A 57,671-nucleotide genomic window follows, 5' to 3' on the forward strand; every position below is an offset into this window, starting at 1 on the left:
GCGAAAAGCCTTTTGTCATTACCGACTGCGAAGAACCAGCACATGCACAATAAATCTCCCCGCACATACGCACGAAAATCGAACGCTTGCATGGCCTTGCTGGCCGCCTGCCTATGCATGACCAGCACAATCTGCGCCGCGTCTTCGTCCAGTCCACCCGCGGACCATGCCTTTTACGCGATGGACATTCGTGCCAACAACGACACGCTGCTGCACGGTACGCGGGCCAAAGTCGATCAGACGCAGAAGCTGCCCTTGGCTATTCTGGGTGACAGCGAATCCACCTGCTGCTTTGTCTTTGGAGCGCAATCCAAAATCAAGGGTGCCCCGGCACTCAAGATCAATAATGACGAACCATTATTGTCGTCATCACTCGGCGATGAAGCCTTCCAGTTCCTGGGTGCCTATCGTCCAGCGTCCGCCGGAAACGCAGCGGGCAAACTCGGATTTGGCTTCAGTGGAATGAGCGGCGCCAGGCTGGTTGGCAAGCGCATATACGAAGTCACGTTCGCAGATGCATCCGCCCCTGTTTTCGTTCGCCATTGCTTGGGCGCGGAAGGCGTGAACTTCAAGCTCTATCACACCGCCCATGACAAGAAGCCTTACGTCAGCTACTACTTTGCGCTGGGCTATGAGGTAAAACCGGATTGCTGAAAATGAGGATCAATGCCTTGATGCTGGCAAGCGCCGTATTTGGCGCCAATGCACAGCGCAAATCGAAACCGAGATTCAAATCGGGCCGCCACTGACGATTGACGTGCTCCTGGATGCTAATCCAAGCCGGCTGATTTGCACCGCCGAGGGCGGCGCCCATCGGGTCAATCGAAAAAAGAACGATCCCTTGTTGGCCAAGATTCCTGCGGGATGGCGCGAGGGACAGAAACGCAGGGCCTGACAGTAGCCGGGGCGTTGCGCCTGCGCCCCTCGATCAGGCGCTAGCCTCAAGCGCCATTCGCAATTTTTTCAAGTTTGCTGCGGTTGAAAGCGCGGCACTCGTCCTTCTTCCAGCGCCCTTCACAGACACGGATACGGCAGCGGGCCGCGTCCTGTTCGCCCTGCCTCTTGCACTGCTCAAGCGCTTTTGGCAGCGTCATGTGGAAGTTGCCCGACGCCTCGTACTTTGTATGCGCTACCAGTGCGGCAAGCAGTTCGACGTCATTATCTTCCTCGGGCGCAGCCTTGGAAATCGACTTGGCAGCCGGCTTAGCCGGCTTCTCTTTCGCCGGCTTGGGCGCTGCCTTGGCCGCGGGTGCAGCGCCTTGCTCCAGCATATGCTTCAGCGACTCCTTCGGCTTGGCTTCCAATGGCGGCGGGGCTTCATCGATGATGGCGGCCGTGGCCGGCGTCTCCGCAGTAAGGGCGGCGAGCGGCGATGCATCCGCGGCCGAAGCGGCGGGAGCCGGATCAGGCGCCTTGACCGGCGCTGGCGCCGACACCGGCGCCGGCACAGCGGCCATTTTCGCAGCAGGAAGTTCTTCCTCGCTGAACATCACGACAGCCAGGACTGCGGCAACGGCGACGACACCAATGCCGATGCCGGCGGCCATCCACAAAAAGATTTTTCGGCGCGGGGTTTCCGCGACCTGCGGCTCCAGCACTTCTGGCGCAACCGCTTGATTTTCAAGAGCATTTTGCTGCTCGGCCGAAAGCAAGCTCGGGCGGCCTGCTGGTTTCCGGGTTTCATTGCTTGATGACAAAGTATTACTCCTGGCAAAGGTTATCATTAATATACTTTATCCATGGAAAAAGGTGCGCACTATAGGGAACACCGATTTTCGGGGTCGCGCACGATTGAAATTCAAGAGAAACACGGCTTAACAGAACTTCAAGATATACTTTCCCGCAAATAATTTATTCCCAGGGCAAAACGCGCCCTTGCTGTTGTCAAATTGGTAATTAAGATTCCAGGGGTTAATTTTGGTGGTCCTCGCTGTTGTGCTGTATTTCCTGCTGGCTTGCGCGCTGAGCTGGATGGTCCTGTTCCCTGCCGGGCGGGCCTATGTTTCGCGCCGTCTGGAGGTGGTCGGCAGCCGTTTTCAGCGTAGTCTGCAAAATTTCGCGCGGCGCAGCGGCGCACAAGCCGGCGCAATCGGATCGGAATCTGCGATGGCCATGCGCCAGGGCGGCGGCTTCCTGCGCGAGCACAAATGGGCGGCGCTGGCGACGCTCCTGATCTTGATGCTGCCGGCGATGGTGGCGTGGATGGCGAGCAGCCGCACCATGGTGGGCGGATTCGACGCCCCTGTGCGCGAAGCCAACCAGCAGGTGGCGGAGCTGCTGCTGGGCGAGCAGTTGGTGCCGCCGCCGCCCTTGCCGCCGACGCTGTTCATGACGGCCGAGGTGGAGGTGGTGCGTCCGAACCTGGTCTCGGCGAGCCGCGACTGGGCTTTGCTGGATAAGGACTATTCGCAGCGCCTGCTGCAGGTGTTCCGCATCATGAAGGAACGCCATGGCTACGATATGGCGCTGCTGGAAGGCTACCGCAGTCCCGAACGCCAGGATGCGCTGGCGGCGCAGGGCAGCAACGTCACCAATGCCAAGGCCTTCCAGAGCTGGCACCAATACGGCCTGGCGGCCGACTGCGCCTTCCTGCGCGACGGCAAGCTGGTGATTTCGGAGCGCGACCCTTGGGCCATGCGCGGCTACCAGCTGTTTGGTGAAGTGGCGGAAAGCGTGGGCATGACCTGGGGCGGCCGCTGGAAGATGATGGATTTCGGCCACACAGAGTTGCGTGTGGACGGCGTAAGAAAGAAACAATAGGAGTAAGAAATGCCTGGAGCACTGATCCTTTTAGGCGATAAAACCTCGCATAAAGGCACCGTGGTGGAAGCATCGCAGCAAAGCGATAGCAGCGGCAAGCCGATCGCGCGCGTGGGGGACAAGGTCTCCTGCCCGATTCATGGCGATACCACCATTACAAGCGGCGACCCGACCACGATCGTGGATGGCAAGCCGGTGGCGCGTCACGGCGATAAGGTCGGTTGCGGCGCCACGCTGATCGCCAGCCAGCAGAATACGACGGACGCGGTGTGAGGCAGGCATGCAGAATTGGATGAAACGCAGTTTGCTGGTGGTTGGTGTCTTCGGCCTTTGCTGGATCGGCGCCATTTGGTATTGGCGCAGCACCACCCGTATTCCGAATACGAGCGACCTGGCGCTGGCCATGCTGGTCATGCCGCTGACCTTGATCATGGGATTCTGGCTGGCGAAGAAAACCTTCGCCGGCGGCGACGCTCCGGCGACGGCCGGCGCGGGCGGTGCGCAAGCGCCTGCGGCGCCTGGCGTGCCGGACGCTCCCGGTTCGGCCGGGGCGCAAGCCGCGGCGCCCGCAGCCGAAGCGGCTGCCGCCTGGGCGCCCTTCGGCGTGGCCGCCACGGCGCTGCGCATGGCGCATGGCGATTCTCCGGCTGAACTGGCGGCGGCATTCGCCGAAGGCCAGGCGCGCCTGGACCTCGACCCGGAACTGACCGATTTGCAGGGCTTCCCGGTGATGGCGGGCCGCGTGGCGGACGTCGAGCTGGAAGCGCTGGAAGAATGGCTGTCCGCCCAGCAGCCCGCGCCGCGCGCGCCGGCGGCGGAACAACTGCGCGCCATGGCCCTGGGCGGCGATGTCGCGGCAGGCCTGGCCGAACAGGCGTCTTCCCTGGGCGGCGACGGCGTGCTGCAGCTGCTGCCGCTGCTGCCAGCCGAATGGCCGGTCCCGACCCAGGAACTGGCGACGCGCTGGCTGGCGCACCGCATCATCGACGCGGGCTGGCCGAAGGAGCGCCTGGCCGTGCGCCAACTGCCGGCCTCCGCGCCGGCGACGCCGCTGGCCGCCTTGCGCGCGCTGTCGGCCCAGACGGCCAGCGCTGCGGCGCCGGCCCACAGCATCCTGGTCGCCTGCGATTCCAGCATCGACGCGGAAGCGGTGGAAAACTTGGCGGTGAACGGAAAACTGTTCGGCCAGCGCAATCCGAACGGCCGCATGCCGGCCGAAGGCGCAGCGGGCATCTTGCTGCAGTCGCCGAAGGAGGCCAGCGATGAACTGCGCCTGCTGGCGCTGCACGCGAAGGAAGATGCAAGCTCGCGCGAACTGGCGGAAGAAATCCTGGCCCAGGCCAATGGCGCCAAACCCGTCTACATCGCCGCCGACACCGACCACCGCGCCGCCGTCATGGCTGACCTGATGCAATGCGTCGAGGCAGCGGCGCCGGATCTGGACGCCAATACCGCGCTGGCCTGCATTGGCGCCGCCTGCGGCCACACGGGCGCCGTCGGCAGCCTGGCCGCCATCGTACTGGCCCACGAACAGGCCTTGGAAAACGAGGGCTTCGCGCTCGCGCTGTCCAACAACATTCCAACCCAACGTTACGCCTTGCTGCTCGGCCAACTCCCCGCGCCGGCCAGCAAAGCGCCATCCCTTAGCTAACCTTGCAAGAGTAGAAAAATGATGCAACGAATCCGGGACATCCTGACATCGCGCACCGCCTTCCTGATATATGGATGGTTCGCCTTTGCGGCATTCCTGCTGCTGGCGGCAGTGCTGCTGGACCTTCCTTATACACTGGCCTTTGCCGTACTGGGCTGCGCGTTGCTGCTTGGCGTAATGGTATGGGCATGGCGCCGCTACCGGGCACGCCGCGCGGCCGGCCAGTTGGGCACCATGCTGGAGCAGCAAACGGCGCCGGCCAAGGCCGAACCTGCACCGCGCCACGAAACGGAAGCGCTGCGCAAGCGCATGCTGGACGCGATCGAAACGATCAAGACCTCCAAGCTCGGCCTGCGCTCGGGCAGCGCCGCGCTGTACGAGCTTCCCTGGTACATGATCATCGGTAACCCGGCCGCCGGCAAGAGCACGGCGATCGCCAACTCCGGCCTGCAGTTCCCGCTGGCCGGCAGCCGCATCGTGCAAGGCGTGGGCGGTACCCGCAACTGCGACTGGTTCTTCACCACCGACGGCATCCTGCTCGATACGGCCGGCCGCTACGCCGTCAGCGATGAAGACCGCGCCGAGTGGTTCGGTTTCCTCAACCTGCTGAAGAAGTATCGCAAGAAGGCGCCGATCAACGGCATCATCATCGCCGTCAGCATTGCGGAACTGACCGGCAAGCGTCCGGAATTCGCCATCGAACTGGCCAAGAGCCTGCGCCAGCGCGTGCAGGAACTGACCGAAAAGCTGGAAGTGCATGCGCCGGTCTATATCGTCTTCACCAAGGCGGACCTGATCAACGGCTTCACCGACTTCTTCCACGATTCGGAAATGGGTGAGCGCGACCGCGTCTGGGGCGCCACCCTGCCCTACCGCAAGAACCAGCAGAACGACGACCTGCTGCAGCAGTTCGACGCCCGCTTCGACGAGCTGTACGAAGGCTTGAAGGAAATGAGCCTGGCCAATATGGCCCTGCAATGGCGCGAGCGCCTGCCGTCCGGCGTGTTCACCTTCCCGCTGGAATTCAACTCGGTCAAGGCGCCGCTGCGCACCTTTATCGCGACGCTGTTCGAAGAAAATCCCTTCCAGTTCAAGCCGGTCTTCCGCGGCTTCTACTTCACCAGCGCGCTGCAGGAAGGCGAAGGCGTTTCCGCCACGTCGCACCGCGTGGCGCAGCGCTTCGACCTGAGCGTGCAGCGGCAGGAGCACCACAACGCCGAACAGCAGCATGGCTACTTCCTGCTGAAACTGTTCCGCAACGTGATCTTCGCCGACAAGAACCTGGTGGCGCAGTACGCCAGCCCGGCCAAGGTGCGCATGCGCTATGCCGCCTTCTTCGGCGCGGTGGCGCTGAGCGGCCTGCTGCTGGGCGGCTGGAGCTGGTCCTACATGGGCAACCGCCAGCTGGTGGCAAACGTGCAGGCGGACCTGGACAAGGCCGTCAAGCTGCAGAAACAGCGTCCCGACCTGTCGGCGCGCCTGGAAGCGCTGGAAATCCTGCAAGACCGTATCGAGCAGCTGGACCGATTCCGCCATGACCGCCCGATGTCGGTCAGCCTGGGCCTGTACCAGGGCGCCTACCTGGAACGCAAGCTGCGCGAGGAATACTTCGCCGGTGTGCGCGAAGTGATGCTGAAGCCGGTCGGCCAGTCGCTGGAAACCTTCCTCGGCGAAGTCAATGCCAACGCGGAAAAACTGCAGCCTATGGCGCGCAACGTGGCCGCCACCGGCGCCACCGCGGTCGCCGCAGCCGCCGCGGCGACGCCGGCAGCAGCAGGCGCTGCGGCCCCGGCGCCGGCGGTAGCCCAGGCCGGCGGCACGCAGCAGTTCAAGGACGCTTCCCCGGAGAACGTGGAAGACGCCTACAACGCGCTGAAGACCTACCTGATGCTGGGCGATAAGTCGCGCGCCGAATCGAGCCACCTGAACGACCAGTTGACCCGCTTCTGGCGCGTATGGCTGGAAGCGAACCGCGGCGCCATGCCGCGCGAGCAGTTGATCCGCAGCGCGGAACGCCTGATCACCTTCTACCTGTCCGAAATCAACGATCCGTCCTGGCCGCAGGTGGAAAACCGCCTGACCCTGGTGGACCAGTCGCGCAACACCTTGCGCGGTGTGGTGCGCGGCATGCCGGCGCGCGAACGCGTGTACGCCGACGTCAAGGCGCGCGCCTCGACCCGCTATCCGGCCATGACCGTGGCACGCATCGTCGGTGAACAGGACCGCGAACTGGTGCTGGGCAGCTATTCCATTTCCGGCGCCTTCACCCGCGCCGCGTGGGAAGGCTATGTGCGCGACGCCTTCAAGGACGCCGCCAACCGCGAACTGCAGAACACCGACTGGGTGCTGAAGACCGCCAGCCGCGACGACCTGACCCTGGAAGGCAGCCCTGAGCAGATCCAGAAGGCGCTGGTCGACCTGTACAAGAACGACTACGCCAAGGAATGGCAGAAGTTCCTGCAAGGCGTGGCGATCAAGGACCTGGCCGGCTTCGAAGCCGCGGCCAACGCCATGAACCGCCTGGGCGATCCGCAGACTTCGCCGATCTCCAAGCTGGTCAACACCGTCTACCAAGAAACCTCGTGGGATAACCCTTCCCTGCTGGACAGCGGCCTGCAGCGCGCGCAGCGCAGCATGGGCGACTGGTTCCGCGAAACGATCCTGCGCCAGAAGCCTTCGCAGGTGAACATCAACCTGCCGGCCAATCCGCAGCCGGGCGCCGCGATGCAACTGGGACCTGTCGGCCGCGAATTCGCCGGCGTGGCACAGTTGGCGGTGGCCAAGGACAACGGCGCCTCGCTGCTGCGCGGCTATATGGACTCGCTGGGCAAGCTGCGCGGCCGCTTCAACCAGATCCGCAACCAGGGCGACCCTGGCCCTGGCGCCAAGCAGCTGATGCAGCAAACCCTGGACGGCAGCGGCTCCGAGCTGGCCGACGCCCTGCGCTATGTCGACGAGCAGATGCTGGTGGGCATGAGCGACACGCAAAAGCAGGCGATCCGCCCGCTGCTGGTGCGTCCGCTGATGCAGACCTTCGCCGTGATCGTGCAGCCGACCGAAGCTGAAATCAACAAGGTGTGGGCGGCCCAGGTGCTGGACCCGTTCCGCAAGGACCTGCAGGCCAAGTATCCGTTCACGGCCGATTCGAAACAGGAAGCGAGCAACGCCGAAATCGGCCAGGTGTTCGGTCCTGAAGGCGCGGTAGCGAAATTCTTCAACACCACCGTCGGCCCGCTGGTCGTGCGCCGCGGCGATTCGCTCAGCGCCAAGACCTGGGCCAATATGGGCATCAACCTGTCGCCTGCCGTCTCCAGCGCCTTCCCGGGCTGGATCGCACCGCTCAGCGCCGGCGGCGTCGCCAACCAGGCCAGCGGCGAAGAGGCGCAGACGCGCTTCGAACTGCAGACCGTGGCGGTGACCGGCGTCAGCGAATACACGATCGAGATCGACGGCCAGTCCGTGCGCTGGAAAGGCCAGCAGCAGGGGTGGGTGCCGATGGTGTGGCCTAACCCGCAGGGCGTGCCCGGCTCGCGCATTACCGCCTTCACGCCGGAAGGCAAGAAGGTGGTGGTACTGGAAGAAAACGGCCACTTCGGCCTGAAGAAAATGATCGACGCGGCCCAGCGCAAGCGCCGTCCGGACGGCAGCTTCGAGCTGAACTGGACCAACGGCGGCGTGACCGTGGCGGCCAACCTGCGCCTGCTGGCGGCCGCCCCGGCGGCGCCTGCGGCCCCGGCGCAAGCAAGCCAGGGCTTCCGCAAGCTGCGTCTGCCCGACACCGTGGTCGGCGGCGCGCCTGCCGCCGGCGCACCGGCCATTGCGGCCACGGGAGGTGCGCAATGAGCCGCGCTGCTGCTATCGGCTACTTCGGGAAGATCCCGAGCCGTGCCGACTTCGTAAAAGGCGGCAGCGACCCGAAAGTTCTGCAGATGATGGACGACTGGATGGCGCGCTCGATGGACATGATGAGCACCGACGCGCGCTGGAAGCTGACTTACGACGCGGTGCAGCCGCTGCACTTCGCCCTGTTCGGGCCGCGCCGCCGCGCGGCCATTGCCGGCCATATTTCGGCCAGCAGCGACCAGTCGAGCCGCCGCTTCCCGTTCCTGATGGCGGGCAGCGTCGACGTCGACGAGCCTTCCGCCTTCGCGGCCAACAGCCCGCTGGTGCTGACGCGCCTGTGGAACCGCCTGGAAAACCTGAGCGGCGGGGTGCTCGCCGCGGAAGACGCGGCAGCGCCGCTGCAGGCGCTGAACGGCAATACTGTTGAACTGGACACCGGGGCCAGCGCCTACGACGCCGCCTTCGCCGACTTTATGGAACTGCAGTCGATCGGCGGCCTGGATGCGATGCTGGCGCAAGCCGGCTTCCAGGGCAGCGTGCGCCAGGTGCTGCTGGCGCTTGGCATGCTGCTGCAGCCGGTGATGGCCAGCAGCTCGAGCCGCCTGGAAAAAAGCCTGGTGCTGCCGCTGCCCACCGACCCGATGTACCGCTACCTGGTGGCGGCATTCTGGATGCACGTGGTCACGCCGTTCCTGGCGCGCGCCGACTTCGAACTGTCGCTGTTCCTGACGCGTCTGGACGACAAGCCGGTGCTGGTGCTGGGCTTCAGCGGCGCTTCGCCGCAGACGCTGCTGGGCATCATGGACCCGCACGTGGGCGAAAGCCACCACATCAGCTTTGACGAGGTCGAATGGGTCGAGGAGCAGGTCAATGAAGACTACGCGATACAGAAAGTCTCGGCCTACCTCGCCAACCCCGGCCTATCCCTGAAATCCGCGCACGACTCGCTGCGCACTTCCTTTATCGGAAACTGATATGCGTTATCTCCCCCTCCTCCTGCTGTGCGTGGCCTGCGCCGTGCAGGCGCAAATGCCAGGCCAGGTCGTCGCCAGCGGCACCGTGGCCGATGAAGCCAGCAAGACCGCCGTGCTGGCCAAGCTGCGCGAAGTCTATGGCGCCGACAAAGTGCTGGACCAGATCACCGTCGGCCAGGTCACCACGCCGGCCAACTGGAACGACTACGTGCAAAAGCTGATCACGCCGGACCTGAAGCAGGTCAGCCGCGGCCAGCTGAAGATCGACGGCACCAGCGTCAGCGTGCGCGGCGAAGTCGCCAATGAGGCGCAGCGCCAGCGCATCGCCAGCGACTTTGCCTCGCGCCTGAACCCGACCTACACGGTCAGCAACGGCCTGCGCGTCTCGGTTGCCGACCAGGGTGTGCTGGACCGCACCCTGGCCAACCGCATCGTCGAATTCGAAAGCGGCCAGGCCGTGCTGACGCCGGCCGGCAAGTCCATCCTGGACGAAATGGCGGCCGCCATGCAGAAGCTGAAAGGCCAGAAATTCGAAGTGATCGGCCACACCGACAACGTGGGCCTGCGCCTGAGCAACCAGAACCTGTCGCAGGCGCGCGCCGAAGCGGTGCGCAACTACCTGGCCGGCAAGGGCATTCCGGCCGAATCGCTGGTGGCCACCGGCCAGGGGCCGGACCGTCCGATCGCCAGCAACGACTCGGCGGACGGGCGCGCGCGCAACCGCCGTATTGAATTCCGCATGGTGCAATAAAGAAGGAACACACAATGTTTAACGCAGAAACCCTGCTGGCGCCGATCTCGCCGGCGCAACCGGCCGGCGACGACCTCTCGTTCTCGAGCGATTTCGACGCCATCGCGCAAGCGCGCCGTTTTGACGACCCGTCGCTGGAGCAAGGAGAATGGGTCACCGAACTCAAAGAAGCCGACTGGCCTTTCGTGGTGTCGCGCTGCGCCGCCCTGCTGGGCGAAAAGAGCAAGGACTTGCGCATCGCCGTCTGGCTGGCCGAAGCGGCCGCCAAGCAGCACCGCATGCAAGGCCTGGGCGAATCGTTCCGCCTGCTGGCGGGCCTGATCCGCGAATTCTGGGACAAGGGCCTGTATCCGGAGCCCGATGGCGACGATATGGAGCTGCGCATCGGCAACCTGGCCTGGATCCTGGGCCGCACCCCTGCCCTGCTGCGCGAAATGCCTCTGACCGAAGGACAGGGCACGGCATTTTCGGCCGTCGATTTCGACATGGCGCGCAAGCAGGCCAGCCTGCCGGAAAACGCCCGCAATGCCGACTGGCCGAAACTGGCCGATATGGAAACGGCACGTTCACGCAACTCGCCGCGCTTCCGCGAGCAGTTCGCCACCGATGCGCGCTATTGCATGGATGCCCTGCGCGAACTGGAACAGGCGGCCGACGAGTGCATGGGCAATGACAGCCCCGGTTTTGCCGCTGCACGCGACGCGGTGCAGGCCATGATCGACGCGATGCCGTCGCACGCTGGTTTGCCGGCCGCCGCGGCCCAGAATGGCGCGGCGCCGGCCGGCGAGCAGGTCGCCGTCGCCCAGCCAGCCATGGGTAGCGCGGCCATGCCGATGGCCAGCGGCCCCGTCATGTCGCGCACCCAGGCCATCTCGCAACTGCGCGAGATCGCCAGCTATTTCCGCCGCACCGAGCCGCACAGCCCGGTCTCCTACTTTGCCGACAAGGCCGCCGACGCCGGCGAGCAGGACCTGCACACCTGGCTGCGCAGCGTCGTGAAAGATTCCGGTTCGCTGCAGCATATCGAGGAAATGCTGGGCATCGCCTCGTCCAACTGATTCAAGCCACGCTGTCGCTGAAATTGTCCCGCTGGCCGGCCGCTACTTCCATGCGGCCGGTCGCGCTTTTTGCCGCCATCCGACTGCGCGGCGTCGTGAAAGACGCAGGCTCGCCGCCGTATATCGGGGAGATGCCTGGCATCTCCCCGTCCAAGCGATTTACGCTACGCTGTAGCTGAAATTGCCCTGCTCGTCGGCTCCGACTTCGATGCGGCCGATCGCGCTGCCTTCCGCCATTTTCGCCAGCACCGCTTCCGCAATCTGCGGCAGCAGGGTGCCGTTCAGGATATTGTCCACGTTGCGGGCGCCGGAATCGACTTCCGTGCAGCGCGCCAGCACCGCTTCCACCAGCGTGTCGTCGTAATGGAAGCTCGCCTTGTGGTTGGCGGCCACACGCTGGCCGATGCGGTTCAGTTTCAGCTCAATGATGCTGGCCAGGACGTCGTCGCCCAGCGGGTAGTAAGGAACCACTTTCAGGCGGCCCAGGAAGGCCGGCTTGAAGGCTTTCACCAGCTGCGGGCGGATGGCCGCTTCCAGGTCTTCCGGCGACGGCATCTCCTCGCCTTCCTTGTTCAGGCAAGCCTGCATCATGGTGGCCGAGCCGACGTTGGAGGTCAGGATGATGATGGTGTTGCGGAAGTCGATTTCGCGGCCTTCGGCGTCGTCCATCACACCCTTGTCGAACACCTGGAAGAACAGCTCCAGCACGTCCGGGTGGGCTTTTTCCACTTCATCGAGCAGCACCACGCTGTACGGGTTGCGGCGCACGGCTTCGGTCAGCACGCCGCCTTCGCCGTAGCCCACATAGCCCGGAGGCGAACCTTTCAGGCCGGAGACGCTGTGCGCTTCCTGGTATTCGCTCATATTGATGGTGACCATCTTGCGTTCGCCGCCGTACAGGGCGTCGGCCAGGGCCAGTGCGGTTTCGGTCTTGCCGATACCGGACGGGCCGACGAACAGGAACACGCCCTTCGGCTTGTTCGGGTCGTCCAGGTTGGCGCGCGCGGTGCGCACGCGCTGCGCCACCGCTTCGATGGCGTGCGGCTGGCCGATCACGCGCTCTTCCAGCGCAGGGCGCAGGCGCAGCACGGCCTGGATTTCATCCTTCACCATCTTGCCCAGCGGGATACCGGTCCAGCCGGCGACGATTTCCGCCACCACATTGCCATCGACCTGCACCGGCACCATCGGCGCTTCGCCTTGCAGCGCGCGCAGTTCCTTGAGCAAGGCCTGGATGTCGTGCACCTGGCTGCTCTCGCCGCCCTGCTCCAGGCCCGCGCGCGCTTCGCCGATCTGCGCCGCCAGGACTTTCTCCTGCTCCCAGCGCGCCTGCAGCGCCGCCAGTTCTTCCTGCGCCGTGGTGCGGGCGTCGGCCAGCTCCTGCAGGCGCTCCTGGTGGGCGCCGCCGGCGGCCAGCTCGCGCTCCAGCGCGCCGGTCTCGGCGGCCATGCGCTCCAGGCGGCGTTGCAGCGATTCGATCAGGGCCGGCGTGGCGCTCTGGCCCAGGGCGACCTTGGCGCAGGCGGTATCGAGCACGCTGATGGCCTTGTCCGGCAGCTGGCGGCCCATGATGTAGCGGTGCGACAGGCGTACCGCTTCGGTGATGGCTTCGTCGAAGATGCGCACATTGAAGTGCTTTTCCATCAGCGGGGACATGCCGCGCAACATGGCGCAAGCCAGTTCCTCGCTCGGCTCTTCGACCTTGATGACCTGGAAGCGGCGTGCCAGCGCGGCATCCTTTTCGAAGTACTTCTTGTACTCGCCCCAGGTGGTGGCGGCGATGGTGCGCAGCTCGCCGCGCGCCAGCGCCGGCTTGAGCAGGTTGGCCGCGTCGTTCTGGCCGGCCTGGCCGCCGGCGCCGATCATGGTGTGCGCTTCGTCGATGAAGAGAATGATCGGGGTCGGGCTCTTGCGCACTTCGTCGATCACGTTCTTCAGGCGGTTCTCGAACTCGCCCTTGACGCTGGCGCCGGCCTGCAGCAGGCCCATGTCCAGGGTGTGGATGGAGACGCCTTTCAGCACGTCCGGCACGTCGCCCTCGGCGATGCGCAGCGCCAGGCCTTCCACCACGGCGGTCTTGCCGACGCCGGCCTCGCCGGTCAGGATCGGGTTGTTCTGGCGGCGGCGCATCAGGATGTCGATGGCCTGGCGGATTTCAGCGTCGCGGCCGATCACCGGGTCGACCTTGCCGGCGCGCGCGCGCTCGGTCAGGTTGGTGGTGAACTGGTCCAGCGCCGGGGTCTTGCCGGCCGGCTGCTGCAGTTCGCCCACCGGGTCGCCGCCCGGGGCCACGTCCAGCGCGGCCGCTGCGGCTTCGGCTTCTTCCGAATTGGCGGCCAGCTTGTCCAGGTGATGCTTGATATCGTCGGCCTGGAAGCGGTGGAACAGCGGCGAGCTGCGGTAGGCCAGCTGCGACAGTTCGGCGTCGGTCAGCATGGCCTGCAGCAGATGGCCGCTGCGGATGAACACTTGCTGGCCGGCCTGCAGGTCGAGCGAGGCGATCAGCCAGGCGTTCTCGAACAGCTTCGGCAGGCGCGCGGAAAACACCGGGGTGCGGGCATTGCCGCTGCGGAAGCGCGCGATTTCGGTCTGCAGGTCGCCCTGCAGGCGGCTGGTGTCGACGTCGAAGTGGCGCGCCAGCAGCACCATATCGCTGCGCGGGTTCTCCAGCAATGCCAGCAGCAGGTGCTCCTGGTCCACTTCGTACTGGCCGAGGCCGACGCAGATGCTGGCGGCGCGGGTGGCCGCGTTGCGGCAGGTGTCGTTCAGTTTCCCGATCAGGGTTTTCAGGTTGATGCTCATCGAGCGGTCCTCTTGTCGTTAACTCGTTAATCCATTGATGAAGTAGCGGACGTCGGTGCGGTCTTGCTTCGCCCCTTGGTCCGGCATGAAACTGTCCCAGCCCAGCCGCGCGCCGGCGCCGAGCGAGGCCCCAGCCACGTCGTCGGCGCGCAGCACCAGGCAGATCTCGTATTCCAGCGTGACGCCGGTGAACATCGACAGCATCTTGTCCAGCGCGCGCGCCGCGCTGCCGCCGGGCAGGAAGGCGTCGAAGTCGCGCCGCCGCAGCGGCCCGATGGTCAGGCGCATGCGCAGGTCGCGCTGCCAGACGCGCGCGCCGATCATGGCGGTGGCGCCCAATTGCGCCTGCTCGCCGCCCAGCATGGTCTGCTGCTGCCCCGGCACCTCGCACCAGCAGCCGACGAACTGGGTCGCGGCAATGTCGACGCGGAAGTACTCGCCCAGCACCCGCGCCATGGTGGCCGCCGAGGCGGGCCGCTGGCGCAGGGCGCTGGCAAAATAGGCCAGCGACTCGTCGCGCACGTCGCCGCTGTTGCCGCGCGCCAGGCGCTGCGTCAGGCCCTTGTTGCCAAGGCCGCCAAGCGCCAGCAGCAAGGGCAGGAAGCGGTCCTGCCCGTCCATCTGGTACTTCAGTTCCAGCCGGTACTTGCGCCAGGCCTCGTAGAACAGCGACAGCGAGCGGGTGGAAAAGGCATCCAGGAAGGCGCGCGGCCCCTCGTCCTTGGCGTACAGCTGGTGGGCGGCGATGGTTTCCGTGTAATGCGGCGGCAAGGCGCCCGCGCTACCGAGGAAGCCCATGAAATTGGGCGTCAGGCGCAGGTATTGCAGCTGCTTGCTGCGCAGCGCTTCGGCCAGCGCCGGCGCCGTCGGCGGGACTTCGCGCGGTTCGGGACGCATGGTGTCCAGCTGGCTGGCCGGGAAACGCAGCGTCACCGAGTTCTGGAAGCGCATATAGTGCGCGATCGCGTTCTCGTGCGCGACGCCGTTGCGGCGCAGCCATAGCTCCACCATCCGCACCGCCTGGAAGAACTGGAAACGGTAAGGCTCGGCGAACAGGCGCTCGATTACAGCAGGCTCAAATCGCCGCTTCGCGGTGTGCATCGCAACAGCTCCTCCCCAGTCCTTTCGGCCAGAACGACCAGTTGCGTAAAGCTGTTGGCATGCACGTACAGCCCCAGGAAGCGCTCGATCACCTGGGCAAAGGCGTGGATGCCGCTGCCGACGAAAGCTTCCTCTTCGATGGTCAGGCGCACCTCCATGCCGCGCACCACGCAGGCGAACGGATTACCGGCCAGCCAGGCATTGGTCGGCTTGTAGGCCACCGACTGCAGGCCGCGGATCTGGCGCTGGGTGGAGGCCGAGCGCGGCAGGTCGTACAAGGCCAGCATTTCCTGGAACGCTTCCAGGCCGCCGCTCGACAGCGACAGGTGGTTCAGCGACAGGTGCGACACCAGGCGCCAGTGGGCGCCGTGGCCGCGCTCGAAGCGCTGGGTCGGCGTTGGCTTGCGCAGGAAGGTGATGCTGCGCACGCTGGAACCGCCTTCCAGGAACAGGTCGCCGCCGCGCAGGCCATAGGCCAGCGAAGCGGGCAAGTCGCGGTTGGTGCAGGTCAGCTGCAGGCTCAGGGTATCGGTCTCCACCTCGGCCGGATCGAAATCGATGTCGACGATGGTGATCTCGGTTTCATAGCCGGGGCTTTTCTGCGCCATCTGCTCATCGCGCCGCATGACCCAGTAGTGGCCGTGCTTTTCCGGCGTCTCGCCGTGGCGCAGCGAGTAGAACGGCCGGAACTCGACGATCGACTCGCCCTGCGGCGTCTGGCGCACCATGCGCACCGCATCGATGGCATACACCTCGTAGGCATAGGCGCGGCGCGCGTCGGCCAGCACCGGGTAGCTGGCAGCCGTGTGCGAAATGCGGATCGGCTCGCCGCGCTGGCGGAACAGGTTGACCACCGGCGTACAGCCCAGCAGCAGATTATTGGTCGACATGGTGGACAGCATGCGCGCCGAGTGCGAATCGGGACGCAGGCCGGTCATGGCGATATGCAGCGTCAAGCGCTTGCAGCCCATCGGCAGCAGCGCGCACAGGGCCGCCAGGTCGATGTCGAAGAAATTGAACTTCTCGGGGAAGCAGAAATACTCGGTCAGCAGGCGGTAGGCCTGGTGCGAACGGGCCGAAAAATCGATCAGCGCATCGTCGTCCTCGAAGCCGGCCGAGGCGACCGGGATACGCGCCAGCGGCAGCCAGCGCCCGTTGCCGTCGCATTCGACCCAGGCCTTGGCGCTGCGCATGAACAGCGCGTCGCGCAGGGCGGCGCAGAAGGACGGTTCGCCGTCGATGAACACGCGCAGCTTGCCCACGCCCATGGCGGGCAGGCCGATCTGCTCGGACAGCGATTCGATGGTGACCGCCAGGCCGGCGCCGGCGCCCGGCGGCAGCTGCACCGCTTCCGGCGCCTGCAGCGCTGCGGTGAAGGAAGCGCGGCTCAGTTCCAGCGGCGCCACGGTCACCGGATAGGAGGTGCGGAACGTGCACGCCACGCCGTTGACCGGGCGCGTATTGAGCACCGTGCCGCGCGCGATCTCGCTGGCGGCCGTCAACTGGGCGGCGGTGGCGGCGTAATCCATGCGCGCGATCGAGCACGATGGAAACGGCCGCAGGTAATGCGGGTACAGCACTTCGAACAGTGCTTCGGTAAATTCGGGGTAATCGTCGTCCAGCCGCTTCGACACGCGCGAATTCAGCAGCGCGAAGGACTGGATCATGCGTTCAATATGCGGGTCTTCGCAGACCTCGCCGCCAATCAGGAGGCGGCCGGCAATCTTGGGGTAGCGCTCGGCGAATTCCCGCGCATAGCGCCGCAGGAATCCCAGTTCGCGCTCGTAATACGGCAGTAACTCTTCCAAATCATGCTCCCGGCAGCGCGCGGCGTGCCTTGCTAATCGTGTATTGCAAGCTGGATGGCTGCAGCACCGCGTCGAAATTGACCGGTTCCTGTGCCGCATTTAGCACCAGCAACGCCGTAATGGCGAAATTCAGGCGGTCGATGCCGCCTTCCTGCATTTCCAGGGATGCCCGCACATTGCGCAGGCGAGGTTCGTGCCGTGCGATGGCACGTTCCAGCGCCTGGCAAATGGCAGCGCGGTCGTCCGGGCTCGCCAGCGACAAGCCGGCGAAATCATTGAGCCCGTAGCTGATGATGGAACGACCGCATTCCGGAAACTGCTTGAGCAGATCCTCGGGGATGACGGTACGGGTATTGAGCAGGGCTTCCAGGTCGCGCGCGACGGAGTCTTTCATTTCCTCGAGCGACATCCTGTAGACGGCTGCACTGCCGGCGTCGCCAGGCTGCAGCAGCCGGTCCATCAGGCCCGGCGCGAATCCCCTTACCGTCATCTAGTCCCCGCTTAAGCTACCTTGTTGGACGACAGGTCCCAGCCGCCCGAGGTGTTGCCACCGGAACCGCCGCCGACTTTCTGCTGGGTGTACTTCCACTTCACTTTCGAGTACTTCAGCGATACGGATTCGGACAGGATGTCGCCTGGCTTGACTTCTGGAGCGACGCTGGAGATCAGCACGTTTTCCAGTTCGATTTCGAAGTACTTGACGCGGTCGCCCTGGCCGTCAGCACGCATGAACTCGATCTTCGCCTTTGGCAGGGTTTTGCCCGAGGAGCAATTCTGCAGCAGCAGTGGCGACGCCAGGTCGGCCAGCTTGGACACGACGATGTCGCGGTGCTCGGTGCGTTCCGCGGTGTGGCCGCCGCCGGTAGATGCGGTGGCAGATTTAGGCTGCAGGACTTCCCACTGTACGGACTTCACTTCGATCCAATCCTTGTGGGCGGTATCGGTGGACTCGCCTTTGATACCGTCGATTTGCAGATATACGTCAATTGCCATGGTGTTCCCTTTCAGTTTTCAAAAAAAATTAAGACTTGGTCGATTGCGGCAGCTCCGCGACCAAACGGAGTGAAACGGACAGCTCGTCGAGCTGGAAGTGGGGACGCAGGAACGACACGGCACGGTACACACCAGGACGGCCAGGCACTTCGGCCACTTGCACGCTCGCTTCGCGCAGCGGGAACTGGGCTTTCTGTTCCTGGCTGGCGTTATCGTCCAGCAGCACGTACTGGGTCAGCCAGCGGTTCAGGTAATCTTCCACATTCGACGCGGACGCGAAGCTGCCGATCTTGTCGCGCATCATGGCCTTCATGTAGTGGGCGATGCGCGAGACGGCGAAGATGTATTGAAGCTGGGCCGACAGCACGGCGTTGGCGTTGGCTGCGTCGGTGTTGTACTTGCGCGCTTTCTGCGCGGACTGCGCGCCGAAGAAGGCGGCGTAGTCGGTATTTTTGCAATGCACCAGGGAGATGAAGCCAAGGTCGCTCAGCTCTTTCTCGCGGCGGTCGGTGATGGCGATTTCGGTCGGGCACTTCAGCGCCACTTCGCCTTCGTCGGTCTTGAAGGTGTGGGTCGGCAGGTCTTCCACCAGGCCGCCGCCTTCCACGCCGCGGATCGCCGCGCACCAGCCGAAGTCCTCGAAGGCGCGGGTCAGGCGCACGCCGAAGGCATAGGCCGCGTTGCACCACAGGTATTTCTCGTGATCGGTACCGTCCACGTCCTCGACGTAGTTGAAGCCTTCCACCGTGGCGCCATCGGCCGGATGGAATGGCAGGCGGCCCAGGAAGCGCGGCAGGGTCAGGCCCACGTAGCGCGAGTCTTCCGATTCGCGGAAGGATTTCCACTTGGCGTATTCGACGGTGTCGAATACCTTGGACAGGTCGCGCGGCTTGCCCAGGTCGGCATAGGTTTCCAGGCCAAACAGCTCGGGCGAGGCGGAGCTGATGAACGGCGCATGCGCCGCGGCGGCCACGTGCGACATCTGCTCGATGAAGTACATGTCTTCCGGCTGGCGGGTGATTTCGAAATCGCCCAGCAAGGCGCCGAACGGCGCACCGCCGAAGGTGCCGAATTCTTCTTCGTAGACTTTCTTGAACATCGAGCTCTGGTCGAACTCCAGGGCGCCCTGGAAGTCTTTCACCAGTTCGCGCTTGGTGGCGTTCAGCATCTTGATCTTCAGGCCGGTGCTGGTGGCGCTGTTCTTGACCAGGTAATGCAGGCCGGTCCAGCTGCTTTCCAGCTTCTGGAATTCCGGCGCGTGCATGATGGCCGACAGCTGCGACGAGATCAGGCGGTCCAGCTCCGCCACGCGGGCGTCGATGGTGGCGGCCAGGTTGTCCGACACCACCACGGTGCCGGCCATGACCTGCTGCGCCAGTTCGGAAATGATGTCGCGCGCGCGCGCGTGTTCGGTGGTCGACTTGGCGACCTTGCTTTGCTCGACGATCTGGTCGAGCAGGGTGTGTTCCGCGGTGGCCAGTGCACCGCCGGCGTTCAGTTGGGCCGACATCTTATTCTCCTTGTTCGGACTTCTGGCCCAGCTCGGCCAGCTTCTCGGTGCTGCGCAGCACGTCGTTCAGCAAATCTTCCAGCTTGTCGTTGCCGGCCAGCTTGTTGCGCAGGTCGGCCAGCTTGTTGCGCGCTTCCAGCAGCTGGCGCAGCGGTTCCACCTGCTGCACCACGGACTCCGGACGGAAGTCGGACATGCCCTTGAATTTCAGGTCGACGCCGAACTGGCCTTCGCCGCCCAGCTCATTGGGCACGCGGAAGGCGGCGCGCGGTTCCACGCCCTTCATCACTTCGTCGAAGTTGTCGCGGTCGATGTTGACGAACTTGCGCTCCTTCAGGCGTTTCTGCTCCACTTCGGAATTGCCGCCGAAATCGCCGACAACCCCCATCACAAAGGGCAGTTCCTTGTTTTCGATCGCGTCGCCGATCTCCACGTCATAGGTCATCTGGACCCGGGGTGGACGGATTTTCTGCAGGCGTTTCTGGACGCTTTCGTTTTTGGACATGGCTTCTTCCTTCTTTGGACTAGTGGATTATTTCAGCGCGCCGAACGGGTCGGCGCTCGGGGTGGTTGCGGACGCTTTGGCCGCTGCCGCTGAGGCTGCCGCAGCCCCTGCCGTCGCCGCAGGCGTCACCTTGCGGGCCGCGGCGCTGCTGGTGCTGCCGGCGTTGTTGCCGCTATTGGCGCCGCGGACCAGGCCGCGCTTGTCGGCGCCCGGCACCAGCACGGATTCGCCCAGGCTCTCACGCAGCAGCTTGGCCAGGTCTTGCGATTCGGTGCGGATGGATCCGGACAGATTGTTCTGGCGGCTCAGGTCGCCCAGCGCGCGGGTGGCCAGGCGCAGGCCGGAAATGGCGATGATGCTGTTGGCCAGCTGGTCGGACGGGTCGCGCACCAGGATTTCCTGGGCGGCCACGATCGCCTCGCCATACTGGCCGGCGTCATAACGGGTCTGGGCGATGTTCACCCATGGCGATTTGTCTGCCGGGAAGGCGTCCGCTGTCTCCTTCCACAGCGTAATGGCCTGGTCCTGCTTGCCGGCGGCCTTGGCTTCGCTGGCTTTGGCCAGCAAATCTTCCAGCTTCGGTTTGACGGGCACGGCGACTTTGGTGTCCATGGTGCTACAGGCGGACATGGTGGCGGCGATTGCCGCGATGCACAGAATGCGGGAAATGACAGCGATTTTTTTCATAACTTACCTCAATGGACAGACAAATAGCTATTATTACAATTGTTTCCGAGGACGAACGTTAGCAGAAAAAAAATATTACCCACGCACAATTGAATCTCACCAATTTCCACACCCCCGCGCACGATTGAGGCTGGCAATACAGGGTTTCCTGGAAGATGTTATTGTTCTGGCACTTACCATAAAACAATTGTCAGAAGGATCACAGATGGCCAGCAAAGTGTTATGGGGGGAAGGACTGTTTCTGCGCCCCCAGCATTTCCAGCAACAGGACCGCTACCACGAGCACCGCTTGCACCGCAGCGTCAAGGCCGTGCACCCGTACGCGTGGGGCGTCGACCGGCTGGCGATCGACATGGAAGCGCTGGCGCATAACACGCTGCGCCTGCTCGAACTGTCGCTGGTGCTGCCGGACGGCGAACTGGTGGAAGCGCCAAGCCACGACAACCTGCCCGAAGCGATCGACCTGGGCCAGCTGGCGCAGTCGCAGCACAGCGTGACCTGGTACGCCGCCCTGCCCGTGTTCAAACATTTCGGCGGCAATTTCGCGCAAGCGGGCCAGCCGGCAAGCGGCGCCCGCTTTGCGCAGGCCAACGTCGACACGCCCGACCTGTACACCCAGGCCGCGCAAGCCGAACTGGCCTTCCTGAAAAAATCGCTGCGCCTGGTGTCCGACGCGGACCCGCGCGAAGGCTATGTCTGCCTGCCGCTGCTGCGCCTGCGCCGCCTTTCCACCGGCGGCTTCGAACTGGACCCGGGCTTCGTGCCGCCCAGCCTGACCATCCGCAGCGCCCAGCCGCTGTTCCTGCAGCTGCGCCGCCTGCTCGACGCGCTGCAGGCCAAGGTCAACGCCCTGCACGGCCACCACCGCGAGCCAAGCCGCAACGTGATCGAATTCCGCAGCGGCGACATGGCCACCTTCTGGCTGACCAACACCGCCAGCACCGCATTCGCCTCGCTGTCGCACTACTACCATAACCCCGAGCTGCATCCGGAGCGCCTGTACGAACAGCTGCTGACGCTGGCCGGCGCCCTGATGGCCTATTCGCGCAGCTGGACCCTGGCGGACCTGCCGCCCTACCGCCACGACGATCCCGGTCCGGCCTTCTCGCAGCTGTACATGATCGTGCGCGAACTGCTCGATACCGTGATTTCCTCGCGCTACTTCGCCATCGCCCTGTCGCAACCGAAGCCGGCCCACCACCGCGGCGTGCTCGACTCCGGCAAGATCAGCGAAGACACCACCTTCTACCTGGCGGTCGGCGCCGACATGCCGCAGGTCGAACTGGTGGACGTGGTGCCGCTGCGCTTCAAGGTCGGCGCACCGGACGACGTCGAAAAGCTGGTGCTGTCGGCCATGCCGGGCGTGCGCCTGGCGCATGCGCCGCAAGTGCCGGCCGCGGTGCCGGTGCGTCCCGACACGTGCTACTTCACCCTGGACGCCAAAGGGCCGCTGTATGAACGCATGCTGCAAGCCCAGACCATCGAAATCTACGCGCCCGCCGGCATGCGCGAATTGCGTCTTGAACTGATTGCCGTGAACTCCTGAACCAGAGCAGAACATGAATACCACCGCCCCGCCATCCCTGATCGCTGAAACCAGTGCCGCTCCGGCAGCCAACGCCACCCTGCTGGACCTGATGTACGACGGCTTTTACGCCCTGTTCATGCTGAAAAACGGCAGCGCGCCGCAGGACCACACCGAATTCCAGTCGCGCATGACGCGCTTCCTGGACGACTTCGGCCGCAACGCACGCAAGAAGAACGCCTCGGCCGACGATATCGACGCCGCCAAGTACGCCTTCTGCGCGGCGGTCGACGAGATCATCCTGCGCTCCCACTTCGCCATCCGCGACGCCTGGGAGATGCGGCCGCTGCAACTGACGCTGTTCGGCGACCAGCTGGCCGGCGAAAACTTCTTCAACCGCCTGGATGCGCTGCGCACCCGCAGCAGCGAACACGTGGAAGCGCTGGAAGTGTTCCATATGTGCCTGCTGCTCGGCTTCCAGGGCCGCTACATCCTGGAAGGCTCGGAAAAACTGGGCTACCTGACCAGCCGCCTGGGCGACGAAATCGCCCACATGAAGGGCCGCCGCCCGGGCTTCGCCCCGCATGCCGAGCGTCCCGACCAGGTCATGAACAAGCTGCGCAGCGACCTGCCGCTGTGGGCGCTGTGCTCCGTGTTCGCGCTGATTTCCGCGCTGGCCTATATCGGCCTGCGCACTTCGCTGTCCAGCCATACGGCGCAGCAGGTGAGCACGTATAACGACGTGGTGCGGATGGCGCCGCGCCAGGCCAATATCACCATTACGCTGCCGTGATGCGCTCGCTGTTCGGTACAGGCCTGAGCCAGCACGGCCGCCTGTTGACGCTCTCCAGCGCCCAGGAATCGGGCTTGCCGGAAAGCCTGATGGCGGAGCGCTTCATCGGCCGCGAAGGCGTCAATGAACTATTCTGCTTCGACGTCGACGCGCTCAGCACCTCCACCAGCCTCGATCTGGGTCAGTTCATCGGCGAAGAACTGACCATCCGCCTGCTGCAGCCCGATGGCAGCATGCGTTCGTGGCACGGCCTGTGCACGCAAGCGAGCTGGCTCGGCGCCGACGGCGGCGTGGCGCGCTACCGCTTGCGCCTGGAACCGGCGCTGGCCCTGCTGCGCCTGCGCCGCGACAACTACATCTTCCAGGACAAGTCCGTGCGCGACATCGTGCAGGAGCTGCTGGCCGATTACACCCAGGTGCGTCTCGATTTCGATACCACGCAGGAACTGGCGCCGCGCGCCACCTGCACGCAATACCGCGAAACCGACTTCGAATTCCTGTGCCGCATCCTCGCCTCCGAAGGCCTGAGCTGGCGCTTCGAGCACGACCAGGACGGCCAGGGCACGGACGACGGCCACTCGCGCCACCGCGTGGTGATCTTCGACAGCCAGGCCGCGCGCCCCGCCGTGCAGGCACTGCGCTTCCACGGCGTACGCGCCACCGAGCGCGACGACGCCATCGACCAGTTCTCCGCCCGCCGCGCCGTCGCCCCGAACGCGATCAGCATCGCCAGCTGGGATCCCCAGCAGGTGGCGGCGCCGGCCGCCGAGCAGACCAGCAGCCTGGATGCCGGCGAGCTGCCGACCATGTCGATCTATGACGGCAGCGAAGAACGCAGCTACACCGGCAACGGCGAAGCCGACGGCCATAGCCTGCTGATGCTGCAGGCCGCCGAACTGGCCAACAAACAATTCACCGGCGAAGGCTCCGCCCGCCGCCTGGCGGCCGGCAGCAATTTCGCGCTGACCGGTCATGAGCGTTTCGACGGCGGCGAATTCACCACGCTGTGGGTCGAACACGAAGCGCGCAACAACTTCACGCCATCGCTGAAAGCCGGTCCCGGCATCGCGCCCGGCACCTATCGCAACCGCTTTGCCTGCGTGCGCTCCGCCGTACCGCTGGTGCCATCGGCCACCGCCTGGCGCCTGCAAGGCCCGGCCCTTGGCGCGCAAACGGCGCTGGTGGTCGGCCTGCCCGGCGCCGCCAACACCACGCAGCGCGGCCAGCAGATCCGCATCCAATTCCCTTGGCAGCGCGGCCCCGGCGCCAATCCCGGCGGCGCCAGCCACAATACAGAAGCCCAGGGCAATGCGCCCGGCGATGACAGTTCCGGCACCTGGGTGCGCGTGGCCGAAGCGCTGGCCGGCCCCAATTTCGGCAGCCAGTTCACACCGCGCATCGGCACCGAAGTGCTGGTCGACTTCATCGAAGGCGATATCGACCGGCCTATCGTGGTGTCCCAGCTCTATACGGGCAGCGACAAGCCGCCGTTCTCGGCCGGCGTCGATTCGAACGCCAACCACGCGGGCGTGGTTTCCGGCATCCATAGCCACAGTCTGGACGGCAGCGGCTACAACCAGTGGGTACTGGACGACACCAGCCAGCAGCTGCGCATGCGCCTGGCCAGCAGCACGGCCGCCAGCCAGCTGAACCTCGGCCACATCGTGCAGCAGGCGCCCGATTCCGCCGCCCGCGGCGCGCATCGCGGCACCGGCTTCGAACTGCGCACCGACGCCTGGGCCGTACTGCGCTCCGGCGAAGGCCTGCTGCTGACCACCAGCGCCCGCAGCGCGCAAGGCGCCGGCATCACCTCCACCCAATTGGAAGCCGACTACGCCCTGGAACGCCTGCGCGCAGGGCAGAAACTGGGCGAGAGCCTGGCGAAAACCGCCGCGCACCAGCAAGCGCTGTACAGCGCGGATGCCATCAAGGCGCAGCAGGAACTGCAGAAACAGCTGGACCCGAAAGAGAAAGGCAAGTATGCCGGCGCAGTCAATGGCCATGCAGCCCAGCGCGCTAAAGGCGGCGCGCGCGACCTCGACGCGGGCAAGCCGGTCGAACGCTTTGACGGCGCCATCACCGCGATGGACAGCGTCGACAGCATCAACTTCGCCACCCCCGCGTCCACCCTGCTCTTCGCTGGCAAGCAGGTGCACTGGACCAGCGGCTCCGACCAGCATTTGACGGCCGGCCAGACTTACTCCGGCGTCGCCGCCAACGCTGCGGCCCTGTTCACGCAGGAAGGCGGCATCAAGGCCATCGCCGGCAACGGCGACGTATCGCTGCAAGCCAATACCGGCGAGCTGGAAATCCTCGCGGATAAGGAAGTAGTGGTCCTGTCGGTCAACGACGGCATCGAAATCAAGGCCAACAAGAAGATCGTCCTGCATGCAGGCCAGTCCTCGATTGTGCTGGAAGGGGGCAATATCACGTTCGCTTGCCCGGGCAACTTCACCGTGAAATCGGCAAAGCATGATTTCCTGGGTGGCGCCAGTGCCGGTGCCGCCATTGAAGCGCTTCCGGACGGTTTGGTTTCATTGCCGGGTCCGTTCAAGTCGGAAGCGGGTCCGCACAGCCTGCGATTTGCCTTTGCCGGCGCGGACGCCATGGCGAAAAAGATGGGTGTGGTTGGCAAATCCTACCGCATCGAAGATGCCAAGGGCTCGATCCTGGCGCAAGGCACGGTGGGCGAAGATGGCCGCTTGCCGCGCCATGACTTTGCAAATCAGCACGACCTGCGACTTGAACTCGGTACCGACGATTGGCGGCCATTCGCAGTCGAGAACGAGGATACCGCGTCGATCGAACCGGATGCTGAACCCACGGACGAAGCCGTAGAAGATCCGTACTACGAACGCCTGAACCACGGCTCGGATTCATTGCACTTGCCAACTGCACTATTGGCGTCGCTGGTGGAAAACCCGCAAGGAGAGGAATAGTTCTAATGTTTTTGAAGAAACTCAGTCCGGCACTACTGGCCTTGACGCTGGCAGTCGCGTCGGCCGCCCCCGCACCGGTCCCTGCGAAGGCCGGCGCAGCTCAGATCGTGCCGTCGACAAAACAAGGCATGCAGAAATTTGCCGTCACCGGCGGCAACCTCATCATGGTTGCGGGCAGCTATCAGGACGTTCTGACTTATAAGCGCAGCCTGACCTTCTACTTCACGGACAAGACCAGCGCCGATTGGGACCACGTTCCAATCTATGACGTTGAAGTGGGCAATACGCTGACGTGGCTCAGCATCTCCTCGGGTGAAACGACTACCGCCGATGCGGTATTGGCGCTGCATGGCGATGCGGCCTACCTGCTTATCGCGGAAAGGCCGGCCAAGGGGCAAATCAACGCAAGCTGGTTCAAGCTCATTGAGGCCGACGGCAATACAAACGATGGTCCCGCACACCAATTCGTCAAAATCGCCACCCATTCCCACCCAAGAACGAAGAGCATTGAGGATGTCTTGAAGGCAGAATCGCTCCTGAAACCAAGTAAGTAATCGATTATGGCAGCCCGATTCGTCAGCGCAAAATATGACGTGAGCACGCTCACGGTGGACTACGCATCAAGTGATGGCACCCATTTGCTACGCACCGGCGGCACCATCGCCTGGCGTTTCAACAATCCTGGCAACCTGCGTCCGACCAAGAGCCTGAAGCCCATTATGGGCGCGATCGGCGTCGGGACCACAAAAGGTAACGGCTCCTTCCTGATTTACGCCAGTTATGAGGAAGGCCGCGCCCAAAAGAAGGCCCTGCTCCGCCGCAAATTCAATAACCGCACAATTTATACGATGCTCGCCGGTGTGCCGGACGCAAAGGGAAACCTGATTGAAGGCTATGCCCCCGCGTCCGACAAGAACGATCCCAAGGCATATGCGCAAGAGATCAGCGATCACACTGGATTGCCGGTGACCACAAAGCTGTCGGATATCAGCGATGCGAAGCTTGAGTCAGTGTTGGATGCCATGGAAAAGAAAGAAGGCTTCCATGGACAGAAGGATACGCGCAAGGAAAAGCTGATACCAACGACAACCGTCACCATTTCGGATGGCGCATTGCCTAAACCCGATGTACCGGTGCGCGTGCAGATCGGTGACAAGACGTACGAGCAGAAAACCGATAAAAGCGGACAGCTGCCCCGTATCGCGCATACCAAGCCCGGCACAAACGTCAAAGTCCAGGTACCGGATAACAAGGGCGGCTGGGTCGAAGCGCTTGATTTCGTGATGAGCCATACCTCCGCGGCGTACGTCCTGTTCCACGACCTGATGACTTTTGCCGGCTCCAGCGCTCCAAAGGTAGCGCCCCGTCCCGAGCAGAAACCTAAGCGTACGCCGCTCAGGCACGTTGTGGCCCCGAAGGAAACCCTCGGCAAGATCGCGGAAAAATTCGAAACGACCATTCCACTGATCCAGAAGGATAATCCGGAAATCAAGGATCCGGCGAAAATCTATGTGGGCCAGGTCATCGGCATTTACGGGCCCGTAAAGCCAATGCCTGCGGCACCGCAGGCTCCGGCGCGCCCATCGCCGGCCGCCAAAGAGAAGCCGCCGGCAGCTGCGACCGAAACGACCCGTAGTAAGAAGGGCGAGGGGGCACCAATCGCCGTGGTGCCGGTCAATCAGAAAGAAGCCCCTTGGATGGTGTCGGCCATTGCGGAAGCAAAGACCTGGGCTGGCAAGAAGGAAGGCGTCATCACCAAGACCACGAACTACCACAAAAAGATTGGCGGCGCGGGGAAGTTGGATGACACGCCTTGGTGCGCATCGTTCGTCAATTTCTGCCTCAAGGACTCGAATACGCCGTATGAGGCGAGCCAATCTTCGCAATTCCCAGTCTCGTCGAAGAAGTTCGTCAAAATCGACAAACCTGTCTATGGCGCCTTGATGGTCATGCGGAATTACTTCGTCGACACGGGCAAATCCAATGGATCCGGACACGTCACTTTCGTCTACGGCAAGAGCGCGAATGGACGCATTGCCGCTTTGGGTGGTAATCAGGGCGATTCGATCAAGCTTTCCGCCTATGCGGACAAAGGCATTTCGTCCTTCTTCACGTTGAAAGGGAAGAAGATGAAACAGTGCTTCCATGGCTTCTATATTCCCGCCACCTATACTGAGTACGCAAAGACGCAAGGCGAGCTTACTGTCATTGATATCGATGAAGGTAACAAAGCGCTGTTGAACGTTAAAATTGCCGCATCGACCAACGAAAGTACCCGCTGAAATGAAGAAATTAATGCTCTCCGCACTGCTGGCGTCCGCGCCGCTTTTCGCCCTGGCGGGTTCGCCGGACGGACTGCAGCTATTAGTCCTCGGCACCAGCCAGGCTTCCGCTGCACAACCTAAAGTCGCCCAGTACCTGGCGGAATACGAGAAATCGCAGGGGAATTTCGACTGCGACGATATCATGCTCAATATCGGCAGCGCCATGCAAAAGCCGGTTAGCGCCATTTCTCCAGAAAAGGCGCTACTCAGCGTATCCGACAACAAACAACGGACATTGTTTTCCAAGGCGCTGGCATCCTACCGCGACCCGCAGCATAAACGTGGTTTTGACGGCGCCCTCCTCTACGATGTCCAGAACGGCTCCCTGAAAATCTACGGCATTTCCGCGTGGACCAAGGAAAAGATCCATCGTTCCGAAGTGAAGTCCAGCGATTGGGACAACAAGGAAAAGTTCAGGCTCGCGATGTGCCGCGCGATGGCGGAGATGCCGGTTCTTCAAGAACCTTGAAACCGGTACAGGTCTGGAAGCAGCTGACCGCGACGTGGTGTGTTCACGGCGTCGCCTGCGTTTGAAGAACAAGGTAGGATCGCTCCAAAAAAATTGAGGCGAATCCTGCTGCGTCGAGCTACGCCGCAGCATTGAGCAATCTTATCTACATCCGCCCTAAAGATCGTTCCACTGGAGGCTTTGGCACGCCCGAGTCGCCGGCTGGTGTCGATTACAGAAAGCTTTGGGAACAAGCCACCGGCGAACCAGTTGGGCAGATCGACTCCATGCGATACAAAATCCTGACTCTAAAGTTCGCTCTTGCTGCAATCATCTTGCTTTTGGGCGGATGCTCTCAGGAGCGTCCCAAATCCAGGGTCTCCAATGATCTGATCAAACTCAGAGAGATTGTCAATCTCCAGATTCCGATCAAGTCAGCGCGCTGGGCAGTCTTTTCCAGTCCTGAAGAAGGCGGCTTTCTGCCCACTTCGCCAGACTTCACCATATTGGTCGCAGAGCTGAATTCGGAAGATCAATGGTTCGATGCGAACAAAGAGCCTACCGGCGAAATTTTTATTGCACCGGGAGTCGCGCGACCGTGGGTGACCGCAGCCTTCCACCGGATTTTGGAAGAGAACAAGAACACTGTCGTGGACCTATCCGGTAAAGCCAATTGCCGCAAATATTCAACCACGGCAAAGGAGTCGGCCAAGGCCGTCGAAGGGTTCGTCTGCGGTAACGCAGACCGGGTCCTGCTATACCTGACTCTTTGGTCTGGAATGTAAGCGCAGCGACCAGTACTAAAAATTCAATGCTTGTTGAAGATGGCAAGCTGCGTATCCATCTTCTTGGCCGTTCCGCGACGCGTTCGCACAACCTGAATGAACTCGAATTCGATGAAGAAGAAGACTAAGCTAGCAAGCATTTTACTTGCCGCTTATTGCAACATGAGTTTGGCAAACACGCCCGACAAAGCCCTTGACGTACCACCGGCACTCAAAAGCAGCCTTGCGCCAAATGAACAAATTGTAGGGGCTGAACGCTACAGCGACTCGCACGGCGAGCATTTGCTGATAATGAGCGAGCTTGACGCTCCGGCCAAGGGCGGCGGCAAAGCGACGAGCCTTTCGGCCAGTGCCTTCAATAAGAATGGGACACGCGAGTGGATTATCCGCGACGGAGCGGAATGCCCGGCAGGTTCCCCATCAAAGCCGTCATTCTTCCCTGACACTGCCACGACCACAGACCTCAACAAAGATGGCATAGCGGAGGTGACTGTCGCCTACAGACTGTCCTGCGGAATCGGACAGGAACCGGCGGATATCAAAGTCATCATGCGCCAGGGAGAAAGCAAGTTTGCAATCCGGGGGCAAACCCTGGTTCGCACGGCGGGCCAGCCTGCTCAAGGCGGGGCTCGCAAGCCGGACGCCAGTCTGCTCCAGCCTGAGAACACGGTCTTCCTGAATCACATGACCAGCATCTGGAACAAGATCTATATCCAAAAATTCGAGGATGAAGAAAAGATCCAGTCCCCGGTGCAAGCGCTGGTGGGCGATTACAACCTCACATCGTCAACAACCGTCCCAGCCAGTACCTGGGGCTTCAACAAGGCGCATATCTCGATCAGAAAGCTGGACGACCGGCATGTAGTGATCCTCTTCGCCTGCGAGTGGAAGCGCGAGCCCAAAGCGGCGTGCGACGAATACTATTACGCGCAATGGCGCGACGGCGGTGTTTTCATGCAGGACATGAACACAGACCTCATGCGTATGTATTTCGATCCTTCATCGCGCCAACTGACCGTCATCCGTCGCGGCGTCGATGAAAATTCGAGCATGCGGCGCGATGTGTTTGGCCCGGTCAACGGCGATCCTGCGGATGCAACACTGGCCAGGCGCCTGAAACGTTCGGAGAAAAGCTCAGTGCATCCGGAAAACCTGCGGGTCTTCGGGCCTTACAACAAATGGCAGTACGAAAACAACCGCATCGAATTCCAGGGCACTAAACCTTGATGTAGATCTTCCGCTTGTCCAGCCCATAGCAGATTAGCCAGCAGACGAGCATGAACAGCAGCGCAAAAGCCAGCGAAGCGGCTTTCGCGCTGCCGATCGCTTGCAGCGGAGCGGCCACCGCGGCATAAGTACCGGTCTTGTTCAACGCGATCACGGCGACTTGCGACAGGACATAGATGAACAGGGTGTTCCGGCCAAACACTTCGAAGAAATAAGCCCACTTGCCCGCACCGACTACTTCGATGATCCAGGCCAGCGCCGCCAGGACGAGCAGCGCCGTGCCCGTAGAAAGCAGCACATAGCTGCTGGTCCACAGCTTCTTATTCACGGGCAGCAGGGGCGCCCAGCACAGCGCCAGCACGCACAGGACGGCCCCGGCGGCGGCCAGTTTCCCCAGCGAGCGGCGGGTCGCGCCATTCTCGCGGAGATAGCGCCCCGCGAAATATCCGCCAATGACATTCACTATGGCCGGCAGAGTGCCCAACAATCCTTCCGGATCAAAGGGAATACCCTCGCCTTTGTACATATGACCGGGGCCAAACAGCCACAAGTCAATCGAGCGGCCGGCATTGCCTTCCAGGCTGTAGTCGCCGAATACTACCATGATCAGCCAGTGGCCCAGCAAGGCCGCCACGCTGAACGCCAGCGCGCCGCGCTCCCCCAGATAATGGATGACGAGTGCGGCAATGCCAAAGCAAAGGCCGATACGTTGCAGTACGCCGGGGATACGCACTTCGCTTAACGGACTGCCCAGCCTCGACAGCAGGCATAGCGCCAGGCCGATGGTCACGATGGCAGCGGTGCGCCGGGCTATCTTTGCGAGCACGGCCCTGTCGCCCATACCCGCGTAGCGCGGTAATGTGAATGCCAGCGCATTGCCGACCACGAAAAGGAAGGTGGGAAAGACCCAGTCTGTCGGCGTGAAGCCATGCCATTTCGCATGCAGCAAGGGCGTGTAGACATGGCTCCAGCTGCCCGGGGTATTCACGATAATCATCAGCGCAACCGTCAGGCCGCGCAGTACATCCAGAGACTGGTAACGGCCCGCCGGCGCGCTCATTGACCGGCTCCCGTTTGAGGCACAGCGGCGGCACGGGATGCCGGCACCATCAAGCGGTGGTAGGCAGCGGCGGGGACGCCAGGCATGGTGCTGCAGCCGCCGTCCGCTCCGGCGACCGGCAGTTCGCAGGGCTTATCGCGGTCCAGCGACCAGAAATGCAGGCCCGCCATGCCGAGGCGGCGCACCGCTGCAACCGTGAGCTGAGCATCGTTCAGCGTGAAGACATTTTCAACCACGTCGTTGACGCCAATCATGGGCGTCAACGCGATCTGCGACAGCGGCAGCTTGTATTTACGCTCGATATTGCGCGCTGCCTGGATTGCGGAAGCGGCCATATCGCAGCGTCCTTCACGCACGACGCAAGCTTGCGCGCTGGCCGGGCCGTAGTCCATCACCATCAAGTTCAGGACGAAATCACGCACACCATGGCGGCGCAGAGTCGACAGCACCGATTCGCCGGTCTTGTTCAAGCTGGCGTTGCTACCGTCTGTTGCGGCGTGCGTGGCGACGGTAAAGCTGTAGCGAAGCTTGGGATATCTCCGTTGGACATGGCGCACACGCCTGATGAGGGAGTCAACTTGTTCAGGGCTTTGCTCTGCTTCGATATCGAAGTCAAATCCCACCAGCCGTTGCGACATATAGCGCGCGACAAAGCGCTCCATTCCGGCATCGCTGGAGCAGGTGAAAACACCGCCCTGCCCTCCGGTCGAAATGATGTAGTCGCTGGCGGCGCCAGCGACATTGGCGTCAGCGACCGCCTGCCCCGCGATCTTGCCTGGCCAGACTTCCTCGCCGCATTCGCCGTTGGCGAAGGCCCAGCTCAGGACTGTTCCGGCAGCCAGCGGAGCACCATCGGCAGCTACCGCGCTGGCGTGCGGCACGGATCCTGCCGGTGCCAGGCCGAAGAATTGATATGGACCGAATACCGCGCGCGGTGCCGCGCATGTCGTCCCCGAAGCGCACGCCACAGCCATCAGGACGGCTGCGTGGATGAATTTTTTCATCAATTAATTCCTTGGGTGGCCAGCGCCAGCACCGAGGCCTTGTCCAGGCCAGGCGCAGCCGGCGCGCTCCACCAGTAATTGACCATCACGTTCAGCACCCCGATCGACTCCACGTGGTGCCACCAGAATGAAGGAAGGTAAAGCGCATCGCCCGGCTCCAATTCAACGACCACGGCGTGCTTCAGCGCCTCACGGAAGTGCGGAAAGCGTTCGAAATCCGGCACACGGAAGTCCACCAGGCTGATCGGCGTAGGGGTCGGCGCGAAATCGAGCGGCCCGATATACAGGTTGGCGGCCTGCTCAGGCGGGAACAACGTAAAGCGCCGGCGGCCGCTGATCACGCAGGCCAGATTATGCGATTCGTCGAAATGCGCAGGCGTCACAATTTCATTGCCAAGCCAAAGACGCGGCTTCACCACGGCATCCAGCAAAGGCTGTGGATTGTCGGCCGCCAACCCTGGCAAGCATTCCTCCAGCAGCGCACTTTGCATCGCTACAGCGGGAGCGTTTTCGAACTGCGAGTAACGCGCCACCTGCTCGATGACCTGCGATACCGTGCGCTTGCTGCGCGCAAAATTGAAGCCTTGCATGTCCGGAGAATAAAACAGACGCCCTCTCGCCTCCGGCGGCATCATCACCGCATCGCAGGCGCCGCCCCGGTCGAAGCGCATCAGATAAGAACATAGCGCCTCCGGCCCATGCTGCGATGCGCGCACGGCGCCCCACTCGCGCACAAGGCCGCGCAGGACCGCGGGCTGCTGCCGGGCCACAATCTCTTGCTGGAAGCGCACTGCATCCATCTCCGTCCCTCCATGAAAAAACCCCGCCGAAGCGGGGTCCTCGTCTTGCGTCAAGCAATCAATACTTGAAGCGCAGGCCCGCGTAGTACTGCACGCCGTTGGCGTAGAAGCGCGCCGGCTGGTCCTTATTGTAGACGTAGTTCTTCAGGATCGGATTGTTCAGGTTCTGGCCGCTGAAGGTGAACACCAGGTTTTTCGAGATCTGGTAGTTGAACGACGCCGACAGCTGTCCAATCGCATCCATATACAGCGGGGTGCCGCGGTCCTGGGCTGCCAGGAACGAGGAACGCCACGCGTAGCTCACGCGCACATTGAACTTGTCGTTCTCATAGAACGCGCCGATGTTCGCGGTGGTTTTCGAGGCGCCCAGCATATCGCACGGATCGGCCGAAGTGGACGTCTGCGTGTTCGGGCAGCTGCCGAACTTTTGCTTGGAATCCGCCAGCGTGACGTTGGCATCCCAGCCGAAGCCCATACCCAGCGGCATCTGCAGGTTCATTTCAACGCCCTTCACGGTCGCATCGACGTTGACCGGCGACGTGATCACGTAGTTCGCGAACACCGGCTTGCCGGACTGCTGCGAAGCGCGGCTGTCGATGAAGGTGCCGCTGCTGGTGCCGTAGCCCACGTAGTCCTTCAGGCCCATGTAGAACAGGCCGACGGAGGCCAGGGCACGTGGTGCGAAGTACCACTGCAGGGTTGCGTCCAGGTTGTTCGACTTGGTTGGCTTCAGCGCCGCGTTACCGCCGTTGCCGGTATGGGTTTCATCGGTCAGCGACACGGTGCCGCCCAGTGCGCCGAAATCGGGACGGGTCATGGTGCGCGAGATACCGAAGCGCGCCACCACATCCTTGCTGACGTCAACACGCAGGTTGGCGCTTGGCAGGACTTCGGTGCCATTGTTTTCGATACGAGTCTGCTGGACGAACCCACCCCACGGGAAGGCCGGCAGGTTCTGGCCAGGCAGCTGGTTCGGCAGGATCTGGTAGCCGTTCGATTCGCCTTCGGTGCGCACTACACGCACGCCGGCATTGCCGCTCCACATATCGCCTTCGAACTCGCCCATAGCATAAATCGCCTTGGTTTTTTCCTTGAGGTTGAACATGTCCGGATAGTAGGTGCGGTCCAGGCTGCGGTTCGAGTGATCATTACCCCACTGCTGCAGCACGGAACGGTCCAGCTCCCAGACATTACGCGGGAAGTCCCCACCGAGGTCCTTGCCGAAGTCGCTCGGGTAGGTATTGCCGTTCCAGGCCGGGTTGGTGTTGGCGGTACCCGGTTCGGTATTGGACCATTTTGGACCTTGCGAGACCGCGAAGTTGCTGCGCTTATGGTTGGTACCGCGCAGGCCGAACTTGATTTCCCGCAGCGGGCCGGCATCCAGCTTGAACGCCGCATCCATCTGGCCGTATGTCTCTTCGTCCTTGGTGGTGGCCGGGCTATAGCCGAACACCCAGTCCAGGACGGTACCGGTAAACTTGGAGGTATCGACACTCGGGAATTTCACGGTCGCGGGAGAGCCCATGCCGTTCAACTGGTAGCTCACGCCGGAGTTGTTCACGTCGCCCTCATACACGCCCTGCGATGGCGTCTCCCCGGTGCCCTTGGTCTTGCCAATGGAAGCGCTCAGGCTCCAATCGTTATTCGGGCGCCACTTGGCGGCGAGGTCGCCGAACTGGGTCTTGGCGAACGCGCCTTCACGCACGATGTCGTCCACGATACCGTAGCGCAGTGGTTTGGCCACGGTGCCCTTGTTCGCGAACACGGCGGAAGTCAAGGTGCCGTTGCGCACGGTGTAAGCGTCAGGAACCACATTGCCGCCGATGGCGCCGTTGGCGTTCATGTCGGACATGTAGTTGCGGTTATAGTTGGATGCTTCCAGCTTGGAGTTGAAGTAAGTCGCTTCCAGCGAGAAGTCGCGGCTAGGCTTGACCTGCAGGCTGACCATGCCGCCCTTGCGCTTGCGCTCCTGCTCGAACAGCGAAGAGCCGATCAGGCGCGGGAACCAGACATTGGCCAGGTCCGGTTTGGCCTTGGCCAGGTCGCTGGTGGGGGAAATCTGGGTCCACTGCAGCAGCTCCTGGCCATCGCGGCGCAGGCTGCGCTTTTCCGAGAACAGCTGGACCAGGGCGCCCAGGGTGCCGGTCTCGTTTTTCCAGTTGCCCAGCAAAGATATTTGCGGGTCGGTTTTGCCGGCCAGCGTCGAATACACGGCCTGCGCGGAGCCTTCCAGGACCAGCGGTTCCTTGAAGTCCAGCGGTTTGCGCGTGATCACATCCACGGTACCGGCGGCGCCGCCCTCAACCAGGTCGGCGGTCGGCGATTTGCGCACCACGACTTGGCCCACGATTTCGGAAGGCAGCAGAGAATAGGAAGCAGTACGGCCCACGGCGCCGCCCACCTGGTCCAGCACGAACCAGTCGCCGGACGAAATGGCGTGGCCATTGATGGTGGTCTGGGTCAGCGAAGGCGCGGTGCCGCGCAGGCTGACGCGGTCGTTTTCGTCGAAACCGCCCGAGCCGGCGGCCGAGGTCGAAATGTTCACGCCCGGCAGGCGTTGCAACGAGTCGGCCACGTTCTTGTCCGGCATCTTGCCCACGTCTTCGGCGGTGATCACTTCCACGTTGGCTGCCGCATTGCGCTTCACCGACAGCGACTGCTGCAGCGAACCGCGAATACCAGTAACGACCACCACGTTTTCATCTTTGGCCTGTTGCTGTGCGTAGGCTGGCGCTGCCAGGCCCAATGCCAGCACGGCGGTCGCGGTGGCGATCGGCGTCAGGACTGTGAAATTACGCGGTTTGACTGCTTCCTGATTGTGTTTCATTTACTCCCCCAATGGTGTGGATCCTTGGTGGATCCGGTTTCAACTTTGATAAAACTCCACTACAAAACCAATCGAGCGCCAATATACCCCGATCAAATACCAGAACACTACCAATTTTCGTATTTTTTTCACATGTTGTACTGAAAAGACATACCACTTCAGCGGGAAAGCCCCGTAGTTGACGCTTTCCTACTGGGGAGCCAGGACAGGCGCGGGTGCATACCGCTGGCCGCACGGTCTTTTTTTGGTATTATCAGCCGCAAACAAAAGGAGACTAAATGGCATCGCTCGCGCAGATCATGCAAGACCTGGTGCAGACCAGTAGCCAACCGCTGTACCAGTTGCTGCAGCGTGCCTTGCGGGAAGCGATCAACCTCCATGTGTTTGGCCCCGACGAAGCGCTGCCTGCGGAACGTGTGCTGGCGGCCGACCTGGGCATCTCCCGCATCACGGTGCGCAAGGCGATCGACGGCTTGGTGGAAGAGGGACTGCTGGTGCGCCGGCCTGGCTCCGGCAATTTCATCAACACCCGTATTGAAAAGAATTTCGCCAAGCTGACCTCCTTTTCGGAGGACATGCGCTCGCGCGGACGCACACCGCGCAGCGTGTGGCTGAAGAAGGCCGAAGGCACAGTGACGCCGGAAGAGGCTTTGCGGCTGCGCCTCAGCCCCGGCGCGCCGGTGTACCGCTATCACCGCATCCGCTACGCGGACGAGATTCCAATGTGCGTGGAGTACGCCACCATCGTGGCCGATGCCTTACCCTCGCTGGAGGCGGTGGACGTTTCGATGTACGAGGCACTGGAGGCGGCCGGCCACCGCCCGGTACGCGCGCTGCAGCGCCTGTCCGCCCTGCTGCTGACGGGCGAACAGGCCAAGCTGCTGCAGGCCAAGGAAGGCGACGCCGGCCTGGCCGTCGAACGCCTCGGCTTCCTGCGCGACGGCCGCGCCGTCGAATTTTGCCGCTCCATTTTCCGCGGCGATATGTACGACTTCGTGGCGGAACTCAGTACACCTTGAGCAAGCCTAGCGGGGCAGCCAATGCATCAGGCGTTGCTGCTGCGCTGCGTACTGCCCAACGAGGCAGGAACCGATATCGCTCGCCGGCGAGCATTCCGCGTCGCGCTGCTTGAGCCAGGCGCGCTGGAACACCAGCAGCTTCTTGCGGGAATCCAGCGTGTCGTACCCCAGCTTCATTTCCCGCACCAGCAGGGCCATTTCCAGGTCGCGTTTTGCCACGACGGGCGTCGTGCAAATGGCGTGTTCCACCTTGGTGCTCGCCTTCGCGCAGTCAAACGAAGGGCCGCCTTCCGGCGGCTGGAAGCGCGGGGGCGGCGCGAACGGGTCGACTGGCATGGAAACGGCCTTGCCATCGGCCCCGATGAATGTCACGGAGACCAGCTTCAGGCCCTGTTCCGTCAGCCAGCCGCGCACCGCCCCTTGCGCAGGGGCGGGGAATGCGGATGCGGCAGTGCCTTTGGATCCGAGGCGCAATTCGCCATCGTCATAGCTGGCACCGACGCCGGTCCCGGACTGCGTGTCATACCAGAACAGCCCCTTCACCGGGCACGCATGGGATACGCACGCCGAGGCCACCGCATAACGGCCGGCGTTCACCAGGAACGGGTCCGGCGGCCCGCCCAATCCATCCAGCACATCTTTCGCAAGCGCGGCGGGCACGCTCGCCCTGACAAGGTCCTTGGCGCGCCTATCCCAAATAAACCGGTTCGTGGACTGCCCGTCATACGACAAGGGCCAGCTTGCCGGTCCGGCATGGGCGCTACCGGCGAGGACGGCGCACAACACAAATGCCAGCCCGCGCATCAGCGTTTCGCCTTCGACGCGTCACTGGCAATCACCACTGCCAGCTTGGCCGGATCAATGTGCTTGCGGAAGGCGGCGCTCACCTGCTCCGCCGTCAGCGCCTTCAGCTTCACCTCATACTCTTTGCTCCACATGAAGGTCCGATCCAGATAGCGGAAATGCGACCAGGCGCCGGCCATCACATCATCCTTCGAGCGGTTCTGCACGCGCTGCTGCATCAGGCCCGACTTTGCACCGGCGACTTCGGCTGCGGTAAAGCCGTTTTTCACGGCGCGCTCGAGCTCCTGGCGGATGGCAGCTTCCAGCTTGGCCATATTCTGCGGGGCGGCGATCGCTTCCACAGTGAAGCCACCGGCATCGTCGCGGTCACCTGCATCGAGCGAGGAACCGCCGCCGTAGGACAGGCCGTCCTTCTGGCGGATGCGGTCCATCAGGCGCGATTTCAAGCCACCGCTGCCGAAAATGAAGTTCGCCACTTCGAGCGCGGCATAATCCGCATCGTCCGTGCGCAGCGGGATCGCGATCCGCGCCGCGAACATGCCGTTTTCCTTGTCCTGCGCATCCAGGGTCACGCGCGTAGCCGCCTTTTCCGCATGCTTATCCAGGATCGGCGCGTAAGCAGACTTGCTGTGCCAGCCCGCCAGTTCCTCGCCCACCACCTTGAGCAAGTCATCCTTGTCGAAGTCCCCCACCACGGACAGCTCGCCATGCGAGGCGCCATAGAAATCGTCATGGTAGGCCTTTACATCGGCCAGTTTCATCGCCTTGACCGCGGCAACCTGCTCATCGAGCGTCATCACGCTGCGCGGGTCACCCTTGGGCCAGTGGTCGAAGTACTCGGCCAGCGCGCGGCCCGCCATTGCCTGCGGATCGTTGCGCGAGGCTTCGATGGCAACCAGCCACTGCTGGCGCATCTGCTCGAATTCCGCCTCCGGGAAGCTTGCATCCTTCAGCACGTGGGCCACCAGGCGCAGCGCAGCGCCAAGATGCTCGCGCGTCGTCTCGAAGTGATACAGCGAGCCGGACATCTTGAGCTTCGACATCGCGTCGGCCAGCTGCGCGCGCGAGTACTTGCTGGTGCCGCGCGCCAGCATCTGGTCCGCAGCCGCCGACAGCATCTGCTTACCAAACTGGTTCTTCTCATCGCCCCAATGCAGGCGCATATCCACCGCCACCGTCTCGCCGCGATTCTTCTTCGGCAGCAGTGCAAGTTTCAGGCCGCCGAGCTCTTTCAATTCGGTGCGCGCCATGATGTTGTCCTGGCTCGGATCGAAATTCTCCGACGTAAGCGCGCTGGCCTTGCCCTTGTAATCCTTCAGCAGTTCCGCCGCCGTCGGCGCCGCCCCGATCTCGGCGCGCTGCGGCGCATCGTCGGGAATGAAGATGCCGACCGTGCGGTTATCGCGTTTCAGATAGCGTCCGGCAGCTTCCGCCACTTGCGCAGACGTGATCGCAGCCAGGCCATCGCGCCCCTGGAACAGCAAACGCCAGTCGCCCAGCGCGATATGCTCGCTCAGCGCCACACCCACCTGCTGCGGATTGTTCAATGCCTTTTCGATCGAATTGCTGTATTCGCGGCGCGTGCGCTCCATTTCCTCCTCGGTCGGCGCGGAGCGGGCAAAGCCCTCCACCGCGGCGATCAGTTCATCGCGCACCGGCTCCACCGGCTGCCCCATCTTCACGACGGCGCCAAATACCTGCAGGCTCGGCGCAAATCCCGGCTCGCTCATGGAAAACACCTGCGCCGCCTTGCCGGTTTCAACCAACTGCTTGTGCAGGCGGCCATTCGGCGTATCACCCAGCACCTGGCCCGTGAAAGCCAGCGGATCGGCATCGTTATGCAAGCCCGATGGAATCTTGTACCCCACCAGGACGATCTGCACATCGCCCTTGCGCCGCACCGCATACTGGCGCTCCCCGTCCTGGGTTGGCTCCACGGTCCAGAACTGCGGCAGCTTGCGCTTCGGCTTCGGAATGGCGCCGAAGGTCTTGCTGATCCAGGCCAGCGTTTGCGCAGGATCGAACTTGCCCGCCACCAGCAGCACGGCGTTATCCGGCTGGTAGTACGTGTGATAGAAGGCCTGCAGGTTCTCGATCTTCACATTCTCGATATCGCTGCGGTTACCGATGGTGGAACGGCCGTAGCTGTGCCAATCATAGGCGATGCTTTCCATGCGCTTGTACAGCACGTCGAAAGGGTTGTTCTCACCGCTCTCGTACTCGTTGCGTACTACGGTCATCTCGGAATCGAGGTCTTTCTTCGCAATGAAGGACCTGGTCATGCGCTCGGCTTCCATATCCAGCGCCCACTTCAGGTTTTCCGGGCTGGCCTGGAATACCTCGTAGTAGTTGGTGCGGTCCATCGACGTGGTGCCGTTGAACTCCATGCCCCGCTCAGAGAACTGCTGCGGAATATTGCGATGCTTAGGCGCGCCCTTGAACATCAGGTGCTCCAGCAAGTGCGCCATGCCCGTCTCGCCGTAGTTTTCGTGGCGCGAACCGACCAGATAGGTGACATTCACGGTCACCGTCGGTTTCGAAGCATCGGGGAACAGCAGGACTTTAAGCCCGTTGGGCAGGCGGTATTCGGTAATGCCTTCGACGGAAGGCCCTTTGGCGACGCCGGCAGGCAGGGTTTGCGCGAACGCAGGAGGGAGGAAACTGGTGGTCAGCAGCAGGGCTGCGACAAGGCGGATTTGCATAAGGTTCTGCTCTTGTTGGCAAAACCCTATCCTACGATACTTAGGCTTTTTCGTCAGGTAGCAGGCACGCTTCGACGACCTGCAGCTTGTTATCCTTGGCGAATTCCTTGACGAAGTTATAAGCCATCGGCTGGATTTCGCGCAGGCCTTCGTTGACGACGACCGCTTTGATGCCGTTTACGACGGTGGGAGTAACGTAGGGAGAGAACTGCAGGTGGGCATGACGGCCACCAGAGCCTTCCGGGCGAAAGCACGCCAACACACCGGCCAGTCGTTCCGCCCAGTCGCTGGGGCGGAATTGTTTGCCGTCGGTCGTCAGCCCAAGAATGAAGAACTCGCTGGCCATATACCTGAAACCCGATTGCTGTAAGGAACCCCGGTATTATATCTTATAGAAGACTTGAACGGGGTTACGGTTCAGGTCATTTTAGCCGAGCCAGACGGCGCCGGACAGCAGCAACAGCAACATCATCCACAGCAACAACGCCCGCCAGACCAGGCCAACCGTGCTTTGCAGGGCGCGCACGCCCGGCTCATCGCCCGGCAACTGGTCCACTTCCATATCGCTGATGTCGACCGTCGCCGCATCCGAAGGAATGATCTTGGCCGCGTTTTCATTCGGCGTGCCAAGACGCACGCCCATGGCGCCGCCGCCGGCCGACAGGATGATGCCGATTGCCTCATCCTTCCAGCGGTGGGCGAAATTGCGCCATGCGTAGATTGCATCCTCAAAATTGCCGACCACGGCGAAGGCCACCGCCGTCAGGCGGGCCGGAATCCAGTCGATCCAGTAAAAGGCCTTGCTGGCGAACACGCCAAAGGCCTCCTGGCGCATATGCTCCGGTTCATTCCAGGCGCGCGCAAGGTATTCGGAGACGCGGTACAAGATGGCGCCGCAGGGTCCCAGCGGCATGAGGAACCAGAAAAACACGCCGAAGACATTCCGGTGGGTCGTGACCAGCGCCTTCTCCACGGCGATGCGGGAGATCTCATTGACCTCCATGCCGACGGTGTCGATCTTGCACCACTCGGCCAGCAGCGTGCGGGCCTGGTTTTCGTCGCCGGCATTCAACGCCAGCTGGATCGACGTGAAGTAATGGCTGTAGTGACGGAAGCCCAGCGTGAGATAAATGATCAGCACATTCCAGGCAAAGTGGGCCAGCGACAGGTTATAGCGCTGCAGCAGCCAGGACACCAGGCCAACCGGCAGGGTCAGCGCACCGATCAGCAGGAACCAGCCCATACGGCCATGGCTCGCGTGCCCGGCGTTGAACCACTGTTCCATGCGCACGGCCAGGCTCTTGATTTCCGCCCAGATCGGGTTGTCCGCTCGCAGGGGCTTCAGCTGTTCGAACAGCAAGGCCACGAGAATGGAAAGAAAAGTCATCTAAATCCTTTGATTAGCAGTACCGCAATGCCCGCTACGATAGCTTATGCGCGCAAGAAATGAAACAGGTTGCGCAGCATGCCAGCCGTTGCACCCCAGATAAAATAGTTCTGGTATGGCATTGCATAAAAAGTGCGGCGCCCGTTCGGCAACTCAGCCGCCCGGCGCTGGTGATTGGCGCCATCCATCAGGAAATGGAAGGGCACCTCGAAGATCTCCGCCACCTCGAACGGGTCGGCCTTCAACGCGAATGGCGGCGTGACCAGGCCGACCACCGGCGTCACGGCATAGCCGGTGCCGGTGTAATACAAGGGCAGCGTACCGATCACGTCGACGTAGCGCCGATCGAGGCCAATCTCCTCCTCCGTTTCGCGCAGGGCCGTGTCGATGGCATCGGCATCGGTCGGCTCGGCGCGGCCGCCGGGGAAGGCCACCTGGCCTGCGTGGTCGTTCAAATGCGCGGTGCGCATTGTCAGCAGCAGGTAGACGCCGTCCTCGCGCAGCACCAGCGGCACCAGCACGGAGGCCGGGGTCGGCTCACCCCGATGCAATCCGAGTGACGCATCGGACGGTTCAGGCGTCCATTCCGGCGGTTCGGCAAAGCGCTGGCGCAACCAGTCCGGCGCAAGGCGTTCAAGCAGCACGGCCGCCTCGCCGGCAATCGCTTCAATCGGCAACTGGCTTGGGTCGAAAGGAGTTTTTGGCATACCCGGCATTGTACCAACTGGACTGCAGACACGTGGGTCGCGTTCCCGCTGCGCAAACGCCGCGGCAAGTCGTCAAATAAAAAAGGACGCCCGAAGGCGTCCTTTCCGAATCCAATACCGGGGTATGGATTACGCGGTAGCTGCAACCTTGCGGTTTGGCAGCTTTTCCTTGATACGTGCGGACTTGCCCGAACGCTCACGCAGGTAGTACAGCTTAGCGCGGCGCACGTCACCACGACGCTTCACTTCGATCGAAGCGATCAGTGGGGAGTACAGCTGGAAAGTACGCTCAACGCCTTCGCCGGACGAGATCTTACGAACGATGAAGTTCGAGTTCAGGCCGCGGTTACGACGAGCGATCACAACGCCTTCGTAAGCCTGGGCGCGCTTGCGGGTGCCTTCGACTACGTTCACGTTAACGACCACGGTGTCGCCAGGGGCGAACTCAGGGATGTTCTTGCCCAGGCGAGCGATTTCTTCTTGTTCCAGTTGCTGGATCAGGTTCATTTCATGACTCCTATGACCATCTTGCCGGCGCGCTCAAGGATGCCCGGTAGAGGATGGGGTTAAACACGGCAGGCAACATGCCCGCCACGGTACGACAACGGGTTTACAAACCCGCCAAAAACTTTTCGTCCTTCTTCGAGAGCAGTCCTGCCGCGCGGGCCTTCGCCAGCAGGTCGGGCCGCTTGCGCGCCGTCGCTTCCAGCATGCGCTCGCGGCGCCACTTCTCGATCTCGGCATGGTTACCGCCCAGCAGGACCGGGGGCACGCTCACGCCTTCGTAATTCTCGGGCCGCGTAAAGTGCGGCGAATCCAGCAAGCCGTTGACGAAACTGTCCTCGACCGCGGAAGCATCGGTGTTCAGCACGCCGGGCAGCTGGCGCACCACGGCATCCATCAGGGCCATGGCGGGCAACTCACCGCCGGACAGCACGAAATCGCCGAGGCTGATTTCTTCGTCCACGCAACGGTCCAGCAAACGCTGGTCCACCGCCTCATACCGGCCGCACAGGATCACCAGACCGGGTTCCTGCTTCAGCTGCATCACGCGTTCGTGCGTCAACTGCTTGCCTTGCGGCGACATATACACCACGCGCGGCGCCGGCAGGCCGGACACGACCTGGCGCTGTTTCGCGGCCTGGATCGTCTCTTCCAGCGGCTTGGCCAGCATCACCATGCCCGGGCCGCCGCCGTAGGGACGGTCATCCACGGTGCGGTGATTGTCGGTGGTGAAATCGCGCGGATTCCACAACGACAGGCCCCAGCGCTTCTGCTCGAACGCACGGCGGGTCACGCCGGACTGCGTCAACGCAGCGAACATCTCAGGGAACAGGGTAATAACGTCGAATTGCATTGTGCGGTTCCGGATTAGTAATCCAGGCCCCAGTCCACGATGATCAGCTTCGCGTCCTTGTCCACCTTGATAACAAACTGGCTTACAAACGGGATCAGGCGCTCTTGCGCCTTTCCATCAGCCTCATACTCGACGCGCAGGATGGACTGTGGTCCATTGCTCATCATGTCTGCGACTGTGCCAAGGCTTTCGCCCTGTTGATTCTCAACTGCCAGGCCGAGCAAGTCGCCCCAGTAGAATTCATCCTCTTCCAGCTGCGGGAAGTCGGCACGCGACACGAAGACCGCCGCGCCTTTCAGCGCCTCCGCCTCGTTCCGGTCCGTCATCCCGACGATAGTGGTGACGACGTCGCCACCATGCAGCTTAGCCCGCTTGACTTCTACGTCACGCAGGCTTGGCTTGTCGAGCCACCAGGTGGTGGCATGCAGCAGCGCATCTGCTTCAGAGGAAAAGGGCCGGACACGGACCCCGCCAGTGATGCCATAGGCACCGAAAACAAAGCCAACCTGAACCAGGTCAGCCGGGGCTTGCGCCCCAGATGCGGTCTTGCTGCTCAAAGCTTAAATTAAGCTGCTTTCTGGGTTGCAACCAGCTTGGCAACAGCTGGGGACAGCTGTGCGCCAACGCCTTGCCAGTAAGCCAGACGGTCAGCAGCAACGCGGAAGGTTTCTGCTTGGCCGGTAGCCATTGGGTTGAAGAAGCCGATACGTTCTACGAAACGGCCATCGCGACGATTACGGGAATCGGTTGCAACGATGTTGTAGAAAGGACGCTTCTTGGCGCCACCACGAGCTAAACGAATAACGACCATAATAATTCCAAAAAAGTGTGCTGAGTCGGAAAAAGCCGCAAATTATAGCGCGCTTTAACTCCAACCGGCAAGATTAATCAAATTGGTGGGGAATTGGACAATCCGGGATTATCCCCCGTTCCGGGCTCGGCGGCAACAGCTTTGTTGTGCGATACTGCCGGTTTTTCGGACTTATCGGCAGCAATCATGTCTGTTTTACACAAGAACAAAACATTCGCCGCCCTGCTCGCCGCCCTCGCGGGCGGCATCGGCCTGCACCGTTTTTACCTGCGCGGCCTGGGCGACAAATGGGGCTGGCTGCATACCGTCAGCCTGCTCGGAGTCGCCGCCGTGTTTGCAGTCTGGCCCAAAGCCGATCCCTACTTCCTGCTGTTGCCGCTGCTCCTGTCGATCCTGATCGGCCTGCTCGAGGCCCTGGTCCTGGGCCTGATGCCCGACGAGAAATGGGATGCCGCCTTCAACCCCGGCACCGGCAAGCAAACGGTCTCGCGCTGGCCACTGGCCTTCGTCCTGGTAGGCGCCCTGATGTTCGGCGCCTTCGGCTTGATCGCCGCCATCGCCCGCCTCTTCGACCTACTCTACACCGGCGGCATCTACGGCTGACCCCGTGGCAACCTTGGGGTCAGGCTCTTTGCTTGCCACGAGCTGGTCCGTAGCAACGTCTTGTCACAATTAAGCATTCCAATCGGAAACATTTGACCTATACTTCCACTCACCACAACCGTTTTTGGAGATCCCATATGAAACTAATTAAATTCCTCATGCCAGCCATCCTGGCCGTAACGGTTACCGGCGCTTACGCACAACCAAAGCGCGCCGTTTGCACCGAATGCGGCACCGTGACTGCGGTGAAAGTCATTGAGAAAGACGGCGAAGGCGGCGCGGCAGGCATGGTTGCCGGCGGCGTAGCAGGCGCACTGCTGGGCCACCAGGTTGGCGGCGGCACCGGTAAAACCCTGGCCACCGTTGCTGGCGCTGCTGGCGGCGCATACGCCGGCAAGAAGATCGAAGGCAAAATGAACAAGGTCAAAGAATGGCACGTGACCGTTCGCTACGAAACCGGCAATACCGGCACCGTCGTGCTGAAGAACGATCCTAACCTGCGCAATGGCGACCACGTTCGCCGCGAGAACGGCGGCCTGAACCGCATCTGATTTTAGTCTGCGGTTGCGGCACACGCTGCAACCGCAGAGCGCGCTCAGGGAAAGCGAGTTTCCACCTGGGCGCCAGCCTCGACGAGCGCTTCCTGCCAGCTCCTGAACGACACCGGCCATCCCTGCGCCACTTGAAGTCCCCCGCCAGCCTCATCCGTTTCGCCTCCACGGCGGAAATCCGCGTCGCCTCCCGGTAAATCGCAAATACCTTCACCCGATTCGGCCCGACCGACGCCACCCATAGCTCCGGATCGAGCAAGGGCCTGCTTTGGTAAGTTGAAGCATCCACGGTCGGCTCCACATTGAAATTTTAGCTATTATGCAATATTCAATCCAGCAAGGAGATACCGTGAAAGACGATGCCACGCCCCACTTCCCGCCGCAGTGGCAACCGCTGGTCGATCGCGCCGCCAGCGCCCTGCGCGAACTGGCCATCAACGAAGAAGCCAAGTCCCGCTTCCTGCAAGACCCGATGCTACGGCCATTCATGGAGCGCGTATCGCAGCGCTACGTCGCCGGCAGCAACGTGGCCGACGTGGTCGTGCGCGCCGCCATGATCAACCAGAACGGCCATCGTGCGTCCGCCGAGTATATGGGCGAAAGCGTGCGCGACGAAGGCTTCGCGAATGCCGAAACTAGCGTATTCCTGCAGCTGATACAGGCGATCGGCGAACAACGCCTCGACTGCTCCATTTCCTTCGACCTGTCGCATGTGGGTTCGTTGATCGATCCAGAGCTGGGCTACCGCAACGCCCGCAGCATCGCACGCGCTGCCCGCGAAATCGGGCAGGAAGTGATGATCTCGATGGAAGCGTCGGACCGCACATCCGGCATCTACGACACATACCGGCGACTGCACGAGCAGGATGGATTATCGAACGTCGGCATCACCGTGCCTGCCAAACTGCACCGTACAGCGGACGACCTGCCGGAATTGATGCGCATCCCCGGCCGCATCCGCCTCGTCAAAGGCGCCATGTTCGAAGCGCAGGACATAGCCTTCCCCCGCAATAGCCCCGAGCTGGCATCAGCCTACCGGCGCTATGCAGCACAGCTCTTGCGCAGCGGCCGTCAATGTTCGATCGCCACGCACGACCGCGCGATCCAGGACGAACTTGCCGCTATGATCCGCGCCGAAAATATTGCAGCGGGCGCATATGAATTCGAATCATTGATCGGGTTGGGCGAACAGAATATCGCCGACCTGCGCGACGCCGGCTTTGCGACGCGCGAATACGCAGTTTTTGGAAAGGAGCACTTCTTGTACGTATTGAACCGCATATCCGAGGAACCAGTTCGCGTTTATCAGGCGATCCTCGACGCATTGGGGGCCGCATGATGCGCAGCCTCCTCGCCGCATCCGCATTGACCGCAGCACTGGGCGCTTGCGGCGCAGCGTCAGCGCAATCGCTTGCCATCACCATCGATGACGGCCCGAATGCCGGCACCACACCGCGCATGACGGCACCCGAACGAAACCAGGCCATCCTGAAAGCGTTGGCCAAACACCGCGTTCACGCAGCGCTATTCGTTACGTCCGGCTTTGGCGCGAACACGCCCGAAGGTTTTCCCTTGCTGCAGGCATGGAGCAAGGCCGGGCATTCAATCGGCAACCACACCGTGACCCACCCGGACCTGAACCAGGTCGACCTGGCGGCCTACACGAAAGAGGTACTGGACTGCGACCGCTTGATCAGCACGCTGCCCGGCTACCAGAAATGGCTGCGCTTCACCTATCTCCGCGAAGGCAACACACCGGAAAAAATCGAAGGCATGCGCAAGTTCCTGCAAGAGCAAGGCTACCGCAATGCCTACGTGAGCATCGACACCAGCGACTGGCGCCTGAATGAAAAACTGGAGGAGGTACTGACGAAGAATCCCGATGCGGACGTCAGCGCAATCCGCACGGCCTATCTGGCCCATATCCGGCAACGCATACTCGCCTACCGCGAGCTGTCGCAACAGCTGCAAGGCCGCGATATCGCGCAAGTCCTGCTCATGCACCACAACCTGCTGAACGCCATGTGGCTGGACGATGTCCTGGCGGAGATCGAGGGAATGGGGTGGAAGATCATTACCCCGGCCGAGGCCTTTGCAGATCCGGTCTACAAGCTGGAGCCAGTGCGCAAAGCGGCAGGACAAAGCTTGCTGATTTCCCTGGGCCGGGTATTGGGGATGGGTTTGATGCCTGGCGGCGAGCGCCTGGTTGACGACGGCGATTACGAGATCGCCGAGCTGGCGAAGAAGGGGCTCTGACTCACAAACCGGGCAAACCGGTGTCCGACCCACAGGGTCAGACACCCGGCAGGCGACGGGCGCGTATCGGTGTCAGACCCCGCGGGTCTGACACCGCTTTACCGGTTTAGAACTGCTCGACGTTCAAGCCCAGCACGCCCGCGCTGCCATCGACAATGGCGGTGCGCATGCCGGTGGAACCGGACAGGATGTGGTCCGCAAAGAAGCGCGCGGTCACGATCTTGGCGTGATAGAAGGATGCGTCGCCCTCGCCTGCCGCCAGCTTGGACTGCGCCACCAGCGCGGCGCGGCCCATCTGCCAGCCGCCGAACACGATACCGGCCAGCTTCAGGTACAGCACGGAGCCGGAGAATACGCCCTTGATATCGGACTTGACATGGTTGACCACAAAGTCCACCACCGCTTCCAGGTCATCGGCGCCCTGCTCCAGGTGCTTGCGCATTGCCGCGAAATCAGGCGAATTCACCTTGCCCAGTTCAACCGCGGTCGAGCGCACCTGCGCAATGATCGACTTGGCCAGCGCGCCGCCGTCACGCACGGTCTTGCGGCCGATCAGGTCATTGGCCTGGATCGCGGTAGTGCCTTCATAGATGGTCAGGATCTTGGCGTCGCGATAGTGCTGCGCCGCGCCGGTTTCCTCGATGAAGCCCATGCCGCCGTGCACCTGCACGCCATCGCGGGTCACGTTCTCGGACATTTCGGTCGACCAGCCCTTGACGATCGGCACCAGGTATTCGTACACGGCCTGGTTCGAAGCGCGCACTTCCGCGTCGGCGTGGTGATGCGCCACGTCGTGAATGCCGGCAGCCACGTACGCCAGCGCGCGCGCCGCTTCGGTCTGGGCGCGCATCGACATCAGCATGCGGCGCACGTCCGGGTGGTTGATGATCGCCACGCCGGCTGGAGAGCCGTTCAGGTCGCGCGACTGCACGCGGTCCTTGGCAAAGGCCACAGCCTGCTGATACGCGTTTTCCGCCAGGCCCACGCCCTGCATGCCGACACCAAAACGGGCCGCGTTCATCATGATGAACATATATTCCAGACCACGGTTCTCTTCGCCGACCAGGTAGCCGACTGCACCACCATTGTCGCCGAATTGCAGTACGGCGGTCGGGGAAGCCTTGATGCCCAGCTTGTGCTCGATCGATACGCAGTGCGCGTCGTTGCGCTCGCCCAGCGAACCGTCGGCGTTGACCATGAACTTCGGTACGATGAACAGCGAGATGCCCTTCACGCCCGCAGGTGCATCCGGCGTACGCGCCAGCACCAGGTGGACGATGTTCTCGGCCATATCGTGCTCACCGTAGGTGATGAAGATCTTGGTGCCGAATACTTTATAGCTGCCATCGCCCTGCGGCACGGCGCGGGTGCGCACGGCGGCCAGGTCGGAGCCGGCTTGCGGCTCGGTGAGGTTCATGGTGCCGGTCCACTTGCCGGTTACCAGCGGTTCCAGGTAGGTCGCTTTCTGCTCGTCGGAGCCGGCGGTCAGCAGCGCTTCGATCGCGCCGTCGGACAGCAGCGCCACCAGGGCGAACGACAGGTTCGCACCGTGCAGCATTTCGACGCATGGGGTGCCGATCAGCTTCGGCAGGCCCTGACCGCCGAATTCGGTCGGGTGCTGCAGGCCTTGCCAGCCGGCTTCTGCGAACTGCTTGAAGGCTTCCTTGAAACCTTTCGAGGTGGTGACCTTGCCGTCAGCCCAGAAGCTAGGCTCCTTGTCGGCAGCGTGGTTCAGCGGGGCGATCACGCCGCTCACGAACTTCGCGTTTTCTTCCAGTACGGCTTCCGCGGTTTCCGCGTTTGCATCTTCACAGCCCGGCAGCGCGGACACGCCTGCCAGGTTCGCCAGTTCGTTCATCACGAACAGCATGTCTTTCATTGGGGCTTGATAGCTCATGACACCTCTCCAAGGTAGTAAAAGGGCCACTTGCGTGGCCCCGGTACTCCGTCCTTTTTCAGGACATTTATTGAATTAACCCAGTTCCTTGACCAGTTGAGGAACAATCTCGAACAGGTCGCCAACGATGCCATAGTCGGCAACGGAGAAGATCGGCGCTTCTGGATCTTTGTTCACTGCGACGATGACCTTGGAATCCTTCATACCGGCCAAGTGCTGGATCGCGCCGGAGATACCGACGGCGATGTACAGGGATGGAGCGACGATCTTGCCGGTCTGGCCAACCTGCCAGTCGTTCGGCACGAAGCCCGCGTCCACTGCGGCACGCGAAGCGCCCATGGCAGCGTTCAGCTTGTCGGCCAGCGGTTCCAGGACCTTGAACGCGTCGGCGGAGCCCATGCCGCGGCCACCGGAAACGATGATCTTGGCGGCGGTCAGCTCTGGACGGTCGGACTTGGCCACTTCACGGCCAACGAAAGCGGACTTGCCGAAGTCAGCGGCTGCGGCCACGGTTTCCACTGCAGCGGAACCGCCTTCAGCGGCGGCGTCGAAACCAGTGGTACGGACGGTGATCACTTTCACCTTGTCCGACGATTGCACGTAGGCGATCGCGTTACCGGCGTAGATTGGGCGCTCGAAGGTATCAGGCGCGTCAACCTTGGTGATTTCAGAGATCTGCGCCACATCCAGCTTGGCGGCAACGCGCGGCAGGATGTTCTTGCCGTAGGCGGTTGCCGGAGCCAGGATGTGGGTGTAGCCGCCGGCGATCGCAAGGATCTGCTCGGAGATGTTTTCCGCCAGGCCGTCGGCGAAGTGGGCTGCGTCTGCGTGCAGCACTTTGGTGACGCCGGCGATCTTGGCGGCGGCAGCAGCTGCGGCGCCGGCGTTCGAGCCAGCAACCAGCACGTGTACTTCGCCTGCGCACTTGGCGGCGGCGGTAACGGTGTGCAGGGTGCTGCCCTTCAGGGATGCGTTGTCGTGTTCTGCGATGACGAGTGCGACCATGATGTTTTTTTCCTTGAGTGAAAACCGGCAGACCGGTGTCTGACCCGGTGGGTCAGACACCTGCTGTTCCGGTTTTAGCAAATAATTAGATGACTTTAGCTTCGGTGCGCAGCTTGGACACCAGGGTCGCTACGTCAGGCACTTTGATACCAGCAGAACGCTTGGCAGGCTCGGCCACCTTCAGGGTTTTCAGGCGCGGGGTCACGTCGACGCCCAACTCTTCCGGCTTGACGGTATCCAGCGGCTTCTTCTTCGCCTTCATGATGTTAGGCAGGGTCACGTAGCGCGGCTCGTTCAGGCGCAGGTCGGTGGTCACGATGGCTGGCAGTTGCAGCGCCACGGTTTCCAGGCCGCCGTCCACTTCGCGGGTCACGGTGACTTTGCCGTCGCCCAGTTCAACCTTGGAAGCGAAGGTCGCTTGCGGCCAGCCCAGCAGCGCAGCCAGCATCTGGCCAACCTGGTTGGAGTCGTCGTCGATCGCCTGCTTGCCCAGGATGATCAGTTGCGGCTGCTCTTTGTCGGCAACCGCTTTCAGCAGCTTGGCCACGGCCAGCGGCTCGAGCTCAACGCCGGTTTCGATCAGGATGCCGCGGTCGGCGCCAATCGCCATGCCGGTGCGCAGGGTTTCCTGGCACTGGGCCACGCCAGCGGACACGGCAACCACTTCGGTCACTTTGCCGGCTTCTTTCAGGCGGGTCGCTTCTTCCAGTGCGATTTCATCGAACGGGTTCATCGACATTTTGACGTTGGCGATATCTACGCCAGTGCCGTCGGATTTGACGCGCACTTTCACGTTGTAGTCGACGACGCGCTTGACAGGTACCAGGACTTTCATAGGTGTGCCTTTGAAAAAGAGATAAGTAAATTAGTGGGCTAGATTATATTGGAATTCGATATCACGCATCGAATAAAAGCACGATCGTGCGTTTTTTAGATACAATCCGGCGCCGAAAATCAGCAACCGGTAGCATACCGCAAAACTTACTTGCGGCGCATCAGGAAAGTGAATTCTGTGCCCTGCTGCACATGCGACAGCAAAGCATTGCCCGTCTGCTTGGCAAACGCCTGGAAGTCACGCACGGAACCCGGGTCGGTGGCCACGATACGCAGAACCTGGCCGCTTTCCAATTCAGACAAGGCCTTCTTGGCTTTCAGGATAGGCAGCGGGCAATTCAGCCCGCGCGCATCGAGGTCCTTATGAAATTCCATGGTCTCGGGTTCGAGAATAAGAGTTTCGCTCATCAATATCTCGCTTCTGTACTACTGGTTCCAACATACTACTCCAATTTTGTGCGTCTGACGCACTGCACCAAAATAGTTGATATTGCGTTGCAAAATCACAACGACATTTCAATGTCGGCAAGGCCCGCACTGGTAAGCACGGGCCTTCACCAGTCTTTAGATACGCGACTCCACCCATGCTGCAACGCCACCGAGCGCACCTGGCAGTGCGTCCGGATTGGTGCCGCCGGCCTGCGCCATGTCAGGGCGGCCACCGCCCTTGCCGCCTACTTGCTGAGCAACGAAGTTGACCAGCTCGCCCGCCTTGACCTTGCCAATAGAGTCGGCGGTCACGCCGGCGATCAGGCTGACCTTGCCGTCGCTGACGGAAGCCAGCACGATGGCGGCGGACTTCAGCTTATCCTTGAGCTTGTCCATGGTTTCGCGCAGTGCCGTCACATCGGCGCCTTCCATGGTCGCGGCCAGAACCTTCAGGCCCTTGATATCGACAGCCTTGTTCACCAGTTCGTCGCCCTGGCCGGAAGCCAGCTTCGACTTCAGCGCCGCCAGTTCTTTTTCCAGCGATTTCACCTGGTCCTGCACGGCGGTGATCTTGGCGGTCAGCTCTTCAGGGTTGGACTTCAGCGCGGCAGCGGCTTCATTCAGCTTGCGGGCCATGCCCTGCACCAGCGCCAGCGCGCCTTCGCCGGTCACGGCTTCCACGCGGCGAATGCCGGCAGCAACGCCGCCTTCCGCCACGATCTTGAACAAACCGATGTCGCCGGTGCGGTGCACGTGCACGCCGCCGCACAGCTCTTTCGAGGAACCGATATCCATCACACGCACTTCGTCGCCGTACTTCTCGCCGAACAGCGCCATCGCGCCGTGCTTGACGGCGTCGTCGAAGGACATATTGTGCGACTGGGTCGCGGCGTTAGCCAGGATCTCGGCGTTGACGATGGCTTCCACCTTGGCGATTTCCTCGGCGGTCATCGGCGCATTGTGGGAGAAGTCGAAACGCGCCTTGTCCGGATCGACCAGCGAGCCTTTCTGCGCCACGTGGGAACCCAGCACTTCGCGCAGGGCTTTGTGCATCAGGTGGGTCGCCGAGTGGTTACGGATGGTGCGGCCGCGCGAATGCTGGTCCACTTCGGCGCCGACAGCGTCGCCAACCTTCAGCGCGCCGGATGCCAGCACGCCATGGTGGCCGAACACGTCCGCCTGGATCTTCAGGGTGTCTTCCACGTTGAACTTGGCGCCGGCGGACTGGATCAGGCCCCGGTCGCCCACCTGGCCGCCGGATTCGGCGTAGAACGGGGTGGTATCCAGGACGACGATGCCCTGCTCGCCCGCTTTCAGTTCCTGCACCGCTGCGCCGTTGGCGTACAGTGCGATCACTTTGGAGTTGTGCTGCAGCTGGTCGTAGCCGACGAACTTGTTCTTCTCGCCGGAATATTCAACGTTGGCAGCCATCTTCTTGAACTTGCCGCCTTCGCGCGCCTTGCGTTTCTGCTCTTCCATTGCCACGTTGAAACCTGCCTCGTCCAGCGTCACTTCGCGTTCGCGGCAGATGTCGGCGGTCAGGTCCAGCGGGAAGCCGTAGGTGTCGTACAGGGTGAAGGCGGTGGCGCCGTCGAGGTTCTTCGGATCCTTGGCCAGCTGCGCTTCCAGGATCTTCATGCCGTTTTCCAGGGTCTCGCCAAAGCGCTCTTCTTCCGCTTTCAGCACCTGGGCCACGCGGTCCTTGGCTTCAGCCAGTTCCGGGTAGGCACCGCCCATTTCCGTGTTCAGGTCTTCCACCAGCTTGTAGAAGAAGGCCTTGGTCTGGCCCAGCTTATGGCCATGACGCAGTGCGCGGCGGATGATGCGGCGCAGGACATAGCCGTGGCCTTCCGGGCCAGGGATGATGCCGTCGACGATCATGAAAGCAGCCGCACGGATGTGGTCAGCGATCACGCGCAGCGATTTGTTTTCCAGGTCGGTCGCGCCGGTCTCGCGGGCAGCAGCCTTGATCAGGGCCTGGAAGGAATCGATTTCGTAGTTGGAGTGCACGTGCTGCAGGACAGCGGCCAGGCGCTCCATGCCCATGCCGGTATCCACGCAAGGCTTCGGCAGCTTGTGCATCACGCCCGCTTCATCGCGGTTGAACTGCATGAACACCAGGTTCCAGATTTCGATGAAGCGGTCGCCGTCTTCCTCGGCCGAGCCTGGAGGGCCGCCCCAGATATCGGCGCCGTGGTCGTAGAAGATCTCGGTGCAAGGACCGCATGGACCGGTATCGGCCATCTGCCAGAAGTTATCGGAAGCGTAGCGCGAACCCTTGTTGTCGCCGATGCGGATGATGCGCTCTTTCGGCACGCCGATCTCGTTGGCCCAGATATCGTAGGCTTCATCGTCTTCGATGTAGACGGTGACGGTCAGCTTTTCAGGCGGCAGGCCGTAGACCTTGGTCAACAGCTCCCACGCGTACTGGATGGCATCGCGCTTGAAATAGTCGCCGAAGCTGAAGTTACCCAGCATCTCGAAGAACGTGTGGTGGCGGGCGGTGTAGCCGACGTTTTCCAGGTCATTGTGCTTGCCGCCGGCGCGCACGCAGCGCTGCACGGTGGTGGCGCGGGAATACGGGCGCACGTCCTGACCCAGGAATACATCCTTGAACTGCACCATGCCGGAATTGGTCAACAGCAGGGTTGGGTCGTTGCCTGGCACCAGCGGGCTGGAACGAACAATCGTATGGCCCTTGGATTCGAAGAATTTCAGGAACTTTTCGCGAATTTCAGCAGATTTCATGTCGTAAAAGGGTAGGTTGCAAGCTGGTGCAAAGGGTTGATTATACGTGAACAGCCCGCCGTTGCGGTGGGTGGGGGCCTCTAGCTTCGCTAGGAGAAGTCAGCCCCGATCAGGTCGATGCGGTCGGTGCAGAACGCGTCCACACCGTAGGAGAGGATTTCCCGCGCCCGCTCCGGCGTATTGACGGTGTAGCAAAACAGGCCGAGGCCCGCCGCCTTCACCGCCTTCGCCTGTTCCGGCGCCAGGTATTTGTGATTGGTATGGATCGCCACGGCGCCCAGTTCCCGCGCCGTGTCCAGCCAGTTGGCCGGGATTTTATCAAAAAGACAAGCCCTGGGCAGTTCGGGCGCCGCGTCGCGCGCCGCCGCCAAAGCACTCATGCTGAAAGACGACAGCAAAGGCAGTTGCGCTAGATCGCCCGCCGCTAATTCGGCAGCAAAACGGGCGCGCGCCGTCTGCGCCACCCAGCGGCCGGTCGCCTCATCATGCCCCTCGGCCGGCTTGATCTCGATATTCATCCAGATCCGGTGCTCTTTGCAGTAATCGACCCACTCCAGAAACAGCGGCACCGGCTCGCCGCGGAATTCAGCACCGAACCAGCGGCCGGCATCCATCTTCGCCAATTCAGCCGCCGTGAAGTTGGGCACAAAACCATCGCCGTACACCGTGCGGCCGAAATTCTGGTCGTGCATCACCACGCCGATACCGTCGGACGACAGCATGACGTCAAATTCCACCGCGTGGAAACCATAAGCAAGGCCGGCGCGCAAGCCGGCGATAGTATTCTCGGGAGCGAGCGTGCCGCCTCCTCGATGCGCAACGATTTTTGGGTAAGGCCACATGGATTAAGACACTAACATGGTTGGATGCGTTAAGCTAACGCTCCCTGAAAACAGTAGGAAGAAGACAACATGACCCCGAAGGCTCTTGGACACATTCGCGTACTGGACTTAAGCCGCGTACTGGCCGGCCCATGGTGCTCGCAGAACCTCGCCGACCTCGGCGCGGACGTGATCAAGATCGAACGGCCTGGCAGCGGCGACGATACGCGCGCCTGGGGTCCGCCATATGCCAAAGACGCCTCCGGCGCCGACACAACGGAAGCAGCCTACTATCTCTCGGCCAACCGTGGCAAGCGCTCGGTCACCTGCGACATCTCCACACCGGAAGGGCAAGCCCTGATCCGCGAACTGGCCAGGCACGCCGACGTGGTCCTGGAAAACTACAAAGTCGGCCAGCTTAAAAAGTACGGCCTGGACTACGAGGCCTTGAAGGCCATCAAGCCGGACCTGGTGTACTGCTCCGTGACCGGCTTCGGCCAGGACGGCCCCTATGCGCACCGCGCCGGCTACGACTTCCTGATCCAGGGCATGGGCGGGCTGATGTCCGTCACCGGCGAACGCGACGACCTGCCGGGCGGCGGCCCGCAAAAAGCCGGCGTCGCGCTGACCGACCTGATGACCGGCATGTACTCCACCATCGCCATCCTGGCCGCCCTCACCCACCGCGACCGCACGGGCGAAGGCCAATACATCGACATGGCCCTGCTGGACGTGCAAGTGGCCATGCTAGCCAATATGGGCTCGAACTACCTGAATAGCGGCAAAGCGCCCAAGCGCTGGGGCAACGCACATGCCAACATCGTGCCCTACCAGACCTTCGCCTGCGCCGACGGCTACATCATCGTCGCCACCGGCAACGACGGCCAGTACCAGAAATTCGTCGAAGTCGGCGGCCGTTCCGACCTGGCTACGCACGAACGCTACGCCACCAACCCGCTGCGCGTAAAGAACCGCGACGAACTGGTACCGATCCTGGCGGAAATGGTGAAATCGCAGCCGCGCGACTGGTGGATCGAACAGCTGGAAGCGGTCGGCGTCCCCTGCGGTCCGATCAACGACCTGCATGACGTCTTCAAAAACCCGCAAGTACAAGCGCGCGGCATGATGATTGAAACGGCGCATCCAACGGCCGGCACGGTAAAACTGGTGCGCAACCCGATGCGCCTGAGCGCCAGCCCGGCAGAAACGGACATGGCCCCGCCCCTGCTTGGCCAGCACACCGACGAAGTCCTGCGCGACGTCCTCAGCCGCAGTGACGCCGACATCGCCGCCCTGCGCGCCAAAGGCGTCCTGTAAACAGCCCAGCCCGTGGCAACCTTGGGGTCAGGCTCTTTGCTTGCCGCGGGCTCGGCACTACGTGCTTAATGCAGGTGCTGCTTGAAGTCGAATAGTTCGCGGTGCATGTGGTTGACTGCGGCCTTCATTTCAGGCGTCACCTGCATGCGCTCGCTGGAACATACGCGGCGCGCGCGCGCACCGAGCACTTCCATGTCGTCCACCAACTTCGGTACGTTGGCGTAGTCTTCACTCACCAGCATTTCACT

Annotated in this window: 51 protein-coding genes (1 of these 51 only partly in view); 22 read left to right on the forward strand and 29 right to left on the reverse strand. The window is 62.4% G+C overall.

The annotated features are described in order from the left end of the window. Window positions 1-90: 90 nt before the first annotated feature. Complete coding sequence (locus tag H597_RS0101375) at window positions 91-654, forward strand: hypothetical protein (protein WP_154667900.1); 564 nt, start codon at window positions 91-93, stop codon at window positions 652-654. Between the two features lie 287 nt (window positions 655-941). On the opposite strand, the gene H597_RS0101385 is transcribed toward H597_RS0101375, so the two are convergent. Next, on the reverse strand, window positions 942-1,724 hold the full coding sequence (locus H597_RS0101385; RefSeq protein WP_154667901.1) for a hypothetical protein: 783 nt from the start codon (window positions 1,722-1,724) through the stop codon (window positions 942-944). A 193-nt stretch (window positions 1,725-1,917) separates the two neighbouring features. On the opposite strand from H597_RS0101385, the gene H597_RS0101390 reads away from it, so the two are divergent. The 7 genes from H597_RS0101390 to tssA are packed head-to-tail and all read left to right on the forward strand — an operon-like array spanning window position 1,918 to window position 11,037. Continuing rightward, the gene (locus tag H597_RS0101390; protein ID WP_028100548.1) at window positions 1,918-2,760 is read left to right on the forward strand and encodes a M15 family metallopeptidase; all 843 of its coding nucleotides are present in this window, start codon (window positions 1,918-1,920) and stop codon (window positions 2,758-2,760) included. A 9-nt stretch (window positions 2,761-2,769) separates the two neighbouring features. Continuing rightward, the gene (locus H597_RS0101395) at window positions 2,770-3,033 is read left to right on the forward strand and encodes a PAAR domain-containing protein (RefSeq protein WP_028100549.1); all 264 of its coding nucleotides are present in this window, start codon (window positions 2,770-2,772) and stop codon (window positions 3,031-3,033) included. 19 nt (window positions 3,034-3,052) lie between these two features. Next, window positions 3,053-4,411, forward strand: a complete 1,359-nt coding sequence (locus H597_RS0101400; protein WP_154667902.1) for a hypothetical protein — start codon at window positions 3,053-3,055, stop codon at window positions 4,409-4,411. Between the two features lie 21 nt (window positions 4,412-4,432). Further along, a complete protein-coding gene (gene tssM / locus H597_RS29315; RefSeq protein WP_035372967.1) occupies window positions 4,433-8,254 on the forward strand; it encodes a type VI secretion system membrane subunit TssM in 3,822 nt (1,273 codons plus the stop codon). Next, window positions 8,251-9,228, forward strand: a complete 978-nt coding sequence (tagF, locus tag H597_RS0101410) for a type VI secretion system-associated protein TagF (RefSeq protein ID WP_028100551.1) — start codon at window positions 8,251-8,253, stop codon at window positions 9,226-9,228. The genes tssM and tagF overlap by 4 nt, the downstream gene beginning before the upstream one ends. 1 nt (window position 9,229) lies before the next feature. Continuing rightward, complete coding sequence (locus tag H597_RS0101415) at window positions 9,230-9,979, forward strand: OmpA family protein (RefSeq protein WP_028100552.1); 750 nt, start codon at window positions 9,230-9,232, stop codon at window positions 9,977-9,979. Window positions 9,980-9,993: 14 nt separating this feature from the next. After that, window positions 9,994-11,037: a type VI secretion system protein TssA gene (gene tssA / locus H597_RS0101420; protein ID WP_028100553.1), complete on the forward strand. Its 1,044-nt coding sequence runs from the start codon at window positions 9,994-9,996 to the stop codon at window positions 11,035-11,037. Window positions 11,038-11,196: 159 nt separating this feature from the next. Here the strand turns inward: tssA and tssH are convergent, their stop codons facing one another. From tssH to H597_RS35780, 8 genes are read right to left on the reverse strand one after another with little or no spacing between them, the layout of a single operon-like run. Further along, window positions 11,197-13,839, reverse strand: coding sequence for a type VI secretion system ATPase TssH (gene tssH / locus H597_RS0101425; RefSeq protein ID WP_028100554.1), 2,643 nt, complete (start codon window positions 13,837-13,839; stop codon window positions 11,197-11,199). Window positions 13,840-13,857: 18 nt separating this feature from the next. Then, window positions 13,858-14,940: a type VI secretion system baseplate subunit TssG gene (gene tssG, locus H597_RS0101430; RefSeq protein ID WP_028100555.1), complete on the reverse strand. Its 1,083-nt coding sequence runs from the start codon at window positions 14,938-14,940 to the stop codon at window positions 13,858-13,860. After that, a complete protein-coding gene (tssF, locus tag H597_RS0101435; protein ID WP_028100556.1) occupies window positions 14,904-16,748 on the reverse strand; it encodes a type VI secretion system baseplate subunit TssF in 1,845 nt (614 codons plus the stop codon). Before tssF ends, tssG begins: the two co-directional genes overlap by 37 nt. A 1-nt stretch (window position 16,749) precedes the next feature. Beyond that, on the reverse strand, window positions 16,750-17,238 hold the full coding sequence (gene tssE, locus H597_RS0101440) for a type VI secretion system baseplate subunit TssE (protein ID WP_035372847.1): 489 nt from the start codon (window positions 17,236-17,238) through the stop codon (window positions 16,750-16,752). 11 nt (window positions 17,239-17,249) lie between these two features. Further along, window positions 17,250-17,741, reverse strand: a complete 492-nt coding sequence (locus H597_RS0101445) for an Hcp family type VI secretion system effector (protein WP_028100558.1) — start codon at window positions 17,739-17,741, stop codon at window positions 17,250-17,252. A 28-nt stretch (window positions 17,742-17,769) separates the two neighbouring features. Then, window positions 17,770-19,251: a type VI secretion system contractile sheath large subunit gene (gene tssC, locus H597_RS0101450; protein ID WP_028100559.1), complete on the reverse strand. Its 1,482-nt coding sequence runs from the start codon at window positions 19,249-19,251 to the stop codon at window positions 17,770-17,772. A 1-nt stretch (window position 19,252) separates the two neighbouring features. Further along, window positions 19,253-19,756 carry a type VI secretion system contractile sheath small subunit gene (gene tssB, locus H597_RS0101455; RefSeq protein WP_028100560.1) on the reverse strand — a complete coding sequence of 168 codons (504 nt, stop codon included), beginning with the start codon at window positions 19,754-19,756 and terminating at the stop codon, window positions 19,253-19,255. Between the two features lie 27 nt (window positions 19,757-19,783). Continuing rightward, a complete protein-coding gene (locus H597_RS35780; protein ID WP_028100561.1) occupies window positions 19,784-20,443 on the reverse strand; it encodes an outer membrane protein assembly factor BamD in 660 nt (219 codons plus the stop codon). A 205-nt stretch (window positions 20,444-20,648) separates the two neighbouring features. On the opposite strand from H597_RS35780, the gene tssK reads away from it, so the two are divergent. The 8 genes from tssK (at window position 20,649) to H597_RS34575 (ending at window position 30,484) form a co-directional block, all read left to right on the forward strand. Next, window positions 20,649-21,989 carry a type VI secretion system baseplate subunit TssK gene (tssK, locus tag H597_RS0101465; RefSeq protein WP_028100562.1) on the forward strand — a complete coding sequence of 447 codons (1,341 nt, stop codon included), beginning with the start codon at window positions 20,649-20,651 and terminating at the stop codon, window positions 21,987-21,989. A gap of 13 nt (window positions 21,990-22,002) precedes the next feature. After that, a complete protein-coding gene (gene icmH / locus H597_RS0101470) occupies window positions 22,003-22,761 on the forward strand; it encodes a type IVB secretion system protein IcmH/DotU (RefSeq protein WP_028100563.1) in 759 nt (252 codons plus the stop codon). Further along, a complete protein-coding gene (locus tag H597_RS29320; RefSeq protein ID WP_051293442.1) occupies window positions 22,761-25,700 on the forward strand; it encodes a type VI secretion system Vgr family protein in 2,940 nt (979 codons plus the stop codon). The genes icmH and H597_RS29320 overlap by 1 nt, the downstream gene beginning before the upstream one ends. Before the next feature lie 5 nt (window positions 25,701-25,705). Beyond that, a complete protein-coding gene (locus tag H597_RS0101480) occupies window positions 25,706-26,254 on the forward strand; it encodes a hypothetical protein (RefSeq protein ID WP_028100564.1) in 549 nt (182 codons plus the stop codon). Between the two features lie 6 nt (window positions 26,255-26,260). Continuing rightward, on the forward strand, window positions 26,261-27,982 hold the full coding sequence (locus H597_RS0101485) for a TIGR02594 family protein (RefSeq protein WP_028100565.1): 1,722 nt from the start codon (window positions 26,261-26,263) through the stop codon (window positions 27,980-27,982). Window position 27,983: 1 nt separating this feature from the next. Then, window positions 27,984-28,493, forward strand: a complete 510-nt coding sequence (locus H597_RS0101490) for a hypothetical protein (RefSeq protein WP_154667903.1) — start codon at window positions 27,984-27,986, stop codon at window positions 28,491-28,493. Window positions 28,494-28,624: 131 nt separating this feature from the next. Next, window positions 28,625-29,257: a hypothetical protein gene (locus tag H597_RS0101495; RefSeq protein WP_028100567.1), complete on the forward strand. Its 633-nt coding sequence runs from the start codon at window positions 28,625-28,627 to the stop codon at window positions 29,255-29,257. 111 nt (window positions 29,258-29,368) lie between these two features. Next, window positions 29,369-30,484 carry a M949_RS01915 family surface polysaccharide biosynthesis protein gene (locus tag H597_RS34575; protein WP_154667904.1) on the forward strand — a complete coding sequence of 372 codons (1,116 nt, stop codon included), beginning with the start codon at window positions 29,369-29,371 and terminating at the stop codon, window positions 30,482-30,484. Here the strand turns inward: H597_RS34575 and H597_RS0101515 are convergent. From H597_RS0101515 to H597_RS0101530, 4 genes are read right to left on the reverse strand one after another with little or no spacing between them, the layout of a single operon-like run. Further along, window positions 30,474-31,544, reverse strand: a complete 1,071-nt coding sequence (locus H597_RS0101515) for an acyltransferase family protein (RefSeq protein ID WP_028100570.1) — start codon at window positions 31,542-31,544, stop codon at window positions 30,474-30,476. The genes H597_RS34575 and H597_RS0101515 overlap by 11 nt on opposite strands. After that, entirely contained in the window at window positions 31,541-32,548 is a 1,008-nt protein-coding gene (locus tag H597_RS29325) for a glycoside hydrolase family 18 protein (protein ID WP_051293444.1), read from the reverse strand. The genes H597_RS0101515 and H597_RS29325 overlap by 4 nt, the downstream gene beginning before the upstream one ends. Further along, complete coding sequence (locus H597_RS29330) at window positions 32,548-33,348, reverse strand: cupin-like domain-containing protein (protein WP_051293445.1); 801 nt, start codon at window positions 33,346-33,348, stop codon at window positions 32,548-32,550. The genes H597_RS29325 and H597_RS29330 overlap by 1 nt, the downstream gene beginning before the upstream one ends. A gap of 58 nt (window positions 33,349-33,406) precedes the next feature. Then, a complete protein-coding gene (locus H597_RS0101530) occupies window positions 33,407-36,175 on the reverse strand; it encodes a TonB-dependent receptor (RefSeq protein ID WP_035372849.1) in 2,769 nt (922 codons plus the stop codon). A 278-nt stretch (window positions 36,176-36,453) separates the two neighbouring features. Here H597_RS0101530 and H597_RS0101535 point away from each other — a divergent pair, with 278 nt between their 5' ends. After that, on the forward strand, window positions 36,454-37,194 hold the full coding sequence (locus H597_RS0101535) for a GntR family transcriptional regulator (RefSeq protein WP_028100572.1): 741 nt from the start codon (window positions 36,454-36,456) through the stop codon (window positions 37,192-37,194). A gap of 6 nt (window positions 37,195-37,200) precedes the next feature. On the opposite strand, the gene H597_RS0101540 is transcribed toward H597_RS0101535, so the two are convergent. From H597_RS0101540 to rpsP, 9 genes are all read right to left on the reverse strand, one after another. Continuing rightward, window positions 37,201-37,854, reverse strand: coding sequence for a lysozyme inhibitor LprI family protein (locus tag H597_RS0101540; RefSeq protein ID WP_161630560.1), 654 nt, complete (start codon window positions 37,852-37,854; stop codon window positions 37,201-37,203). Window positions 37,855-37,997: 143 nt separating this feature from the next. Beyond that, entirely contained in the window at window positions 37,998-40,700 is a 2,703-nt protein-coding gene (locus H597_RS0101545; RefSeq protein ID WP_028100574.1) for a M16 family metallopeptidase, read from the reverse strand. A gap of 40 nt (window positions 40,701-40,740) precedes the next feature. Beyond that, on the reverse strand, window positions 40,741-41,046 hold the full coding sequence (locus tag H597_RS0101550) for a DUF3579 domain-containing protein (protein WP_028100575.1): 306 nt from the start codon (window positions 41,044-41,046) through the stop codon (window positions 40,741-40,743). An 81-nt stretch (window positions 41,047-41,127) separates the two neighbouring features. Then, the gene (locus tag H597_RS0101555; protein ID WP_028100576.1) at window positions 41,128-42,087 is read right to left on the reverse strand and encodes a CobD/CbiB family protein; all 960 of its coding nucleotides are present in this window, start codon (window positions 42,085-42,087) and stop codon (window positions 41,128-41,130) included. Between the two features lie 44 nt (window positions 42,088-42,131). Beyond that, a complete protein-coding gene (locus H597_RS0101560) occupies window positions 42,132-42,794 on the reverse strand; it encodes a CoA pyrophosphatase (protein ID WP_028100577.1) in 663 nt (220 codons plus the stop codon). Between the two features lie 129 nt (window positions 42,795-42,923). Continuing rightward, window positions 42,924-43,301, reverse strand: coding sequence for a 50S ribosomal protein L19 (gene rplS, locus H597_RS0101565; protein ID WP_028100578.1), 378 nt, complete (start codon window positions 43,299-43,301; stop codon window positions 42,924-42,926). A gap of 103 nt (window positions 43,302-43,404) precedes the next feature. Then, window positions 43,405-44,151, reverse strand: coding sequence for a tRNA (guanosine(37)-N1)-methyltransferase TrmD (gene trmD / locus H597_RS0101570; RefSeq protein WP_028100579.1), 747 nt, complete (start codon window positions 44,149-44,151; stop codon window positions 43,405-43,407). A gap of 14 nt (window positions 44,152-44,165) precedes the next feature. Next, window positions 44,166-44,708 (reverse strand): ribosome maturation factor RimM, encoded by a 543-nt coding sequence (rimM, locus tag H597_RS0101575; protein WP_028100580.1) that lies wholly within the window; start codon window positions 44,706-44,708, stop codon window positions 44,166-44,168. A gap of 8 nt (window positions 44,709-44,716) precedes the next feature. Next, window positions 44,717-44,962 (reverse strand): 30S ribosomal protein S16, encoded by a 246-nt coding sequence (rpsP, locus tag H597_RS33760; RefSeq protein WP_055936763.1) that lies wholly within the window; start codon window positions 44,960-44,962, stop codon window positions 44,717-44,719. 186 nt (window positions 44,963-45,148) lie between these two features. Between rpsP and H597_RS0101580 the strand changes: the two genes are divergently transcribed. From H597_RS0101580 to H597_RS0101595, 4 genes are all read left to right on the forward strand, one after another. Beyond that, window positions 45,149-45,565 (forward strand): NINE protein, encoded by a 417-nt coding sequence (locus H597_RS0101580; RefSeq protein WP_028100581.1) that lies wholly within the window; start codon window positions 45,149-45,151, stop codon window positions 45,563-45,565. Window positions 45,566-45,702: 137 nt separating this feature from the next. Then, on the forward strand, window positions 45,703-46,116 hold the full coding sequence (locus H597_RS29335) for an outer membrane lipoprotein (RefSeq protein ID WP_083940896.1): 414 nt from the start codon (window positions 45,703-45,705) through the stop codon (window positions 46,114-46,116). A gap of 349 nt (window positions 46,117-46,465) precedes the next feature. Then, window positions 46,466-47,455, forward strand: coding sequence for a proline dehydrogenase family protein (locus H597_RS0101590; RefSeq protein WP_229632065.1), 990 nt, complete (start codon window positions 46,466-46,468; stop codon window positions 47,453-47,455). Beyond that, complete coding sequence (locus tag H597_RS0101595) at window positions 47,452-48,372, forward strand: polysaccharide deacetylase family protein (RefSeq protein WP_229632066.1); 921 nt, start codon at window positions 47,452-47,454, stop codon at window positions 48,370-48,372. Before H597_RS0101590 ends, H597_RS0101595 begins: the two co-directional genes overlap by 4 nt. Window positions 48,373-48,478: 106 nt before the next feature. Here the strand turns inward: H597_RS0101595 and H597_RS0101600 are convergent, their stop codons facing one another. From H597_RS0101600 to ugpQ, 6 genes are all read right to left on the reverse strand, one after another. Beyond that, window positions 48,479-50,269, reverse strand: a complete 1,791-nt coding sequence (locus H597_RS0101600; protein WP_028100584.1) for an acyl-CoA dehydrogenase — start codon at window positions 50,267-50,269, stop codon at window positions 48,479-48,481. A 75-nt stretch (window positions 50,270-50,344) separates the two neighbouring features. Continuing rightward, entirely contained in the window at window positions 50,345-51,274 is a 930-nt protein-coding gene (locus H597_RS0101605) for an electron transfer flavoprotein subunit alpha/FixB family protein (RefSeq protein WP_028100585.1), read from the reverse strand. A gap of 85 nt (window positions 51,275-51,359) precedes the next feature. Then, a complete protein-coding gene (locus H597_RS0101610) occupies window positions 51,360-52,109 on the reverse strand; it encodes an electron transfer flavoprotein subunit beta/FixA family protein (protein ID WP_028100586.1) in 750 nt (249 codons plus the stop codon). Between the two features lie 146 nt (window positions 52,110-52,255). Next, a complete protein-coding gene (locus H597_RS0101615; protein ID WP_028100587.1) occupies window positions 52,256-52,483 on the reverse strand; it encodes a sulfurtransferase TusA family protein in 228 nt (75 codons plus the stop codon). A 189-nt stretch (window positions 52,484-52,672) separates the two neighbouring features. After that, on the reverse strand, window positions 52,673-55,285 hold the full coding sequence (gene alaS / locus H597_RS0101620) for an alanine--tRNA ligase (protein WP_028100588.1): 2,613 nt from the start codon (window positions 55,283-55,285) through the stop codon (window positions 52,673-52,675). Between the two features lie 89 nt (window positions 55,286-55,374). Then, window positions 55,375-56,127, reverse strand: a complete 753-nt coding sequence (gene ugpQ, locus H597_RS0101625) for a glycerophosphodiester phosphodiesterase (RefSeq protein WP_028100589.1) — start codon at window positions 56,125-56,127, stop codon at window positions 55,375-55,377. A gap of 69 nt (window positions 56,128-56,196) precedes the next feature. Here ugpQ and H597_RS0101630 point away from each other — a divergent pair, with 69 nt between their 5' ends. After that, entirely contained in the window at window positions 56,197-57,423 is a 1,227-nt protein-coding gene (locus tag H597_RS0101630) for a CaiB/BaiF CoA transferase family protein (protein ID WP_028100590.1), read from the forward strand. 65 nt (window positions 57,424-57,488) lie between these two features. On the opposite strand, the gene H597_RS0101635 is transcribed toward H597_RS0101630, so the two are convergent. Beyond that, a protein-coding gene (locus tag H597_RS0101635; protein ID WP_028100591.1) for a hypothetical protein crosses the window boundary here: on the reverse strand, window positions 57,489-57,671 show its 3' portion. 147 nt of this gene lie beyond the right edge of the window; the window shows 183 of its 330 coding nt (coding positions 148-330); its start codon lies off the right edge, out of view; it ends in the stop codon at window positions 57,489-57,491.

It is taken from the genome of Pseudoduganella violaceinigra DSM 15887, from assembly GCF_000425385.1.
In the GTDB taxonomy this organism is placed as follows: domain Bacteria; phylum Pseudomonadota; class Gammaproteobacteria; order Burkholderiales; family Burkholderiaceae_D; genus Rugamonas; species Rugamonas violaceinigra.

Coding starts and splice junctions, on each gene's coding strand:
- rpsP (WP_055936763.1), bottom strand. CDS start 44,962: ATGGTCGTTATTCGTTTAGCTCGTGGTGGCGCCAAGAAGCGTCCTTTC.
- rplS (WP_028100578.1), bottom strand. CDS start 43,301: ATGAACCTGATCCAGCAACTGGAACAAGAAGAAATCGCTCGCCTGGGC.
- tssB (WP_028100560.1), bottom strand. CDS start 19,756: ATGTCCAAAAACGAAAGCGTCCAGAAACGCCTGCAGAAAATCCGTCCA.
- tssM (WP_035372967.1), top strand. CDS start 4,433: ATGCAACGAATCCGGGACATCCTGACATCGCGCACCGCCTTCCTGATA.
- tssH (WP_028100554.1), bottom strand. CDS start 13,839: ATGAGCATCAACCTGAAAACCCTGATCGGGAAACTGAACGACACCTGC.
- H597_RS35780 (WP_028100561.1), bottom strand. CDS start 20,443: ATGAAAAAAATCGCTGTCATTTCCCGCATTCTGTGCATCGCGGCAATC.
- tagF (WP_028100551.1), top strand. CDS start 8,251: ATGAGCCGCGCTGCTGCTATCGGCTACTTCGGGAAGATCCCGAGCCGT.
- H597_RS0101385 (WP_154667901.1), bottom strand. CDS start 1,724: ATGATAACCTTTGCCAGGAGTAATACTTTGTCATCAAGCAATGAAACC.
- H597_RS34575 (WP_154667904.1), top strand. CDS start 29,369: ATGAAGAAGAAGACTAAGCTAGCAAGCATTTTACTTGCCGCTTATTGC.
- tssE (WP_035372847.1), bottom strand. CDS start 17,238: ATGACGGTAAGGGGATTCGCGCCGGGCCTGATGGACCGGCTGCTGCAG.
- H597_RS29330 (WP_051293445.1), bottom strand. CDS start 33,348: ATGGATGCAGTGCGCTTCCAGCAAGAGATTGTGGCCCGGCAGCAGCCC.
- H597_RS0101415 (WP_028100552.1), top strand. CDS start 9,230: ATGCGTTATCTCCCCCTCCTCCTGCTGTGCGTGGCCTGCGCCGTGCAG.
- ugpQ (WP_028100589.1), bottom strand. CDS start 56,127: ATGTGGCCTTACCCAAAAATCGTTGCGCATCGAGGAGGCGGCACGCTC.
- H597_RS0101555 (WP_028100576.1), bottom strand. CDS start 42,087: ATGACTTTTCTTTCCATTCTCGTGGCCTTGCTGTTCGAACAGCTGAAG.
- H597_RS0101615 (WP_028100587.1), bottom strand. CDS start 52,483: ATGGAATTTCATAAGGACCTCGATGCGCGCGGGCTGAATTGCCCGCTG.
- H597_RS29320 (WP_051293442.1), top strand. CDS start 22,761: ATGCGCTCGCTGTTCGGTACAGGCCTGAGCCAGCACGGCCGCCTGTTG.
- icmH (WP_028100563.1), top strand. CDS start 22,003: ATGAATACCACCGCCCCGCCATCCCTGATCGCTGAAACCAGTGCCGCT.
- H597_RS0101595 (WP_229632066.1), top strand. CDS start 47,452: ATGATGCGCAGCCTCCTCGCCGCATCCGCATTGACCGCAGCACTGGGC.
- tssA (WP_028100553.1), top strand. CDS start 9,994: ATGTTTAACGCAGAAACCCTGCTGGCGCCGATCTCGCCGGCGCAACCG.
- H597_RS0101530 (WP_035372849.1), bottom strand. CDS start 36,175: ATGAAACACAATCAGGAAGCAGTCAAACCGCGTAATTTCACAGTCCTG.
- alaS (WP_028100588.1), bottom strand. CDS start 55,285: ATGAAATCTGCTGAAATTCGCGAAAAGTTCCTGAAATTCTTCGAATCC.
- H597_RS0101535 (WP_028100572.1), top strand. CDS start 36,454: ATGGCATCGCTCGCGCAGATCATGCAAGACCTGGTGCAGACCAGTAGC.
- H597_RS0101605 (WP_028100585.1), bottom strand. CDS start 51,274: ATGGTCGCACTCGTCATCGCAGAACACGACAACGCATCCCTGAAGGGC.
- H597_RS29325 (WP_051293444.1), bottom strand. CDS start 32,548: ATGAAAAAATTCATCCACGCAGCCGTCCTGATGGCTGTGGCGTGCGCT.
- H597_RS0101600 (WP_028100584.1), bottom strand. CDS start 50,269: ATGAGCTATCAAGCCCCAATGAAAGACATGCTGTTCGTGATGAACGAA.
- H597_RS0101400 (WP_154667902.1), top strand. CDS start 3,053: ATGAAACGCAGTTTGCTGGTGGTTGGTGTCTTCGGCCTTTGCTGGATC.
- H597_RS0101515 (WP_028100570.1), bottom strand. CDS start 31,544: ATGAGCGCGCCGGCGGGCCGTTACCAGTCTCTGGATGTACTGCGCGGC.
- trmD (WP_028100579.1), bottom strand. CDS start 44,151: ATGCAATTCGACGTTATTACCCTGTTCCCTGAGATGTTCGCTGCGTTG.
- H597_RS0101580 (WP_028100581.1), top strand. CDS start 45,149: ATGTCTGTTTTACACAAGAACAAAACATTCGCCGCCCTGCTCGCCGCC.
- H597_RS0101480 (WP_028100564.1), top strand. CDS start 25,706: ATGTTTTTGAAGAAACTCAGTCCGGCACTACTGGCCTTGACGCTGGCA.
- H597_RS0101545 (WP_028100574.1), bottom strand. CDS start 40,700: ATGCAAATCCGCCTTGTCGCAGCCCTGCTGCTGACCACCAGTTTCCTC.
- H597_RS29335 (WP_083940896.1), top strand. CDS start 45,703: ATGAAACTAATTAAATTCCTCATGCCAGCCATCCTGGCCGTAACGGTT.
- H597_RS0101560 (WP_028100577.1), bottom strand. CDS start 42,794: ATGCCAAAAACTCCTTTCGACCCAAGCCAGTTGCCGATTGAAGCGATT.
- H597_RS0101375 (WP_154667900.1), top strand. CDS start 91: ATGGCCTTGCTGGCCGCCTGCCTATGCATGACCAGCACAATCTGCGCC.
- tssG (WP_028100555.1), bottom strand. CDS start 14,940: ATGCACACCGCGAAGCGGCGATTTGAGCCTGCTGTAATCGAGCGCCTG.
- H597_RS0101485 (WP_028100565.1), top strand. CDS start 26,261: ATGGCAGCCCGATTCGTCAGCGCAAAATATGACGTGAGCACGCTCACG.
- tssK (WP_028100562.1), top strand. CDS start 20,649: ATGGCCAGCAAAGTGTTATGGGGGGAAGGACTGTTTCTGCGCCCCCAG.
- tssC (WP_028100559.1), bottom strand. CDS start 19,251: ATGTCGGCCCAACTGAACGCCGGCGGTGCACTGGCCACCGCGGAACAC.
- H597_RS0101550 (WP_028100575.1), bottom strand. CDS start 41,046: ATGGCCAGCGAGTTCTTCATTCTTGGGCTGACGACCGACGGCAAACAA.
- H597_RS0101445 (WP_028100558.1), bottom strand. CDS start 17,741: ATGGCAATTGACGTATATCTGCAAATCGACGGTATCAAAGGCGAGTCC.
- H597_RS0101630 (WP_028100590.1), top strand. CDS start 56,197: ATGACCCCGAAGGCTCTTGGACACATTCGCGTACTGGACTTAAGCCGC.
- H597_RS0101490 (WP_154667903.1), top strand. CDS start 27,984: ATGAAGAAATTAATGCTCTCCGCACTGCTGGCGTCCGCGCCGCTTTTC.
- H597_RS0101395 (WP_028100549.1), top strand. CDS start 2,770: ATGCCTGGAGCACTGATCCTTTTAGGCGATAAAACCTCGCATAAAGGC.
- H597_RS0101610 (WP_028100586.1), bottom strand. CDS start 52,109: ATGAAAGTCCTGGTACCTGTCAAGCGCGTCGTCGACTACAACGTGAAA.